General features: G+C 74.3%; 54 protein-coding genes and 2 pseudogenes (1 of these 56 cut by a window edge). 22 read left to right on the top strand and 34 right to left on the bottom strand.

What is annotated here, in order from left to right:
• Together IE308_RS03030 and IE308_RS03035 are read left to right on the top strand one after the other, a co-directional pair.
• Window positions 1–238 carry the 3' end of a DUF4232 domain-containing protein gene (locus IE308_RS03030; RefSeq protein WP_110634564.1) on the top strand. 461 nt of this gene lie to the left of the window's left edge, so 238 of the gene's 699 nt are visible here — the last part of the coding sequence; its start codon lies beyond the left edge, outside the window; it ends in the stop codon at window positions 236–238.
• Window positions 239–409: 171 nt separating this feature from the next.
• On the top strand, window positions 410–1,669 hold the full coding sequence (locus tag IE308_RS03035) for an SLC13 family permease (RefSeq protein WP_190217343.1): 1,260 nt from the start codon (window positions 410–412) through the stop codon (window positions 1,667–1,669).
• Between the two features lie 175 nt (window positions 1,670–1,844).
• Here the strand turns inward: IE308_RS03035 and IE308_RS37405 are convergent, their stop codons facing one another.
• The 4 genes from IE308_RS37405 to IE308_RS03060 all read right to left on the bottom strand — a co-directional run bounded on the left by IE308_RS37405 (window position 1,845) and on the right by IE308_RS03060 (window position 6,738).
• On the bottom strand, window positions 1,845–4,406 hold the full coding sequence (locus tag IE308_RS37405; RefSeq protein WP_229908680.1) for an RICIN domain-containing protein: 2,562 nt from the start codon (window positions 4,404–4,406) through the stop codon (window positions 1,845–1,847).
• A gap of 264 nt (window positions 4,407–4,670) precedes the next feature.
• Window positions 4,671–5,639, bottom strand: coding sequence for an aldo/keto reductase (locus IE308_RS03050; RefSeq protein ID WP_190216461.1), 969 nt, complete (start codon window positions 5,637–5,639; stop codon window positions 4,671–4,673).
• Between the two features lie 72 nt (window positions 5,640–5,711).
• The gene (locus IE308_RS03055; protein ID WP_190216462.1) at window positions 5,712–6,269 is read right to left on the bottom strand and encodes a flavoprotein; all 558 of its coding nucleotides are present in this window, start codon (window positions 6,267–6,269) and stop codon (window positions 5,712–5,714) included.
• Window positions 6,270–6,279: 10 nt separating this feature from the next.
• Window positions 6,280–6,738, bottom strand: coding sequence for a nuclear transport factor 2 family protein (locus tag IE308_RS03060; protein WP_110634552.1), 459 nt, complete (start codon window positions 6,736–6,738; stop codon window positions 6,280–6,282).
• A gap of 110 nt (window positions 6,739–6,848) precedes the next feature.
• Between IE308_RS03060 and IE308_RS03065 the strand changes: the two genes are divergently transcribed.
• Window positions 6,849–7,403, top strand: coding sequence for a TetR/AcrR family transcriptional regulator (locus IE308_RS03065; RefSeq protein WP_190216463.1), 555 nt, complete (start codon window positions 6,849–6,851; stop codon window positions 7,401–7,403).
• Between the two features lie 142 nt (window positions 7,404–7,545).
• Here the strand turns inward: IE308_RS03065 and IE308_RS03070 are convergent, their stop codons facing one another.
• The 4 genes from IE308_RS03070 to IE308_RS03085 form a co-directional block, all read right to left on the bottom strand.
• Window positions 7,546–7,758 (bottom strand): ferredoxin, encoded by a 213-nt coding sequence (locus IE308_RS03070; protein WP_190216464.1) that lies wholly within the window; start codon window positions 7,756–7,758, stop codon window positions 7,546–7,548.
• Between the two features lie 13 nt (window positions 7,759–7,771).
• Window positions 7,772–9,028, bottom strand: coding sequence for a cytochrome P450 (locus tag IE308_RS03075; RefSeq protein ID WP_190216465.1), 1,257 nt, complete (start codon window positions 9,026–9,028; stop codon window positions 7,772–7,774).
• A gap of 56 nt (window positions 9,029–9,084) precedes the next feature.
• Window positions 9,085–9,261 carry a hypothetical protein gene (locus IE308_RS03080; protein WP_190216466.1) on the bottom strand — a complete coding sequence of 59 codons (177 nt, stop codon included), beginning with the start codon at window positions 9,259–9,261 and terminating at the stop codon, window positions 9,085–9,087.
• 128 nt (window positions 9,262–9,389) lie between these two features.
• Window positions 9,390–10,307 (bottom strand): cation diffusion facilitator family transporter, encoded by a 918-nt coding sequence (locus IE308_RS03085; RefSeq protein WP_190217345.1) that lies wholly within the window; start codon window positions 10,305–10,307, stop codon window positions 9,390–9,392.
• Window positions 10,308–10,610: 303 nt separating this feature from the next.
• Here IE308_RS03085 and IE308_RS03090 point away from each other — a divergent pair, with 303 nt between their 5' ends.
• Window positions 10,611–11,639 (top strand): glutathione S-transferase family protein, encoded by a 1,029-nt coding sequence (locus IE308_RS03090; RefSeq protein WP_190216467.1) that lies wholly within the window; start codon window positions 10,611–10,613, stop codon window positions 11,637–11,639.
• 47 nt (window positions 11,640–11,686) lie between these two features.
• On the top strand, window positions 11,687–11,983 hold the full coding sequence (locus IE308_RS03095) for a DUF4235 domain-containing protein (protein ID WP_110634535.1): 297 nt from the start codon (window positions 11,687–11,689) through the stop codon (window positions 11,981–11,983).
• Window positions 11,984–12,013: 30 nt separating this feature from the next.
• Here the strand turns inward: IE308_RS03095 and IE308_RS03100 are convergent, their stop codons facing one another.
• The 3 genes from IE308_RS03100 to IE308_RS03110 form a co-directional block, all read right to left on the bottom strand.
• A complete protein-coding gene (locus tag IE308_RS03100) occupies window positions 12,014–12,406 on the bottom strand; it encodes a VOC family protein (protein WP_190216468.1) in 393 nt (130 codons plus the stop codon).
• A gap of 69 nt (window positions 12,407–12,475) precedes the next feature.
• On the bottom strand, window positions 12,476–12,940 hold the full coding sequence (locus IE308_RS03105; protein ID WP_190216469.1) for a pyridoxamine 5'-phosphate oxidase family protein: 465 nt from the start codon (window positions 12,938–12,940) through the stop codon (window positions 12,476–12,478).
• 132 nt (window positions 12,941–13,072) lie between these two features.
• The gene (locus IE308_RS03110) at window positions 13,073–14,017 is read right to left on the bottom strand and encodes a GlxA family transcriptional regulator (protein ID WP_190216470.1); all 945 of its coding nucleotides are present in this window, start codon (window positions 14,015–14,017) and stop codon (window positions 13,073–13,075) included.
• Window positions 14,018–14,088: 71 nt separating this feature from the next.
• Here IE308_RS03110 and IE308_RS03115 point away from each other — a divergent pair, with 71 nt between their 5' ends.
• From IE308_RS03115 to IE308_RS03130, 4 genes are all read left to right on the top strand, one after another.
• On the top strand, window positions 14,089–15,039 hold the full coding sequence (locus IE308_RS03115) for an NADP-dependent oxidoreductase (protein WP_190216471.1): 951 nt from the start codon (window positions 14,089–14,091) through the stop codon (window positions 15,037–15,039).
• A gap of 174 nt (window positions 15,040–15,213) precedes the next feature.
• Entirely contained in the window at window positions 15,214–15,594 is a 381-nt protein-coding gene (locus IE308_RS03120; protein ID WP_229908681.1) for an anti-sigma factor antagonist, read from the top strand.
• 157 nt (window positions 15,595–15,751) lie between these two features.
• Window positions 15,752–17,629 carry a tetracycline resistance ribosomal protection protein Otr(A) gene (gene otr(A), locus IE308_RS03125; RefSeq protein WP_190216473.1) on the top strand — a complete coding sequence of 626 codons (1,878 nt, stop codon included), beginning with the start codon at window positions 15,752–15,754 and terminating at the stop codon, window positions 17,627–17,629.
• Between the two features lie 67 nt (window positions 17,630–17,696).
• Complete coding sequence (locus IE308_RS03130; protein WP_190216474.1) at window positions 17,697–18,353, top strand: DUF4230 domain-containing protein; 657 nt, start codon at window positions 17,697–17,699, stop codon at window positions 18,351–18,353.
• Here IE308_RS03130 and IE308_RS03135 read toward each other — a convergent pair whose 3' ends face one another.
• From IE308_RS03135 to IE308_RS03160, 6 genes are read right to left on the bottom strand one after another with little or no spacing between them, the layout of a single operon-like run.
• Window positions 18,354–20,114, bottom strand: a complete 1,761-nt coding sequence (locus IE308_RS03135) for a complex I subunit 5 family protein (protein WP_190216475.1) — start codon at window positions 20,112–20,114, stop codon at window positions 18,354–18,356.
• Window positions 20,114–20,461 carry a sodium:proton antiporter gene (locus tag IE308_RS03140; RefSeq protein WP_190217346.1) on the bottom strand — a complete coding sequence of 116 codons (348 nt, stop codon included), beginning with the start codon at window positions 20,459–20,461 and terminating at the stop codon, window positions 20,114–20,116. The genes IE308_RS03135 and IE308_RS03140 overlap by 1 nt, the downstream gene beginning before the upstream one ends.
• Before the next feature lie 19 nt (window positions 20,462–20,480).
• Window positions 20,481–21,221: an MnhB domain-containing protein gene (locus IE308_RS03145; protein WP_190216476.1), complete on the bottom strand. Its 741-nt coding sequence runs from the start codon at window positions 21,219–21,221 to the stop codon at window positions 20,481–20,483.
• The gene (locus tag IE308_RS03150) at window positions 21,218–21,478 is read right to left on the bottom strand and encodes a hydrogenase subunit MbhD domain-containing protein (RefSeq protein WP_110634502.1); all 261 of its coding nucleotides are present in this window, start codon (window positions 21,476–21,478) and stop codon (window positions 21,218–21,220) included. Before IE308_RS03150 ends, IE308_RS03145 begins: the two co-directional genes overlap by 4 nt.
• A complete protein-coding gene (locus IE308_RS03155) occupies window positions 21,471–21,923 on the bottom strand; it encodes a monovalent cation/H+ antiporter complex subunit F (RefSeq protein ID WP_190216477.1) in 453 nt (150 codons plus the stop codon). Before IE308_RS03155 ends, IE308_RS03150 begins: the two co-directional genes overlap by 8 nt.
• A complete protein-coding gene (locus tag IE308_RS03160) occupies window positions 21,920–22,111 on the bottom strand; it encodes a hypothetical protein (protein ID WP_190216478.1) in 192 nt (63 codons plus the stop codon). The genes IE308_RS03155 and IE308_RS03160 overlap by 4 nt, the downstream gene beginning before the upstream one ends.
• Window positions 22,112–22,529: 418 nt before the next feature.
• On the opposite strand from IE308_RS03160, the gene IE308_RS03165 reads away from it, so the two are divergent.
• Together IE308_RS03165 and IE308_RS03170 are read left to right on the top strand one after the other, a co-directional pair.
• Window positions 22,530–23,087 (top strand): VanZ family protein, encoded by a 558-nt coding sequence (locus tag IE308_RS03165; protein ID WP_190216479.1) that lies wholly within the window; start codon window positions 22,530–22,532, stop codon window positions 23,085–23,087.
• Between the two features lie 132 nt (window positions 23,088–23,219).
• Window positions 23,220–24,479, top strand: coding sequence for a lectin (locus tag IE308_RS03170; RefSeq protein ID WP_190216480.1), 1,260 nt, complete (start codon window positions 23,220–23,222; stop codon window positions 24,477–24,479).
• Between the two features lie 18 nt (window positions 24,480–24,497).
• On the opposite strand, the gene IE308_RS03175 is transcribed toward IE308_RS03170, so the two are convergent.
• The 3 genes from IE308_RS03175 to IE308_RS03185 all read right to left on the bottom strand — a co-directional run bounded on the left by IE308_RS03175 (window position 24,498) and on the right by IE308_RS03185 (window position 26,768).
• Window positions 24,498–24,734, bottom strand: a complete 237-nt coding sequence (locus IE308_RS03175; RefSeq protein WP_110634488.1) for a hypothetical protein — start codon at window positions 24,732–24,734, stop codon at window positions 24,498–24,500.
• Between the two features lie 35 nt (window positions 24,735–24,769).
• The gene (locus IE308_RS03180) at window positions 24,770–25,789 is read right to left on the bottom strand and encodes a DNA topoisomerase IB (protein WP_229908758.1); all 1,020 of its coding nucleotides are present in this window, start codon (window positions 25,787–25,789) and stop codon (window positions 24,770–24,772) included.
• Window positions 25,790–25,955: 166 nt separating this feature from the next.
• On the bottom strand, window positions 25,956–26,768 hold the full coding sequence (locus tag IE308_RS03185; RefSeq protein WP_190216482.1) for an SDR family oxidoreductase: 813 nt from the start codon (window positions 26,766–26,768) through the stop codon (window positions 25,956–25,958).
• Window positions 26,769–26,930: 162 nt separating this feature from the next.
• Here IE308_RS03185 and IE308_RS03190 point away from each other — a divergent pair, with 162 nt between their 5' ends.
• From IE308_RS03190 to IE308_RS03205, 4 genes are all read left to right on the top strand, one after another.
• Window positions 26,931–27,971: a PHP domain-containing protein gene (locus IE308_RS03190; RefSeq protein WP_110634482.1), complete on the top strand. Its 1,041-nt coding sequence runs from the start codon at window positions 26,931–26,933 to the stop codon at window positions 27,969–27,971.
• 52 nt (window positions 27,972–28,023) lie between these two features.
• Window positions 28,024–28,698, top strand: a complete 675-nt coding sequence (locus IE308_RS03195) for an HAD family hydrolase (protein ID WP_190216483.1) — start codon at window positions 28,024–28,026, stop codon at window positions 28,696–28,698.
• A gap of 294 nt (window positions 28,699–28,992) precedes the next feature.
• The gene (locus IE308_RS03200; protein ID WP_190216484.1) at window positions 28,993–29,958 is read left to right on the top strand and encodes an SDR family NAD(P)-dependent oxidoreductase; all 966 of its coding nucleotides are present in this window, start codon (window positions 28,993–28,995) and stop codon (window positions 29,956–29,958) included.
• A gap of 180 nt (window positions 29,959–30,138) precedes the next feature.
• Complete coding sequence (locus tag IE308_RS03205) at window positions 30,139–30,909, top strand: DUF2182 domain-containing protein (protein ID WP_229908759.1); 771 nt, start codon at window positions 30,139–30,141, stop codon at window positions 30,907–30,909.
• 97 nt (window positions 30,910–31,006) lie between these two features.
• Here IE308_RS03205 and IE308_RS03210 read toward each other — a convergent pair whose 3' ends face one another.
• A complete protein-coding gene (locus tag IE308_RS03210; protein ID WP_190216486.1) occupies window positions 31,007–31,630 on the bottom strand; it encodes a DUF1326 domain-containing protein in 624 nt (207 codons plus the stop codon).
• A 141-nt stretch (window positions 31,631–31,771) separates the two neighbouring features.
• Here IE308_RS03210 and IE308_RS03215 point away from each other — a divergent pair, with 141 nt between their 5' ends.
• Entirely contained in the window at window positions 31,772–32,800 is a 1,029-nt protein-coding gene (locus tag IE308_RS03215; protein ID WP_110634468.1) for an SDR family oxidoreductase, read from the top strand.
• A gap of 36 nt (window positions 32,801–32,836) precedes the next feature.
• On the opposite strand, the gene IE308_RS03220 is transcribed toward IE308_RS03215, so the two are convergent.
• The 3 genes from IE308_RS03220 to IE308_RS03230 all read right to left on the bottom strand — a co-directional run bounded on the left by IE308_RS03220 (window position 32,837) and on the right by IE308_RS03230 (window position 38,040).
• On the bottom strand, window positions 32,837–33,133 hold the full coding sequence (locus IE308_RS03220) for a hypothetical protein (protein WP_190216487.1): 297 nt from the start codon (window positions 33,131–33,133) through the stop codon (window positions 32,837–32,839).
• A 103-nt stretch (window positions 33,134–33,236) separates the two neighbouring features.
• The gene (locus IE308_RS03225; protein ID WP_190216488.1) at window positions 33,237–34,526 is read right to left on the bottom strand and encodes an ROK family transcriptional regulator; all 1,290 of its coding nucleotides are present in this window, start codon (window positions 34,524–34,526) and stop codon (window positions 33,237–33,239) included.
• 328 nt (window positions 34,527–34,854) lie between these two features.
• Window positions 34,855–38,040, bottom strand: a complete 3,186-nt coding sequence (locus tag IE308_RS03230) for a cytochrome P450 (protein ID WP_190216489.1) — start codon at window positions 38,038–38,040, stop codon at window positions 34,855–34,857.
• Window positions 38,041–38,181: 141 nt separating this feature from the next.
• On the opposite strand from IE308_RS03230, the pseudogene IE308_RS03235 reads away from it, so the two are divergent.
• Window positions 38,182–38,811: pseudogene (locus tag IE308_RS03235) on the top strand (PAS domain-containing protein); the annotation flags it as partial.
• Between the two features lie 401 nt (window positions 38,812–39,212).
• Here IE308_RS03235 and IE308_RS03240 read toward each other — a convergent pair.
• Window positions 39,213–40,070, bottom strand: a pseudogene (locus IE308_RS03240) (DUF3626 domain-containing protein); the annotation flags it as partial.
• A gap of 131 nt (window positions 40,071–40,201) precedes the next feature.
• Between IE308_RS03240 and IE308_RS03245 the strand changes: the two are divergent.
• From IE308_RS03245 to IE308_RS03260, 4 genes are all read left to right on the top strand, one after another.
• Complete coding sequence (locus IE308_RS03245) at window positions 40,202–40,696, top strand: FBP domain-containing protein (RefSeq protein ID WP_190216490.1); 495 nt, start codon at window positions 40,202–40,204, stop codon at window positions 40,694–40,696.
• Window positions 40,697–40,990: 294 nt separating this feature from the next.
• On the top strand, window positions 40,991–42,244 hold the full coding sequence (locus IE308_RS03250) for an FUSC family protein (protein ID WP_110634456.1): 1,254 nt from the start codon (window positions 40,991–40,993) through the stop codon (window positions 42,242–42,244).
• 123 nt (window positions 42,245–42,367) lie between these two features.
• Window positions 42,368–43,405 carry a hypothetical protein gene (locus tag IE308_RS03255; protein WP_190216491.1) on the top strand — a complete coding sequence of 346 codons (1,038 nt, stop codon included), beginning with the start codon at window positions 42,368–42,370 and terminating at the stop codon, window positions 43,403–43,405.
• 35 nt (window positions 43,406–43,440) lie between these two features.
• Window positions 43,441–44,697: a lactonase family protein gene (locus IE308_RS03260; protein ID WP_190216492.1), complete on the top strand. Its 1,257-nt coding sequence runs from the start codon at window positions 43,441–43,443 to the stop codon at window positions 44,695–44,697.
• A gap of 150 nt (window positions 44,698–44,847) precedes the next feature.
• Here the strand turns inward: IE308_RS03260 and IE308_RS03265 are convergent, their stop codons facing one another.
• Together IE308_RS03265 and IE308_RS03270 are read right to left on the bottom strand one after the other, a co-directional pair.
• Window positions 44,848–45,555, bottom strand: a complete 708-nt coding sequence (locus tag IE308_RS03265; protein WP_190216493.1) for a DUF2470 domain-containing protein — start codon at window positions 45,553–45,555, stop codon at window positions 44,848–44,850.
• A gap of 86 nt (window positions 45,556–45,641) precedes the next feature.
• Complete coding sequence (locus IE308_RS03270) at window positions 45,642–46,250, bottom strand: TetR/AcrR family transcriptional regulator (protein WP_110634444.1); 609 nt, start codon at window positions 46,248–46,250, stop codon at window positions 45,642–45,644.
• Between the two features lie 107 nt (window positions 46,251–46,357).
• Between IE308_RS03270 and IE308_RS03275 the strand changes: the two genes are divergently transcribed.
• A complete protein-coding gene (locus tag IE308_RS03275; RefSeq protein WP_190216494.1) occupies window positions 46,358–47,926 on the top strand; it encodes a cytochrome P450 in 1,569 nt (522 codons plus the stop codon).
• Window positions 47,927–47,986: 60 nt separating this feature from the next.
• Here IE308_RS03275 and IE308_RS03280 read toward each other — a convergent pair whose 3' ends face one another.
• From IE308_RS03280 to rhaS, 7 genes are all read right to left on the bottom strand, one after another.
• Window positions 47,987–48,886, bottom strand: coding sequence for a sigma-70 family RNA polymerase sigma factor (locus IE308_RS03280; protein ID WP_190216495.1), 900 nt, complete (start codon window positions 48,884–48,886; stop codon window positions 47,987–47,989).
• Window positions 48,887–48,899: 13 nt separating this feature from the next.
• On the bottom strand, window positions 48,900–49,643 hold the full coding sequence (locus IE308_RS03285; RefSeq protein ID WP_110634434.1) for a PIG-L deacetylase family protein: 744 nt from the start codon (window positions 49,641–49,643) through the stop codon (window positions 48,900–48,902).
• 55 nt (window positions 49,644–49,698) lie between these two features.
• On the bottom strand, window positions 49,699–51,000 hold the full coding sequence (locus IE308_RS03290; protein WP_190216496.1) for an alpha/beta fold hydrolase: 1,302 nt from the start codon (window positions 50,998–51,000) through the stop codon (window positions 49,699–49,701).
• A gap of 112 nt (window positions 51,001–51,112) precedes the next feature.
• Window positions 51,113–52,138, bottom strand: a complete 1,026-nt coding sequence (locus IE308_RS03295) for a LacI family DNA-binding transcriptional regulator (protein ID WP_110634432.1) — start codon at window positions 52,136–52,138, stop codon at window positions 51,113–51,115.
• Between the two features lie 82 nt (window positions 52,139–52,220).
• A complete protein-coding gene (locus IE308_RS03300) occupies window positions 52,221–53,633 on the bottom strand; it encodes a BNR repeat-containing protein (protein WP_190216497.1) in 1,413 nt (470 codons plus the stop codon).
• 13 nt (window positions 53,634–53,646) lie between these two features.
• Complete coding sequence (locus IE308_RS03305) at window positions 53,647–53,967, bottom strand: L-rhamnose mutarotase (protein WP_190216498.1); 321 nt, start codon at window positions 53,965–53,967, stop codon at window positions 53,647–53,649.
• Window positions 53,968–53,999: 32 nt separating this feature from the next.
• Window positions 54,000–55,082 carry a rhamnose ABC transporter substrate-binding protein gene (gene rhaS / locus IE308_RS03310; RefSeq protein WP_190216499.1) on the bottom strand — a complete coding sequence of 361 codons (1,083 nt, stop codon included), beginning with the start codon at window positions 55,080–55,082 and terminating at the stop codon, window positions 54,000–54,002.
• Between the last annotated feature and the right edge of the window lie 53 nt (window positions 55,083–55,135).

Consider the following 55,135-nt stretch of genomic DNA (forward strand, 5'->3'; position numbering starts at 1 on the left):
GCCCGGCGTGACCGCGCGGACGGTGACGCTGGCGCCCGGGCACAGCGCCTGGGCCGGGCTGCGGTTCGCCAACCCGGAGATCAGCGGGGCGCGCACCGCCGCCCCGGCGGCCCTGCTGGTGACCCCGCCCGACGAGCGGGACCCGCTGAAGGTGCCGTGGAAGGGCGGGAAGGTGCCGGTCGGCGGGAACGAGTCGGTGGTGTGGCTGTCGGTGTTCGGCCCGGGCACGGGGCCCTGAGCGGGCCGGGACACCGCGCCTTGAGGAACCCGGGGAACCGCGCTCTGCGGGACCCGGGCACCGCGCCCTGAGGGATCCCGAGGGCGTGCCGCCGTGGCCGACGGCGGGTCTCTTACCTGCACCTGCTTGGATGGGCGGGCTCCACCCTGATCGTGTCCCGGAGGACCCGTCCTGAACACCCCCTTCGCCGAAGCGCTGTCCGTCGCCCTGCTCGTGGCCGTCCTCCTGTGGGCGGTGGCGCGCCCCTTCGGCCTCGCCGAGGCCGTCCTCGCCGTACCCGCCGCCGGGGTCGCCGTCGCCACCGGGGCCATCTCACCCGCGCACGCCCTGGCCGAGGCCGAACGGCTCGGGCCGGTCGTGGGCTTCCTCGCCGCGGTGCTGGTGCTCGCCCACTTCTGTGACGTCGAGGGACTGTTCACCGCGTGCGGGGCGTGGACCGCGCGCTGGGCGCGGGGCCGTCCGCGGCGGCTGCTGACGGCGGTGTTCGTGCTGGCGTCGGCGATCACGGCCGTGCTGAGCCTGGACGCCACGGTGGTGCTGCTCACGCCGGTGGTCCTGGCCACGGCGTCCCGCATGGGCATCCGGTCCCGGCCGCACGTGTACGCCTGCGCGCATCTGTCGAACACGGCGTCCCTGCTGCTGCCGGTCTCCAACCTGACGAACCTGCTGGCGTTCACCGCGAGCGGGCTGAGCTTCACCCGGTTCGCGGCGCTGATGGCGCTGCCCTGGCTGGTGGCGGTCGCCGCCGAGTACCTGGTGTTCCGGCGCTTCTTCGCCGGCGACCTCGACGCGCCGGTGCTCGACCCGGAGCCGGCCGAGGTCCCCGAGCTGCCGGTGTTCGCGCTGGTGACGGTGGGCTGCACGCTGGCCGGGTTCGTGGTGGCGTCGGCGGCCGGGATCGATCCGGCGTGGGTGGCGCTGGCGGGCGCGCTGGTGCTGGCCGGTCGGGCGCTGCTGCGCGGGCGGGCCACGGTACGGACGGTGATCGGGGCGGCGTCCCCGGCGTTCCTGGCGTTCGTGCTGGCGCTCGGCATCGTGGTGCGCGCGGTCGTCGACAACGGCCTCGCGGACGCGCTGCGGCACGCCCTGCCCGGCGGGACCGGGCCGGCGGCGCTGCTCGGCGTCGCCGCGCTGGCCGCGGTCCTGGCCAACCTGATCAACAACCTGCCCGCGGTGCTGGTGCTGCTGCCGCTGGCCGCCCCGGCCGGGCCGGGCGCGGTCCTCGCGGTGCTCCTCGGCGTGAACATCGGCCCGAACCTCACCTACGCCGGTTCCCTCGCCACGCTGCTGTGGCGCCGCATCGTCCAGCACCGGAGCCCGGACGACGTGACGCTCGGCGAGTTCACCCGCCTGGGCCTGCTGGCGACTCCGGCCGCGCTGCTGGGCGCGGTGGGGGCGCTGTGGGTGTCCTTGCAGCTCGTGGGCGTGTGAGGGCTGGTCCGGCCTAGGGGGTGTCTCGTCGATCAGGCCGGATCAGCGAGCGGCGTCTGGTGCCGTGCATCGCAAGGCGGAGGAGGGCGGCATGGCGGAGCCATGGCAACCGACGACAACGCGGCGAGGCGCGGTGCCGGACGCCGGGAGCCCGGCATGATCGGCGAGACACCCCCTAGGGGGTGGCGTCCCAGGTGACGGCCGCCCTGCGCAGTTCGGGGGCGGCGGTGTCGATCGTCCAGCGCTGGGCCGGGTCGCCGGCGCGGTTCTTCAGGACCAGCGCGCCGGAGCCGTCGGTGGCGGCCGGCGCCAGGGCGAGGTCCTGGTTCCCTCGGGATATGAGCGCGCCCTGGAGCGTGAAGTCGTAGCGGACGTCCTTCCCGCCCGGCTGTGCCGCGTCGGCGCAGGGGGCCAGACGCACCGAGTAGCCCAGGTGCGAGTCCAGGCAGAGGTCCGGCGCGGCGACACTGCGCAGCAGCCCGTCCGGCTCGTACGACCACTGCTGCGCCACCGACGCGGAGCAGGCGGCGAGCCGGGTCTCGGCGCCCTGGACGGCCCGGCCGCCGGCGATGTCGACGCACAGCCCGGACGCGCTGTTGTGCAGCCGCCCGACCAGCGCGGCCCGCTGCGTCCCACCGGTGCCGACCCAGGAGGGGCCGTCGGTGGCGGTGTCCGCACCGGGGTCCGGGGAGGGCGCGGCACCGGCACCACCGCTGCCGCTGTCGTCGGCACCGGCGGCCCACAGCACCAGCGGCAGCGCGACGAGCCCGCTCACGGCGACCACGGCCAGCGCCAGATTCCGCCGCCGCACGGCCCGGGCCCGCTGCACGGCCCTCCGGGACAGCACCCGGGTGCCGCCGGGTTGGCCGGTGGCGGGGCCCGCGGGACCGGCGTGGCCCGCGGCGGGGGCGACGGCTCCCCGGGAGGAGTCAGGCCCTCCCCCGCTCCGGCCGGCGACACGATCGGCGACGCGCTCGGCCACCCGCAGCCCGGCGGCGACAGCGGCGGCGCGCCAGTGGGGCGTGGGGGTGGCGGGGCGGCTGCCGGGCGGGGCGTCGATGGCGGGGTCGGTGGGCCGGGGGCCGAGCCTGGGCTCGGTGACAGGGGGCGTCGCGTCGCCGGCGCGGCGGCCCGCGGCGAAGTCGGCGATGCGGCGGCCGAGCGCGGAGTCAGGGCCGGGGCGGCCGGGCGTGGGCTCGGCGGTACGGCGGCCGGGCGTGCGGTCAGGGGTACGGCGGCCGGGCGCGCGGTCAGCCGGAGGGGAGCCCGGCGCGGCGCCGGCTGCCCGGGCGGCGGACGCCGGGCCGAGGGAGCCGGGGTCCGGAGCGGGACGAGCCCAAGGCGCACCGCGCCACATTGACCCGGCGCCCGGCGGGGCCCCGGCCCCGGCGGCGGGGGCTGCGGGGGCCGCTCCCGTGCCGTCGGCCGGGTCGGAGGCGAGCCCCCAGGTGCCGGCCGTATCGCCGGCTCCCCTGCGGTCGGCCGGACCGGAGGCAGGCCCCCATCCATCGGCCGTACCACCCGCTCCCGTGCCGTCGGCCGGACCGGTGGCAGGCCCCCAGGCGTCAGCCGTGCCACCCGGCCCCATGCCGTCGGCCGGACCGCCTGCAGGCCCCCAGGCATCAGCCGTACCGCCCGCTCCCCTGCCGTCGGCGAAACCCCCCAGGCCGGCAGCGCCTCCCGGTCCAACGACCGGACCGGCGGCGGAGCCCCAGGCGTCGGCCGCGCCGACCCCCTCGGGTGGCGCGCCGACGCCCTCGGGCGGGGTGCCGCCGTCCTCGGACGGGCGGTCGGCGCGCGGCCCCGTCGCGTGGCGGCCGCTCTCCGTCGCCCCGTACCCGGCCGCGGCGTCGGAGGCCTCAGCCGGCGGCGCCTCTGCGTCCCCCTCCCCCAGCGCGCTCGTCAACCGGGCCGTGACGTAGGCGCGGGCCGCCCAGCCGAGGACCGCTTCCGCGAGGGCGAAGCCGAGGGCGCCGTCGAACTGGGCCAGCTGGTCGGCGGTGTACCGGCAGGGGCCGCAGCGGTCGAGGTGGCGGTGCAGGTCGGGGTCGGTGACGGTGCCGCCGCGGCGGAGGGTGACGTCCAGCAGGCGCAGGAAGCGCCGGCACTCCTCCTCGGGCGCGGACTCGCGGTGGACCTGGAGGACCTCCGCGCGCAGTCGTTCGCGGGCGCGGCGGAGTTCCAGGCGGACGTCTTCCTCGTCCAGGCCCAGCAGCCCGGCCGGCACCACGGGGGGTTCGGCCTCGACCTCGGCGTGCCACAGCACGCAGCGGGCGGTCTGCGGCAGCCGCTGGAAGGCCTGGGAGAGCGTGCGGCGGTGCGGCGGCGGCAGCAGCCGGGTGGCGGCGGCCTGCTGCGGGGAGTCGTCGGCGGTGCGCAGCGCGGGGTGGAGGAGTTCGCGCCGGCCGTCCGCGTCCCATTCGACCGCGATCCGGCCGACGGTGACCAGCAGATGGGGCCGCCAGGCGGAGCTGGGCCCGTCCTGCCGCAGGGCCTCGCCGAACAGCCGGGTGAAGGCGGCGGTGGTCAGCATGCCCGCGGCCCGGCCGCTGTCCGTGCACAGGCGGGCGTAGGCGAACGCGGCGGCCCAGTGCCGGTCGAGGAGTTCGCCCACGGGGTGGAACGCGGGTGTGGCACCGGTCCACTTCTTCAGCTGCGCGCTCAGCTGCGCGTCGGTGGCGTGCGGGAGCCCCGGGTTCGGGGAATTCGACGGGCCGGTCGGGCCAGCGGTATTCACGGCGGTATTTCCTCCGAGAGCAGCGACATAAAGTCCGTACCAAGGGCAGGGCTGCTCTTGTGAAGCGTGGGGGGTGGACGATACCGGCCTCACCTTGGCACACGCCGGGGACGGGGAACAAGGGATCTTGCGGAATCCCGTATTGCGCGAAGGCCGCCGTAATTTGACAGCGCGTCAATCAGAATTGCGGCGCGGATTCCCGCCGGGCCGCACCCGGCGGTATCCCGTGGCGTTACCGGAGGGACCGGGCCGAAAGGAAAGGGGTCAGTGCCCGGCGACGGGATGCGGGGCGTAGGGCTCCTGCAGTTCCTCGATCTCCTTCTCGGTGAGCCGGAGTTCGACGGCGGCCACCGCGTCGTCGATGTGGTGCGGCTTGGACGCGCCGATGATCGGGGCGGTCACGGTGTCCTGGTGCAGCAGCCAGGCGAGCGCCACCCGGGCGCGCGGCACACCGCGGTCCTGCGCGATACGGGTGACGGCCTCCACGACGGCCCGGTCGCCCTCCTGGTAGAGGGTGCTGCCGAAGGCGTCGGTGGCGCTGCGGCCGGTGGCCGTGCCCCAGTCCCGGGTGAGCCGACCGCGCGCCAGCGGGCTCCAGGGCAGTACGCCCACGCCCTGGTCGGCGCAGAGGGGCAGCATCTCGCGCTCCTCCTCGCGGTAGAGGAGGTTGTAGTGGTTCTGCATGGAGACGAACCTGGTCCAGCCGTGCAGCTCGGCCGTGTACTGCATCTTGGAGAACTGCCAGGCGTACATCGAACTGGCGCCGATGTAGCGCACCTTGCCCGCTTTCACCAGGTCGTGCAGGGCCTCCATCGTCTCCTCGACCGGGGTGTGCGGGTCGAAGCGGTGGATCTGGTACAGGTCGACGTAGTCGGTGCCGAGCCGGGTGAGGCTGTGGTCGATCTCGGTCATGATCGCCTTGCGGGAGAGCCCGCCGCCGTTGGGGCCGGGCCGCATCCGGCCGTGCACCTTGGTCGCGAGGACGATCTCGTCGCGGCGGGCGAAGTCGGCGAGGGCCCGGCCGACGATCTCCTCGCTGGTGCCGTCGGAGTAGACGTTGGCGGTGTCGAAGAAGGTGATGCCGGCCTCCAGCGCCTGCCGGATCAGCGGGCGGGACGCCTCCTCGTCGAGGGTCCACTCGTGCGCGCCCCGGTCCGGCACGCCGTAGGTCATGCAGCCCAGACAGATCCGTGAGACGTCCAGACCGGTCGAACCGAGCTTCACGTACTGCATCGTTGCTGCTCCTGCCGTTGTCGGTTGCAGTCGGAGCCTATGCGGTGGCGCGCGCCACGCAGGGCGCGCGGTTCAGTGGTCCTCGATCAGGTCCAGCGCCCGCTCCCAGTCGAACTCCGGTCGTACGCCGTGCTCGTCGGGCTCGCCGGAGTGGCGGGCGGCGAAGCGGACACCCATGCCGCGCAGGCGAGCCAGGCTGTCGCGGTAGGCGGGGTGGACGGCGAGGGCGTCGGCCACGCAGGGCAGCGCGGCGACGGGAACGCCGAGGCCGCTCGCCTCGCAGAGGGTGGCCACGGCCAGGGTGTCGGCGAGGCCCTGCGCCCACTTGTTGAGAGTGTTGAAGGTCGCGGGCGCCACCACCACGGCGTCGGGCGGCGGGAAGGGCCGCGGGTCGCCGGGGCGGCGCCAGGCCGAGCGGATCGGCCGCCCGGTCAGCGCCTCGACGCCGGCGGTGTCGAAGAAGCCGTCCAGGGCGGTGGGCGTGGCGAGGACGCCTACCTCCCAGTCGCGTTCCTGCGCGGCGCTGATCAGCTTGCTGACGCCGGCGGCGACGCCGGCCGCGCACACGACGACGTACAGGAAGGGGGCGCCCCGGGATGCGGTGCCTTCTCGGTCCGTGGGTCCGGTCATCCGTCGCACCCTACTGAAGCGGGAAGGAGCGCCCCCGCTCGGCCTCGGGGCGCGGCCCGTGGATGCGGCGCTCGCTCTCCTCGATGGGCACGTCGTTGATGCTGGCCTCCCGCCGGGTCATCAGGCCGTGCTCGTCGAACTCCCACAGCTCGTTGCCGTACGAGCGCCACCACCGGCCGTCGGCGTCGCGGGACTCGTACTGGAAGCGGACCGCGATGCGGTTGCCGTCGAACGCCCACAGGTCCTTGCGCAGGGCGTAGTCGTGCTCGCGTGCCCATTTGGCGGTGAGGAAGGCGACGATCTCGGCGCGGCCGGTGAGGAAGGTGTCGCGGTTGCGCCACACGGAGTCCTCGGAGTAGGCGAGGGCGACCTTGTGCGGGTCGCGGGTGTTCCAGGCGTCCTCGGCGGCCTGGACCTTGCGCGCCGCGGTCTCGCGGGTGAAGGGCGGCAGGGGCGGGCGGTCGGCCATGGCGGTCCTCCGGGGGCGGCGGAAGCGGAGAACGTGCGTTCTCCGTCTGCCCGCTAAGGTAGGAGAACGAACGTTCTCAGGTCAAGGAGCGAGTCGAGGAGTGAGGGTCCATGGACAGCGCCGCCGCCCGTGAACAGGCTCTGGACGCCGCCGAGCGGCTGTTCTACGGGCGGGGGGTGAAGTCGGTCGGCATGGACGACGTCCGCACCGCCTCCGGGGTCTCGCTCAAGCGGCTCTACCAGCTGTTCCCGGCGAAGGAACAGCTGGTCGTGGCGTATCTGGAACGGCGGGACGCGCGCTGGCGCGGGCAGCTGGCCGCGCACGTGGCCCGGCAGGGCGAGCCGCGTGAGCGGATCCTCGCGGTGTTCGACTGGCTGCGGGAGTGGTTCGCCGAGGAGGGCTTCCGCGGGTGCGCCTGGATCAACGCGTACGGCGAGCTGGGCGCCACCTCGGCCGCCGTCGCGGACCGGGTACGGGCGCACAAGCAGGCCTTCCGCGACTACCTCGGCACGCTGGTGGCGGACGCGGGCCTGCCCGCCCGGATGGCCGGGCACCTGTTCCTGCTCGCCGAGGGGGCCATGGTCACCGCGGGCGTCACGGGCCGCCCCGACCCGGCCGGCGAGGCCCGCGAGGCGGCACGGGCGCTGCTGGCCGCCGAGCGGTGAGTCCCGTGAGCGCGCCGGTGCCGTGCTGGTCCTCACGGCTCAGGGAACCGTCGGTGCGTGACAGCGCGGCCTGCGCGATGCCGGCGCAGCCCGCGGCGACGCGCCCGGCTCGGCCGGCGGCCCCCTGATGCCGGGCCGGCCCTCAGTCGTCCCGCGGTGCCACCGTGATCGCCCCCACCGGGCAGGCCCGCGCCGCCTCCCGGGTCATCGGGTCGGCGGTGGGGTCCTCGTGGGCGGGGCGGAGGGTGCTGTAGCCCTCGTCGTCCTGGGTGAAGACGGCCGGGGCGGCGAGGGCGCACTGGCCGGCGCCGATGCAGATGTCCCGGTCGATGGCGATGCGCGTGCCGGTGTCCATGGGGTGCGGCCTCCTACCAGGTCACGGGGAGTTCCAGCATCCCCTGGATGGTGTCGCCCGGCTTGAAGGGGATCTCCTCGGCCGGGGCGGCCAGGCGCAGGCCGGGCAGGCGCTCGAAGAGGGTGCGCAGGGCGATCTCCAGTTCGGCGCGGGCCAGGTTCTGGCCGAGGCACTGGTGGATGCCGAAGCCGAAGGCCACGTGGTGGCGGGCCGGGCGGTGGAAGTCCAGGGTGTCCGGGCCGGGGTAGACGGTGTCGTCGCGGTTGATGACGGAGGTCGCGAACAGCACCCCCTCGCCGGCCCGGATCACCGTTCCGTCCACCTCGATGTCCTCGGTGGCGAGCCGCAGCAGTCCGTCGGCGATCGACAGCATCCGCATCAGCTCCTCGACGGCCGCCGGCACCAGGCCGGGGTCCCGGCGCAGCTCGGCCAGCCGCTCGGGGTGCCGCAGCAGCGTGAACGTGCCGAGGGAGATCATGTTGGCGGTCGTCTCGTGGCCCGCGACCAGCAGGATGACCGCCAGCGCGACGAGTTCCTCACGGTCCAGGGCGCCCTCGCGCAGCTGCTCGTGGACGAGGTCGTCGAGGACGCCGTCGCCGCGCCGCCCGTCCCGCTTGCCGTCGATCAGCGCGCCGAGGTACTCCTCCAGCCGGTCCCGGGCCGCGGTCGTGTCCTCGGCGGTCGGGCCGCGCAGCAGCCGCCGGGACTGCTCCTCGAAGAACTCGTGGTCGGCGTACGGCACGCCCAGCAGGGCGCAGATCACCATCGAGGGCACCGGCAGCGCGAACGCGGCGACCAGGTCCGCGGGCGGGCCCTGGGCGATCATCGCGTCGAGGCGTTCGTCGACGACGCGCTGGATGTCGGACCGCAGGGCGGTGGCGCGCTGGAGGGTGAAGCGGGGGACGAGCATGCGCCGCTGGGTGCGGTGCTCGGGGTCGTCGACGCCGAGCAGGGCGACCCGGCGCCGGCGGACCGCGTCGAAGCGGGCGGTGGGGACCGGGAAGCGGGGGTGGGTGCGGTCGGCCGACAGACGGGGGTCGGCGAGCAGGGCGCGGGCCGCGGCGTGGCCGGTGACCAGCCAGGCGGGGCGGCCGTCGAAGAGGGTGACACGGGCCAGGGGCCGGGCCGTGCGCAAGGGGTCGTAGGCGGCGGGCGGGTGGTAGGGGCAGGTGCGGTCCTGCGGGAAGGCGACGGGGGCGGCCGGGTGCGTCGCGGATGCGGGCGGAGGCGTCGTGGGGGCGGACGGGTGCGTCAGAGGAGACTCCGTCATGGGAAGACCTCGCAGAGGAAGAGTGCGTTCCGTCCGCCATTAGATGCCTTGGGCACCTATGGGGCGACGCGCAGTTCGGCCAGATCGGTGGCGGGGCCCTTCTGGCCGAAGTCCGCCGCCCCGGGGCCGTACGACCGCTTCGGCGGCAGGCGCGGTACGGCTCCCGTGGCCGGGGCAGCGCCGGGGGTGGCGGGATGGTGACGCCGTACCTGATCACCGGTCGGCCGGATCACGCGACGATGCCGGCTCACCGCTGCCGCGGCGGGCCACCCCGGGAGCGTCTCGGCGGCCGGCGCGGAAGAACGCGTAGAAAAATCTGTGCCCGGCGCGCATGGACCGCCGCGCGCCGGGCACCTCACTGTCAGGCCCCGCCGCGTTCCCCCGTCGCGGCGGGGCTTTCGTATGACTCGCGGGCCGCGCTGTCGGTGATGTCGAGGAAGATCTGCGCCGCCTCCGGCACCTGCTCGGCGATGTCCCGCTTGATGCGCACGGCGACCTCCTCGACCCGTTCGCTGTCCAGGCCGGGCATCAGGTCGATCCGCGCTGCCACCAGCGCCGCGTCCAGGCCGGTCTTCATGGTGAACAGGGCCTCCACGCTGTCGATCTCCGGCTGGGCGGCGAGCACCTCCCGGATCCGGCGGTCGGCCTCGGGGTCGGCGGCCTCGCCGATCAGCTGGTCGCGGGCCTCCCGGCCGAGCCGGTAGGCGACGTAGACGAGCAGCGCGCCGATGGCGAGCGAGGCGGAGGCCTCGTATACGACCTGGCCGGTCACCATGTGCAGGGCCATTCCCACCATGGCCAGGGTGACACCGAGCACCGCCGTGCCGTCCTCGGCGACGACCGTGCGCAGGGCCGGGTCGCGCAGCCCGCCCGCGCCGCCCTGCCGGTGCACCTGGTGCACCGCCCGCGCCAGCGAGGCGCCCTCGGCGAGCAGGGCGACGCCGAGCACGACGAGGCCCGCCACATAGCCGCCGAACTCCTCCTCGGCACCGCCGTGCAGGGCCTCGAAGCCCTGGAAGAAGGAGAAGCAGCCGCCCATGACGAAGATGCCGACGGCGGCCAGCAGCGACCAGAAGAACCGCTCCTTGCCGTAGCCGAAGGGATGGCGGCGGTCGGCGGGGCGGCGGCTGCGGCGCAGGGCGGCCAGCAGGAAGACCTCGTTGAGGCTGTCGGCGACCGAGTGGGCGGCCTCCGACAGCAGTGCCGGCGAGTGGGCGAGAAGGCCGCCGACGGCCTTGGCGACCGCGATGACCAGGTTGGCGGCGAGCGCCACCAGCACGGTGACGCGTGTCCTGCGGTCGGCCGGGTCCGTGCCGCTTTCGTGTGCTCCGGTTGCCTCCCCTTCCGGCGGCGGGTCCTGCGGCGCGTCCCGTCGCGTGTCCTGTGGCGCGGCCTCTGCGGCGTCTGGCCGCGTGCTCGGCTGCTTGCCGCTGTTCTGCTTGCTGCTCGCTTGGGTGCTCTGCTGGATGCGTGTACCGCTCACCTCCGCCGACTGCCCGCGACGTGCGCGATCACACCGTGCGGCCGGGCAAAAACGGGGAACCCGGCCGGACACACCCCGTCATGGAGGAGGGAGCCGGGCATGGGCCGTGACGACGGCACGGGCGAGGGCAACAGCGCCTACGGCAGGACGGCGTTCACCCGGTCCAAGAGCCATTTCGCCGACCGGATCACCGCCGACGGACGTGACGGCTGGCCGGTGGAGGCGGGTCGGTACCGGCTGGTGGTCAGCCGGGCCTGCCCCTGGGCGAGCCGCGCGGTGATCTCGCGGCGGCTGCTCGGGCTGGAGGACGCGCTGTCGCTGGCGGTCGCCGACCCTGTCCAGGACGACCGCAGCTGGCGGTTCACCCTGGACCCGGACGGCCGCGACCCGGTCCTCGGCATCCGCTTCCTCAGCGAGGCCTACGACCGGCGGGAGACCGGATATCCCGGCGGGGTGAGCGTGCCGGCGGTCGTGGACGTGCCGAGCGGCAAGCTCGTCACCAACGACTACCAGCGGATCACCCTGGACCTGGCCACCGAGTGGTCGGCGCTGCACCGCGAGGGCGCGCCCGACCTGTACCCGTCGGCGCTGCGCGAGGAGATCGACGAGGTGGCGGCGGCGGTGTACGAGGACGTCAACAACGGGGTATACCGGGCCGGGTTCGCCACCGGGCAGGCGGAGTACGAGGCCGCCTGCGCCGGTGTGTTCCGGCGGCTGGAGTGGCTCGCGGACCGGCTGGAGCGGCAGCGCTACCTGGTCGGCGACACGATCACCGAGGCGGACATCCGGCTGTTCACCACGCTGGTCAGGTTCGACGCGGTCTACCACGGGCACTTCAAGTGCAACCGCTGGAAGCTGACGGAGAACCAGGTCCTGTGGGCGTACGCGCGGGACCTCTTCCAGACGCCGGGCTTCGGCGACACGGTCGACTTCGACCACATCAAGCGGCACTACTACCAGGTGCACACCGGTATCAATCCGACGCGGATCGTCCCGCTGGGGCCGGATCTCGCGGGCTGGCACGCGCCGCACGGCCGGGAGCGGCTGGGCGGGCGGCCGTTCGGGGACGGCACGCCCCCGGGGCCGGTGCCTCCTCGGGAGGCGGTTCCGTCCGCTGGGCGGGCATGATCGTGACAGTGCGTCCGGACGAACGAGTGTGCAGAACAGGAGATCCCGTGGCCAAGAAGAAGAAACTGTCCCTCGCCTACCAGCCGGTCGGGTTCGTGCTCGGCTGGGCGGGTGGTGCGCTGGGCGGGATGGCCTTCCGCAAGCTCTGGAAGGCCATCCGTGACGAGGACGACGCGCCCGACGCGCTCGACCCGGACCGCGGCTGGGGCGAGATCCTGCTGGCCGCCGCGATCCAGGGGGCGATCTTCGCGGTGGTGCGCAGTGCGGTGGACCGTACGGGCGCCAAGGCGATCGCCCGCTCGACGGGTGTGTGGCCGGCGAAGGAGAAGGGCGGCCGGGACTGAGCCGCCCCTTGGCACCCGCCCCGCCGGCCCTCACCCGCGTTTGGGGGCCGGCGGCGGTGTGCGGCGCAGGGTGAAGGAGTGTCCGGCCGGGTCGGCGAACCCGCGCTCCTCGTACGGCCCCGGGGCGTCCTTGGCCTCCAGCGGCCGGCCCCCGAGGCTCACGACCCGGCGTTCGGCCGCGTCCAGGTCCTCGACGAGGAAGTCGAGGTGGACCTGGAGGGAGTTCTCGGGCCGGGGCCAGCTGGGCGGGGTGGCGTTGGTGTCGCGGCGCAGGGCGATGCGGGTGCCGCCGGCGGCGCGCAGCTCCACCCGGTTGGCGGACACCACCGTGTCCTCGGCGTCCAGCAACTGCTTGTAGAACTCGGCGAGTTTCTCGGGTTCGGCGCAGTCGAGCACGACGACGCCGGCTGTCACGAGGGGCATGTCTCCTCCGCGGGCGATGGGACCGGGGCGGGGTGAATTCCCGCCCCGGTCCTTGCGGTTACCCCGGATTCAGCCGGCCACCAGCCACTTGCCGTCCCGCATCAGCTCGCGCCCCTCGAGTTCACCGGACTCCCGCCAGGCTTGGACGCGGTGCGGGTGGACGTAGAAGTACAGGTAGGGCGTGGACAGTTCACGCGGGTCGAAGCCGGCCCTGGCGGCGAAGATCTCGGCGTCCTCCTCGGCCAGGTCGGCCGGGGCCACGGCGGTGGCCGTGCCCTCGATCATGACGACGTCGCGGGTCTCACCGATGCCGAGGCGGACGGCCCGGGTGGTCCGCAGGTTGCGACAGGTCGGGCTGTCGGCCGGGGTGGCGATCAGCAGGACGGCACCGTCCCAGACGAAGGAGAGCGGGACGAGGTAGGGGGCGCCGCCGTGCTCGGCCGCGGTGGCGACCCAGGCGTCGACGTCGTGCTCCAGACGGTGCAGGGTGTCGCGTTTGCGCTCTTTCGGCGTTCGGGCGGGGATTGCGCTCATCCTCCCAGTCTGACGGCCGTTCCCCTGCGGAGGCGGGGATCCGCGCCGGGCGACGCCGAAGGTTTGCGGGGGCCGCTCACGCGGATGCATCCGAGGCCGGGTCGCCGGCCGCCCGCTCCCCCGGCACCCCCCTCAGCGCACCGGCCGAAACGTGCGCCGATACGCCTGGGGGGACACCCCGATCGTCGCGTGCAGGTGCTGTCGCAGTGACGCGCCCGTGGCGAAGCCGACCGCGCCGGCGATCTGGTCGACGGACAGGTCGCTGGACTCCAGCAGGTGGCGGGCGCGGGCGACGCGCTGCTGGATGAGCCAGCGGCCGGGGCTGACGCCGACCTCGTCGTGGAAGCGGCGGGCGAAGGTGCGCAGGCTCATCCGGGCGTGGCCGGCCAGGTCGGCGAGGGCGAGCGGCTCGTCCAGGCGCTGCAGGGCCCAGGCGCGGGTGGCGGCGGTGCTCGCGGCGCCGGGCTCGGGCACGGGCTGCTCGATGTACTGGGCCTGGCCGCCGTCCCGGAACGGCGGCACCACGCAGCAGCGGGCGACCGCGTTGGCGAGCCGGGTGCCGTGGTCCTCGCGGATCAGGTGCAGCAGGACGTCCACGCCGGAGGCCGCGCCCGCCGAGGTCAGCACGCGGCCGTCCGCGACGAACAGCACGTCCGGGTCGAGGGGGATGTGCGGGTACCGGCTGCGGAAGAGGTCCGCGAGCTGCCAGTGGGTGGTCGCCCGGTGGCCGTCGAGCAGTCCGGCCGCGGCGAGCACGAAGGCGCCGGTGCAGATGGAGACGATCCGGGCGTCGGGGCGGATGCGGGCGAGCGCGGCGCCGACCGTCCCGGGCAGCTCGGCGGGGAGCCGGGAGGGGTCGATCGCCGCGACGATCACCGTGTCGGCGGTGGCCAGGGCCTCGGGGCCGTGCTCGACGGTGATGGTGAAGTCGGTGCTGGTGCGCACCGGGCCGCCGTCGGCCGTGCAGGTCAGGACCTCGTAGTGGCCGTCGGCGGCGCCGAGGATACGGCTGGGCATGCCCAGTTCGAAGGGGTAGACCCCGTCGAGGGCGAGGACGACGACACGCTCGGGTTGCATGGCACGATCCTATCGGATGTTGGCCTTCATGCCATTTCCCGGCCGGCCGGACTCCGGCAGGCTGGTCGACCATGAACGATGTGAAGACGATGCGTGCCATCGGCCAGGACGTCCTCGGCGGTCCCGAGGTGCTGAAGGAGATCGAGCTGGAGCGGCCCGCGCCGCGCCCCAACGAGGTACTGGTGCGGGTGCGCGCCGCGGGCGTGAACCCGACGGACTGGAAGCACCGGGCCACCGGTGGCTTCCTGGGGCAGCCGCCGTTCGTGCTCGGCTGGGACGTCTCCGGCGTGGTGGAGGCCGTCGGGATCGGCGTGGCCCGTCTCGCGCCCGGTGACGAGGTCTTCGGGATGCTGCCGTACCCCTTCGGCCACGGCTCGCACGCCGAGTACGTCACCGGTCCGGCCCGCGCCTTCGCCCACAAGCCGGCCTCGGTCGACCACATCCAGGCGGGCGCGCTGCCGCTGGTGTCGCTGACGGCGTGGCAGGCGCTGGTGGAGACGGCGGACGTGCGGCCCGGGCAGCGGGTGCTGATCCACGCGGCGGCCGGGGGCGTCGGCCATGTGGCCGTGCAGATCGCCAAGGCCCGCGGCGCTCATGTCATCGGGACGGCCAGCTCGGGCAAGCACGCGTTCCTGCGCTCGATCGGCGCCGACGAGACGATCGACTACCGGGAGACGGACTTCGCCGAGGCGGTGAAGGACGTCGACGTGGTGCTGGACACGCTCGGCGAGGAGACGTCGGTGCGGTCGCTGCGGGTGCTGCGGCCGGGCGGGATCGTCGTGTCGATCCTGCCGGTGGGGTCGGACGAGTTCCACCAGGAGGCCGAGCGGCTCGGCGTGCGCGCGGTGCGCATGCTCGTCGACGCCTCGCACAGCGGTCTGCGGCAGATCGCCGAACTGGTGGAGGCGGGCAGGCTGCGTGCGGAGATCGCCGGGACCTTCCCGCTGGCCGAGGCCGCGGAGGCGCACCGGCTCGGCGACACGGGGCGCACGACGGGCAAGCTGGTGCTGACCGTCGACTGAGACCGGCCCCGCCGACCGACTCGTACCGCTTCGCTCACGACACAAAAAAAGTCGGTCGCAAATCGACGACATATGTCAATCGAACATGCTCAAATTCACTCGCCCGAGGGTAACTTGCAGGGCGGGGAACGATCTGGGCTCCCCTCCCCCACAGCGGCTGGAGGCGATGTCGTCGTGCAGCACGAACCCGCAGCGCGCAGTCCGCATCTGCGCACACGTCAGGCGGGCGGGTACACGGTGCTGGAGTTCGCCGGCGAGATCGACATCCTCGCCGCGGCCGAGATCCAGCCCCGGCTGGACGAGGTGACGGCGGGCCCCGGGCCGCGGGTCGTGATCGACCTGACGGACGTCGAGTTCTTCGACTGCTCGGGGCTGCGCCTGCTCTACCGCGCCCGGCGCCGGGTGCTGGACCACGGCGGCCGCATCCACCTGGTGTGCACCCACCCGCTGACGCTGCGCGTGCTGCGCCTGACCGGGCTGCACAAGCTGCTGCCGCCGTGCTCCACCCTGGAGGCGGCCCTCGGCCGGCCCGAGGCCGCCTCCGGCACCTTATGACCGCCGCCCCCGGGAAAACCTGTTGCGCCCCGCCACCCCGGACGGGCCATGATGGCCCGGTCCACGTCCCCTCGGTTCAGGAGCACCCGGATGCGCCGACTCCTCGGAATCACCCAGCCCGCCCACCGGCTCACGGTTCCCGAGGACTCGACCCCGTATGCACACCCTGAACATCGGCATTCTCGCCCATGTCGACGCCGGTAAGACCAGCCTGACCGAGCGGCTGCTCTTCGACCACGGCGCGATCGACCGGCTCGGCAGCGTCGACGCCGGCGACACCCGCACCGACGACGGTGCGATCGAGCGGCAGCGCGGCATCACCGTCCGGTCCGCGGTCGCCGCGTTCACCGCGCACGGCACCCAGATCAACCTCATCGACACACCCGGCCACTCCGACTTCATCGCCGAGGTGGAGCGCGCCCTCCAGGTACTGGACGGGGCCGTGCTGCTGCTGTCCGCGGTGGAGGGCGTCCAGGCGCAGACCCGGGTGCTGATGCGAACCCTGCGCCGGCTCGGGCTGCCCACGCTGGTCTTCGTCAACAAGATCGACCGGCCCGGCGCCCGCGCCGACGAACTGCTCGCGGACATCCGGCGCCGCCTCACCCCGCACGTCGCCCCGCTGACCGGCGTCACCGGCATCGGCACGCCTGAGGCCCGGGTGCACCGGCGCCCGCCGGACGCCACCGCGGCCGAGGCGCTCGCCGAGGTGGACCCGGGCATCCTGGCCGCCCTGGTCGACGGGCCGCCGCCGGACCGGGCCGCGCTTCAGGCCGCGCTCGCCGCGCGCACCGCCGACGGCTCCTTCCACCCGGTGTACTTCGGCTCCGCCCTCGGCGGCCAGGGCGTCGCCGAGCTGGTCGAGGGCATCGTCCGGACCGTCCCGGCGGGCTCCGTCCGGAGCCCCTCGCCCGAGCCGTCCGGGCGGCACCGCGGCCCGCGCGGCACGGTGTTCGCCGTACGACCGGGCCCCGGCGGACAGCGCACGGCCTATCTGCGCCTGTACGACGGTGAGGTGACGCAGCGTCAGCGGCTGACGTTCCTGCGCCGGGAGGCCGACGGCCGCACCACCGAGGTCGCCGGCCGGGTGGGCCGCCTGGAGGTGATGGGCCGGCCGGGGCCGCTGACCGGCGGCAACATCGCGGCGCTGGGCGGGATCCCGGGCCTGCGCGTCGGCGACCGGCTGGGTGAACTCACCGACCGGGCGCCGCAGTTCGCACCGCCCACACTGCAGACCCTGGTCCGCGCGCGGCGCCCGGAGCAGGCGGCGCCGCTCAGGTCGGCGCTGCTGGCCCTCGCCGACCAGGACCCGCTGATGCACGCCCGGCCGGCCGCGGCGGGGGCGACCTCGCTGCTGCTGTACGGGGAGGTGCAGATGGAGGTGCTGGCGGCCACGCTCGCCCAGGACTTCGGCATCGACGCCGCGTTCGAGCCGGGCCGGGTGCGGCTCCTGGAGCGCCCGGCCGGCATCGGTGAGGCCTCGGAGGAGATGCCGTGGCTGGACCGCACCCGGTACTGGGCGACGGTCGGGCTGCGCGTCGAGCCGGGTCCCGTCGGCTCCGGTGGCGTCTTCGCCTACGAGACGGAACTGGGGGCGCTGCCGCGCGCGTTCCACCAGGCGATCGAGGAGACCGTGCACACGACGATGCTGTCGGGTCCGCACGGCTGGGAGGTCACCGACTACCGCGTCACCCTGACCCGCTCCGGCTTCTCCTCGCCGGTGAGCACCGCGGCCGACTTCCGCGGGCTCACGCCGGTCGTGCTGCGGCGGGCACTGGAGCGGGCGGGCACCCGGGTGTACGAGCCGTACCACTCCTTCGAGGCGGAGGTGCCGCCGGACGCGCTCGCGCCCGTCACCTCGCTGCTCGCCTCGCTGGGCGCCGAGATCAAGGAGACGACGGGCGGCACCGCGTCCTGGGTGATCGCCGGTGAGCTGCCCGCCCGGCAGGTCCGGCGGGCCGGGCTGCGGCTGCCGGGCCTCACCCGCGGCGAGGGCGTGTGGTGGTCCCGGCCCTCCGGCGACCGGCCGGCCCGCTGACGCCAACCCGCTTGTCTGATCGGGGATTTGGCGGGCATCCGAAGAGGCAGGAAGGAGGACCGTCGCCATGACGACTTCCCTCGGACGCCTGCGGCGGATGCCCGGCTGGACGAAGGTCGTGGCCGCGCTCGTGCTGGTGCTCGTCGTCTTCTTCGCCGGGATCCGGTTGAGCGTGCTGCCCGGCCTGAAGGACCTGTTCGGGACGGAGACCCGGGATCGGTCGGGGCCCGCGCTGCTGCAGTCGATCCAGGACATGAGCCGCTACGACGCCGCCTCGGGCAACTTCCATGTGGTGGTGGACCTGGAGAAGGACGCCCGGTTCCTGCCGGACGCCGTGCGCGGCACCCGCACCCTGTACGTCGGGGCGGGCACCGTGGACGCCTACGTCGACCTCGGCCAGGTCGGCGAGGACGATGTGACGGTCGACGAGGACCGCACCACGGCCACGCTGCGCCTGCCGCACGCGCGGCTCGGGAAGCCGGCCCTCGACCCCGACCGCTCCTACGCCGTCTCCAAGCAGCGCGGCCTGCTGGACCGGCTCGGCGATCTGTTCTCCGACAACCCCAACAGTGAACAGGCCGTGCAGAAGCTGGCGGTGCGGCACATCGGGGAGGCGGCGAAGGAGAGCGGGCTGACCGCGCGCGCCGAACGCAACACCACCGGCATGCTCACCGGGCTGCTGCGCTCGCTCGGCTTCACCCGTGTGACGGTGACATACGCCTGATCAGCCGCCCAGCACGCCCGGCAGGGCCAGCGCGCCGAGTACCGCCGCGCCGACCAGCAGCCAGGCCACGTAGTCCCCGACGTGCCCGGACTGCAGACGGCGCAGCGGCAGCGCCCGGTCGGGCGCGGACAGCAGGGCGGGACGGGTGACGGCCAGCGCGGCGAGACCGGTGGCGAGCAGCGCCGAGAGCAGGCCGAGCAGCACCCCGGCCCGCGTCCAGTGCACGGCGACGCGGACCCCGCCGGAGCCGGCCGTGTTGACGGCGTCCGCGACCACGCCCGCGAAGCCGGGGGCGGCGCCGGCGGCCACTGCGGCGGCCAGCAGCACCGCGGGGACGGCCGTCATCGTGTCGGGGACCCGGGTGAGGCGCTGCCGGGTCTCGGGCCGCTCGCCGGAGCCGGTGGTCTCGTACGCGGCGCTCTCCCGCGGCTTCGGGCCGAGCCCGAGGAAGACGCGGGCGGCGACCCGCAGCACCGCGCCCGCGGTGACCGCGGAGACGGCGACGTAGAGCGCGGTGAACGGGCCGCCGACCGCTTCCTCGGTGACGGCCTTGCCGAGCGCGGTGCCGAAGGGCGGCAGCCCGGCGAGGCCCAGGGCGGCGAGCGCGAACATCGCCGCCACGCCCTTCAGCGCGCGGGCCCGGCCGTGCAGGACGTGCTCGTCGAGGGAGCCGTAGCGGTCGAGGAGGATTCCGGCCAGGGCGAACAGGGCGGCCTTCACGCCCGCGTGGCCGAGGACGTACAGCGCGGTCCCGTCGTCGGCCTCCGGCTTCAGAACGCCGATGCCGACGAGGAAGAGCCCGGTGTGGGCCACCGTCGAGTAGGCCAGCAGTCGTTTGATGTGCCGCTGGTACCAGCACATGACGGCGCCGACGGCCGCGGTCAGCGCGCCGAGGACGAGGAGCGCCCGCTGCGCGTCGGGCGCGGGGACCCCGCCGGGGCCGGCGAACACGGTGCCGTACACCCGCCACACCCCGTACACGCCGAGTTCGACCATGACGCCGGAGAGCAGCATGCACACCGGGGTCGGGGCGACGGCGTGCGCGTCGGGCAGCCAGAAGTGGAAGGGCACCGCGGCGGACTTGACCAGCAGCCCGGTCAGCACCAGCACGAAGGCGGCGAGGACGAGCGCGTCCGGGGCGCCGTGCGCGTCCAGGGCTCGGCCGATCCGTGTCATGGCCAGTTCGCCGGTACGGCCGTACAGCAGGCCGATGCCCATCAGCAGGGCGTACGCGCCGAGGGAGTTGACGACGGCGAAGGTCAGCGCGCCCTGCACGGCGCGGGGTTCGTCGATGCGGTAGCCGGTGAGCGCGTAGGCGACGACGCTCATCAGCTCGAAGTAGACGAACGCGTTGAACAGGTCGCCGGCGATGGCGAAGCCGCACATGCCGGCCTGGAAGAGCAGCATCAGCGCGGGGAAGGAGCCGGCGTGCCGGCGCGGCGGTTCGTCGAAGTAGTGCCAGGAGTAGACGAGCGCGGCCAGGGTCAGCAGGGAGGCGAGGGCGGCCATGCCGAGGCCGGGGCCGTCGCCGAGGACGACGATGCCGACGCTGAAGCCGTCGACGGGCCTCCAGCCGCCCACCCATTCGACCATCGGCGGCGACGAGTTCAGCAGCAGGACCAGGGCGAGAGCGGCGGTGCCGCCGGAGACCGCGCAGGCGACGGTCTCGGCGGCCGGGCGGGGCAGCCGACGGCCCCCGGCGACCAGCAGGCCCGCCCCGAGCAGGGGTACGGCGACGAGCAGCGGGATCAGGTGGTGCATCAGCCGCGCAGCTCGCCGAGTTCGTCGGGGTCGACCGTGCCGTGCCGCTTGGCGACCTGCACGACCAGGGCGAGCAGCAGCGCGGTGACGGTGGCGCCGACGACGACGTCGGTGAGGGCGAGGGCCTGCACGACCGGGTCGACGACGGGGCGCGTGCCGGGCTTGAGGTCGGAGAAGACGGGCGCGGTGCCGCCGTCGCGGTAGCCGACGGCGAGCAGCAGCACGTAGGTGCCGGCCTGGCAGACGCTGAGGCAGCCGACGGCGTGGATCAGGTTGCGGCTGGTGGCCAGGCCGTAGCAGCCGGCCAGGAAGACCCAGCCGGCGACCAGGTACGGCAGGACGTCCATGACGGAACTCACCGGTTGCTCACTTCCCGCTGTCCTCCTCGATCTCCACGGCCTGGTCCAGGAAGCGGGCGAGCAGCACCACGACGGCGCAGGCCACCTCCATGCCGACGGCGGCGTTCAGCAGCGGCACGGTGCCGCCGGAGGACAGCGTGTTGAAGGTGCCGTACGGCAGCAGGGTGTTGGCGAGGAACGCGGTGCCCGCGAGGACGGCCGCGAGGCCGGTGACGACGTACGCGGAGACGGCGAGCGCGTCGCCGGCCTCGTACGCGCCGAGGGGGCGTACGCGTTCCAGGGCGTGGTAGTCGGCGCCGAGGTAGAGCAGGTGCAGGGCGGTCGCGGTGACGACGCCGCCCTGGAAGCCGCCGCCGGGGCTGAGCTGGCCGTGGGCGACGACGTACAGGCCGGTGAGGACGGCGACGGGCAGCACGAGCAGCGCGTAGCGGCGTACGGGCGGTGCTACGTCGGCCGGTTCGGGGCGGGCGCGGTGCTCGTCGCGGGCCTGGCGGAGCAGGACGACGCAGCCGAGGACGGAGGCGAAGAGGATGCTCGTCTCGCCGAGGGTGTCGAAGGCGCGCAGGTCGAAGTTGACGGAGGCGATCGTGTTGGCGGTGTGCCGGTGCAGGGCGGCGCGCACGGCCCGGTCGCCGTAGGGGTGCCGGTCGCCGCCGAAGGCGGGCAGGCGCAGGAAGGCCGCGGTGAACAGGGCCGCGAGGCCCGCGCCGCCGAGGGCGACGAGGCACAGCCGCATGCGCCGGTTCACCGGGGGTCCTCCTCGCGCCGGGGGCGCCGCCGCACCTTGCGGACCGTCAGGAGCAGCAGCAGCGGGGTGAGCGCGGCGCCGACGGCGAGCTGGGACAGGCCGACGTCGGGTGCCTGGAGGGTGGTGAACAGCACGGCGAGCACGACGCCGAGCACGGAGAGGACGAGCGCCTGGCGGGCGGGGTCGCGCGTGGCGACGGCCGCGGTGGCGGAGGCGGCCACCAGCAGCAGCGCGACGGCGATCACGGCGTCAGCCACCGCGCACCCCGCCGAAGCCGCCGGACAGGGCCCGGGAGGCGATGAGGTTGCCGCCGATCAGCAGGGCGCCGGTCACGAGGAGTTTCCCCATGGCGCGGCCGGGGCCGGTGGCCGCGCACACGGCGGCCACGGTGGCGGCGGCCACGCCCACGGTCGCCCAGGTGGCGGCGCGGGCGCGGGGCGGGTCGGCGGCCAGGTCGTCGGCGAGCAGCCGGGCGAAGACGAGGGTGCCGACCGGGCCGAGCAGGGCGAGGACCAGGGCGAGGTCGAGGTAGGAGGGGCGGTCGTAGCCCTGGGCGAGCAGCAGCAGTCCGGAGCCGGCGAGGACGGTGGCGAGGTTCTGGGCGACGGCGCGGCGGCGCAGCGGGCCGGTGGCGACGCCCCACAGGGCCGCGCCGAGGCCGCCGGTGAGGACGACGGCCGCCGCGAGGAGCCAGCCGTTCACCGGTCGGTCACCGCCCGGCGTGCGGCGCGGGCCGCGAGCGCGCCGACGGCCGCCGCGCCCGCGCCGACGGCGAGTTCGAGGGGGTCGACGGTGCTGATGAACACGAGCCACAGCCCGGCGAGCGTGGTCCACCACAGGGCCAGCTCGGCGGCGGCGGGCAGCGCCGCGCTGTTCGTACGCCGGTTCACGTCGCCACCTCCTCGGCCCCGGGGTCCGCTGCGGTCGTGCCGGTCTGCGGGCATCCAAACACCGCCCTCGCCACGGCAGGCGGCGGCGCGCGCGGGTCACCACCCGGAGTGCCCCGGGCGACGCAACGGAAACGCGGGGCGGGGACGCGCGGGCGCGAGGCAGGAGTGACGGTCGCGGGGCGGGGCAGGAGTGACGGTCGCGGGGCGGGGCAGGAGTGGCCGTCGCGGGGCGGGGCAGGAGTGGCCGCGGCGAGGCGGGTCCCAAGTGGGCACGGTGCGGCGGGTCCCAAGTGGGCACGGTGCGGCGGGTCCAGGTGGGCACGGCGAGGCGGTCCTGTCGCGGGACGGACCCGGAGTGTTCGCCGAGAGCCGGGGTAACCGGCTTAGCACGCCAGGAAGTTGACGCCCGGAGGAGCTGATGGTCCGTACCCGAGTACGCCCGCGCACGGACGCGCCGGCCCGCGCCGAGCGCCGTCCGCTGCCTCTCGTCGTCCGGTTGTTCGCCATGTTGTGCGCGTTCGTCCTGATGGTGGCGTTCGCGGTCGTGCTGGCCCGGCTGACGCTGCAACCCTCCCCCGCCTCGGAGGCGCTGACCCACAGCAACCTGCGGCCGGGGCGGTCGGTGCGGGCCTATCTGGACCAGCCGGGGCTGCGGGACGCGGTGAAGCAGATCGGCGGGAACCTGCTGCTCGGCGTGCCGTTCGGGGTGCTGGTCCCGGTCGTGGCGCCGCGGGCCCGGGGCATCCTGCGGGTGCTGGCGCTGACCGCGCTGGTGATGCTGCTGGTGGAGCTGGCCCAGGGCTCGCTGGTGACCGGCCGCGCCTTCGACATCGACGACGTCATCCTCAACACCACGGGCGCGCTGGTGGGTTGGCTGCTGCTCGGCCGGCGGCTGGGGCGGACGGTGCACAAGGGCCGCAAGACCCACAAGGTCTACGAGGCTGACGAGCGCGACGAAGCCGGGGAGCGCCGGTGAAGCTGACCGAGTGGTCCGTACCAAGGTCTTGACGCCCACTTAACTCACTTCTTAAATCAAGGGGCGACGCATTCACCCGTTCACCCCCACCCCCAGTCGGCACGCCCGTGTGCCGTACGGAAAGGGAATGCCGTGGCCTCCCCACGCCTGCTCCGCAGATGCCTGCTCGCCGCGCTCTCCGCCGTCCTGGCCGCCTCCGCCGCCGCCGGCACGGCCGAGGCGGGAACCACCGCCCCCGCCGGCGCCCAGGCTCCCGCGGTCGCCGCCGCCGCGACCTTCTCCGACACCTTCGACGGACCCGCCGGGGCGCCGGTCGACGGCTCCAAGTGGCAGCTGGAGACCGGCGACAACGTCAACAACCACGAGCGGCAGTACTACACGTCCGGGACGAAGAACGCGGCCCTGGACGGCCAGGGCCACCTGGTCATCACCGCCCGCCGGGAGAACCCGGCCGGCTACCAGTGCTGGTACGGCAGCTGCCAGTACACCTCGGCCCGGCTGAACACCTCCGGGAAGTTCGCCGCGCAGTACGGGCATGTCGAGGCGCGGATGAAGATCCCGCGCGGGCAGGGCATGTGGCCGGCGTTCTGGATGCTCGGCACCGACATCGGGCAGGTCGGCTGGCCGAACTCGGGCGAGATCGACGTGATGGAGAACGTCGGCTTCGAGCCGTCCGTCGTGCACGGCACGATCCACGGCCCCGGCTACTCCGGCTCCGGCGGCATCGGCGCCGCCTACTCGCTGCCGGGCGGGCAGGCCTTCGCCGACGCCTTCCACACCTTCGCCGTGGACTGGGCGCCCGGCTCGATCACCTGGTCCGTGGACGGGAACGTCTACCAGCGGCGCACCCCGGCCGACCTGGGCGGCAAGACCTGGGTGTTCGACAAGCCGTTCTTCCTGATCCTGAACCTGGCCGTCGGCGGTTACTGGCCCGGCGACCCGGACGGCTCCACCGCCTTCCCGCAGCAGCTGGTCGTCGACTCGGTGTCGGTGACCACGAGCGACACCGCCACCGGCCGGCCGATCCGGGGCCTGGGCGGCAAGTGCGTGGACGTGGCCGGCGCGAACACCGCCAACGGCACGCCCGTCCAGCTCTACGACTGCAACGGCACCCCGGCCCAGCAGTGGACGGTCGCCTCCGACGGCACGCTGCGCGCCCTCGGCAAGTGCCTCGACGTCACCGGCGGCGGCACGGGCGACGGCACGAAGGTCCAGCTCTACGACTGCAACAGTACCGGGGCCCAGAAGTGGGTCGTCACGGCGGCGCAGGACATCGTCAATCCGCAGGCAAACAAGTGCCTGGACGTGACCGACGGGAGCACGGCCAACGGCACGCGGCTGCAGATCTGGTCCTGCACGGGCGCGGCCAACCAGAAGTGGACGGTCGGCTGACCCGCCCCACGGGTCCGCTCAGCGCGGGGACCAGGTGAACTTGTCCCCGCCCACCCAGCGGACGACGTCCGGGTCGTCCGCGTCGTGCACCGTGATGCCGTACGCGGCGGCCGCTTCCAGGACGTCGGTGAGCGCCTTGGCCTCCCCGACGACCTCACCGTCGATTTCCACGATGCGAAACGGCGGATTGCCCGGCTGGACCCCGAGCACCATGATCCGCGGATGGGAGATGTGCGGGCTGCCAACTTCGGTCATGCCATCGAGGGTAAAGCGGAATCCGGCGTAACGGCTCATCCGGAGCGGCCGTCGAGGAGGTCCAGTACGGCCGCCTCGACGGCCCCCTGCGTGGCCGGGCGCCCGAAGTCCCCGTGCTCGCCCAGCCGGGTGAGGGCGGGCGCGATGGTCACGCCCTGCTCGAACAGTTCGAAGACCTGCGGGTCGATGTAGGAGCTGCGGCACACGGCGGGTGTGTTGCCCAGGTAGCGGCTGACCTCCTTGACGGCCCGCACGGTCTGCCGGTGCCGGGCCGCGGGGGTGGCGCGGGCCTCCTCGGCGGCCACCGCCACGGCGACGGCGGCGAGGACGGTGGCGTGCCAGGTACGGAAGTCCTTCGCGGTGATCTCGGTGCCGGAGAGCCGGCGCAGGGCCTCGTTCAGGTCGTCGCTGTGCAGCTCGTGCCAGGCGCGGCCCTCCCAGTAGGCCAGCAGCCGCTCTTCGGGGCGGCGCCGGCGCACCAGGGCCCGGACGACGGCGTGCGCCTGCTCGTCGACGAGGGCCCGGACCAGCTCGATGCCGCCCTTGGCCGGGAAGCAGAAGGAGATCTCGTCGCGGCCGCAGCGGACGTGCTCGCGCAGCATCGTCGTCAGGCCGTAGGTCTCGTTCTGCTTGGTGTGCCGGTCGCTGCCGACACGGAAGAAGCCGAGGTCGAGCAGGCGTACGGCACAGGCGGTGACGCGCGGCCGGGTCAGGCCGCGGCCCGCGAGGTCGGCGGCGACCCGGGCGCGCAGCTCGGGCAGGGCGCGGGCGACCTCGCGCACGTGCTCGTGCTTGGCCTGGTCCTGCTGGGCGCGGAACTCCTCGTGGTACAGGTACTGGCGGCGCCCCGCCTCGTCGGTGCCGACCGCCTGGAGGTGCCCGTGGGGCCAGGGGCAGATCCACACGTCGCGCCAGGCGGGCGGGACGGTCAGCGCGCGGACGCGGGCGAGCTGCTCGGGGTCGGTGAGCGGCTCGCCCCGCTCGTCGAGGTAGCGGAAGCCGCGGCCACAGCGCCGGCGGGTGAAGCCGGGCTGCTCCCAGGAGCTGGTGCGCAGGCGGACGGGGGTCTTGGGGTCGACCTTGACTTTGACCTGGGCCTTGGCCTTGCCGTTGGTCCTGCCCGTGCGCTTGCCGTCGGCCTTGGTCTCGTCGCCGCTCTCGCCCTGCCGCGTCTGGCCGGGGACGGTCCGGCTGAGGGTCGTCTCCTTCACGGTGCCCCGCTCAGGGCCGGCGCCAGTCATCGCTCTCCAGGTGCGAGCCGGCCTGCGGGCGCATCCGCAGCATGCCGCCGTCGACCGACCAGGAGGCGCCGGTGACATAGGAGGCGTCGGGGCTCGCCAGGAAGGCGATCACGGCGGCGACCTCGCGGGCGTCCCCGGGCCGGCCGAGGGGCACGCCGGGCCGGGACTCGGTGTGCACGTCGGTGTCCTCCTGGCCGGTCATGGGCGTGGCGATCTCGCCGGGGGCCACCGCGTTGACGGTGATGCCGTGCTCGGCCAGTTCCAGCGCCATGACCTGGGTGAGCAGGCCGAGGCCACCCTTGGCCGCGCAGTAGGGGGCGGCGCCCACGCGGGGCTGGTGCTCGTGGACGGAGGTGACATTGACGATCCGGCCGCCCTCGCCCTGCCGGATCATGTGCCGGGCCGCCTTCTGCCCGCACAGGAACGGGCCGACCAGGTCGACGTCCAGGACCCGTCGTACGTCGGCCAGCTCCAGGTCGAGGAAGGGCGTCATGGTGCCCGTACCGGCGTTGTTGACGAGGACGTCGAGGCGGCCGAGGCGGTCGCACAGCGCGTCGACGGCGCCGGCTGCGTCGGGCAGCCGGGTGAGGTCCATCTGCTCGACGGCGGCCCGCCGCCCGAGGGCGCGGACCTCGTCGGCGGTCTCCTCGGCGCCCTTGTGGTCCTCGTGCCAGGTGATGCCGATGTCCATGCCCGCCCGGGCCAGCCGCACGGCGGTGGCCCGCCCGATGCCGGAGTCCGCACCGGTGATCACGGCCGCTTTCCCGGAGTGCGGGGTGGGGTCGGCGGTCATGGCGTTCCTCCTCACGTCACGTAACCGGACGAGTCATCGCAGTACCCGGGCGGGGCCGGGACAAACGGGAGGCGGGTGGGGCGGGGGGAGCCGGGGCCGGCGTCCCGTTCGCCGTGCGGGGGCAGGGGCGCTGGGGAACCCTGGGGGCTGGAGGAGGTGGTCATGGAACCTGCCGTGGCTCTGGACCGGATCGCCTTTCTGCTGGAGCGGTCCCAGGCGCCGACGTACCGCGTCCGCGCCTTCCGTACCGCCGCCCGCGTGGTGCGGGAGCTGCCCGAGGCGGAGCTGCGTGAGCGGACCGCGGCCGGGACGCTGGAGGCGCTGCGCGGGCTCGGGCCGAAGACCGCGCAGGTGGTGCGGGAGGCGCTGGACGGGCAGACGCCCGGCTATCTGCGGAAGCTGGAGGAGGAGGCCGGCAAGGCGCCGGCCGTGCGCGGCGGGGAGCGGTTGCGGGCCCTGCTGCGGGGCGACTGCCATCTGCACTCCGACTGGTCCGACGGCGGCAGCCCGATCGAGGAGATGGGCCGCGCCGCCGCCGAGCTGGGGCACGAGTGGGCCGTGCTCACCGACCACTCGCCCCGGCTGACCGTGGCCCGCGGCCTGTCGCCCGAACGGCTGCGCGAGCAGCTGGAGGTGGTGGCGGAGCTGAACGCGACCTGGGCGCCGTTCCGGCTGCTCACCGGTATCGAGTGCGACATCCTGGAGGACGGCTCGCTCGACCAGGAGCCCGAGCTACTGGAGCGGCTGGACGTGGTGGTGGTGTCCGTCCACTCCAAGCTGCGGATGGACGCGCGGGCGATGACGCGCCGCATGGTGGCCGCGGTACGCAATCCGCACGCCGACGTGCTGGGCCACTGCACGGGACGGCTGGTCACCGGGCGGGGGCGGCCGGAGTCGCAGTTCGACGCGGACGAGGTGTTCGCGGCCTGCGCCGAGTCGGGGACGGCGGTGGAGATCAACAGCCGCCCGGAGCGGCTGGACCCGCCGCGGCGGCTGCTGCGGCAGGCGGTCGAGGCGGGCGTGCTGTTCTCGATCGACACGGACGCGCACGCGCCGGGTCAGCTGGACTGGCAGATCAACGGCTGTGCGCGGGCCGAGGAGTGCGGGGTTCCGGCGGAGCGGGTGGTGACCGCCTGGTCGGCGGACGAACTGCTCGCCTGGACGCGCGAGGGCCGGGTCCCGGCCGGCGTGACGGGCGGCTGACCTGGGGTACCCGGGCGGCTCACGAGCCGCGGGAGAGGCGGAGAGGAGTCTCATGGAACGCGCCGCCGTGTTCGACGTCGACGGCACCCTGGTCGACACGAACCACCTGCATGTGACGACCTGGTGGGAGGCCTTCCGGCAGGCGGGCCACCGGGTGCCGATGCATGCCGTCCACCGGGCGGTCGGTCTGGGTTCGACCGACCTGATCGCCCATCTCCTGGGCGAGGACCGCGACAAGGAGCAGGACGAGGAGCTGAGCGCCGCGCACAAGGCGCTGTACGGGCAGTACTTCGACCGGCTGCCGGCGTTCGCGGACGCGAGAGAGCTGCTGCGGCGGCTGCACGGGGACGGGTGGGCCGTGGTGCTCGCCACCTCGGCGAGCGGGCCGGAGCTGGAGGCGCTGCGGCGGGCCATCGACGCCGACGAGGCGATCACGGCGACCGCGAGCGCGGACGACGTCGAGGAGGGCAAGCCGGCGCCGGAGCCGGTGGAGCACGCGCTGGAGCTGGCCGGGGTGCCGGCGGAGCGGGCGGTGTTCGTCGGGGACACGGTGTGGGACATGCAGACCGGGCGCCGGGCCGGGGTGCGCTGCGTGGGGTTGCTGTGCGGCGGGATCCCGCGCGCCGACCTGGAGGAGGCGGGGGCGCAGGCGGTGTACGGCGACCCGGCCGATCTGCTCGCCGGGCTGGCGGGGAGCCCCCTGGGCGGCGCGGGACCGGACGAGTGACGCGTATCACCCCGTACGGGGACGGACGGGGGAACACCCATGCGTGGTTGTCCGTTGAACGACTCGTGGGTGCGGACGGGACAGTGTCCCCGGGCCTCACCTTTTGCCCACAGGGACGATCGTTCGGCTGAAGCCCTGTGGAGCCTTTCGCCGAGAGGCGACCGCCGTCCGCGCCCACACCTCGTACCGCCCCGACCGTGATGCCCCCGTCCGGTCGGGGCTTTTCTCCGCCCTGGCCCGGGTGCGCCCGTCGCGCTTGACTTCGAGCGCACTCCAATCCGTAGCGTGCCGGACATGAGTGACACCGCACAGCACAGCATCGGCTCGGGCTTCGGCGCCGGGTCCACCGCGGACGACGTCCTCGCGGGCATCGACCTCACCGGGAAGCTCGCCCTCGTCACCGGCGGCTACTCGGGCCTCGGCCTGGAGACCACGCGTGCCCTGACCAAGGCCGGCGCCCGGGTCGTGGTGCCGGCCCGGCGCCCCGCCACCGCCCAGGAGAACCTCACCGGCATCGACGGCGTCGAGGTGGACGACCTGGACCTCGCGGACCTGGACAGCGTCCGCCGCTTCGCCGACCGCTTCCTCGGCTCCGGCCGCACCCTGGACATCGTGATCAACAACGCCGGGATCATGGCCTGCCCCGAGACGCGGGTCGGGCCCGGCTGGGAGGCGCAGTTCGCCACCAACCACCTCGGCCACTTCGCCCTGGTGAACCGGCTGTGGCCGGCGATCGAGCCGGGCGGCGCCCGCGTGGTGTCGGTCTCCTCGCGCGGCCACCACTTCTCCGGCATCCGCTGGGACGACCCGCACTGGCGGCAGGGCTACGACAAGTGGGCGGCGTACGGCCAGGCGAAGACGGCGAACGTGCTGTTCGCCGTGCACCTGGACCGCCTCGCCCGGGACCGCGGCGTCCGCGCCTTCTCGCTCCACCCCGGCGGCATCCTCACCCCGCTCCAGCGGCACCTGCCCAAGGCGGAGATGGTGGAGCGCGGCTGGATCGACGAGGACGGCAACGTCCTCAACCCCGAGGGCTTCAAGTCCCCGCAGCAGGGCGCGGCCACCCAGGTCTGGGCGGCGACCTCCCCGCAGCTGGACGGCCTGGGCGGCGTCTACCTGGAGGACTGCGACATCGCCGAACCGGCCGGCCCCGACGGCGACCGCACGGGCGTCGCCTCCTGGGCGACGGACCCGGAGCAGGCGTCCCGCCTGTGGGACCTGTCGGCGGAACTGACGGGGGTGAACGCGTTCGTGGGCTAGCGGGGACCTGACGCGCCGTCGGCCCGGTGGCGCCGTCGGTGGGGCGGTGGTGTGCTGGAAGGGTCTTCGGGAGTTTCCATGCGGCATCTCCGGCTCTCCTCCTCCGCTCCCCCGCCGACGGCTGCGCGGGCCGCTCCGGCCGGCGCCTCGCGGGCCGCTCCGGTCGCCCGGGGGTCGGGGATGGTGCCCGTGCGGGAGATGGTGGCCGCCTGGATCGTGGTGGGGGTGGTCGCCGGGCTCGCCTGGGTGCTCACCGTCGGGCAGGCCCGGGACATGGGCGTGGAGCCGGGCACGATGGGGCTGGCGCTGCCGCTGTTCCTGGTGCTGTGGGTGACGATGATGGCCGCCATGATGCTGCCGTCGATGGCGCCGGTGGCGATCACCTGGGTACGGGCGATCGGCCGCCGCTCCTCCGGCTGGACCCGGGCCGCGCGCACGGCCGGCTTCGTGGGCGGCTATCTGCTGGTGTGGACGGCGTTCGGGCTGCTCGCCTACGGGGCGCTCGCGCTGACCGGCGCCCTGGTGGCGGACCATCCGGACGCCGGCCGCTGGATCGGCGCCGGCGCCTTCACGCTGGCCGGGCTGTACCAGCTGGGCCCGCTGAAGAACGTGTGCCTGCGGCACTGCCGGGATCCGATGGGTCACCTCATGCACTACGCCGGGTTCCGGCCACCCGCCCGGGATCTGCGGGTGGGGCTGCATCACGGCGCGTACTGCGTGGGCTGCTGTGCCGGGCTGATGGTCGTCCTGGTGCCGCTCGGCGTGATGAACCTGGCGGCGATGGCCGGGCTGGCCCTGGTGATCTTCGTCGAGAAGCTGGGGCCGCGCGGCCCGCTGCTGGGCCGGCTGGTGGGCGTGGCCTTCCTGGTCCTCGCGGTGCTGGCGCCGTTCCAGTCGTGGGTGCTGCCGGGGCTGCAGGAGCCGATGCCGTCGCCCATGGGTGGGATGTGACACCGACCCCTCGGGTGCCGGTCCCCCGGGTGTGATGCCCTCGTCCGCCGCTCACCGCCTGGTGGTGCGGTTTGTCGACGTCCTTCGTCCTCGGACGTCAGACACGGCCCGTGGCCGCGCCCTCGGCCTCCTCACTGCTGAACCTGTACTGCGCCGCCTCGCCGTACGACCCCTGGAAGGTGAGCCCGAAGGCGTTCGAGCTGCCGCTGGTCGTGCCGGTCTGGTACTCGGGCGCGAACCCGAAGAGGGCGTTCCTGACCGTGGTCGGCGTGCCGTCCGGGCCGGTCAGCGGCTCGTACGACAGCTCGGTGCGGCCCTCGACCCTGACGGCCGGCTTGTCGCCGTCGGCCAGGGAGACACCGGCCCGCTGGGTGCCGAGGTACTCGCCGTAGAACTGCGACAGTTCGGCGAAGGGACCGCCCTCCCGGCCGGAGACGATGCGCTCCAGGGCGTCGGCCTGCTCGTCGCTCGCGCCGCTGTCCACGACCAGCCCGACCTTCCAGTCGCCCGAGGTCAGGTTGGACGGGAACTCGTTGTAGAACGCGAAGTCCACACCGGACAGGTCCAGGTCGCCCAGGTTCCCGTCCGCGATGTGGAAGACGGCCGAGCCGAGGCAGCCGAGGTTCCCCTCGGTGTCCCTGGGCTTGCCGTCGAAGGGGCAACTGCACATGATCGCGCAGGAGCATCCTGCGACGTAGTTGCCGGAGATGGTCCACGACATGGCTCCTCCGCTCCTCGAAGAGCGTCGGCGGTGAGCGTCGCTGTACTTCCACGCTATTCCTGTCAACAGAGGGTGTAAACGCCCGCGTGCGGTACTCGGTCAGCCGGTCCCGACCAGGAATACGGCCGAGAGGAGCCGACCGTGAGCAGTGCAGCGGACAGCAGGATCGTCGTCACGGGCGCCACCGGGAACGTCGGCACCAGTGTGGTCCGTCTTCTGTCGGAGGACCCCGCGATCGGGTCCGTACTCGGCCTGGCGCGCCGGATCCCGGACTGGACGCCGGAGAAGACGGAGTGGGCGGCGGTCGACCTGGCCTCCGAAGAGGCCGACCTCGCCGGGCACTTCGCGGGGGCCTCGGCCGTCATCCATCTGGCCTGGGCGTTCCAGCCGACGCACGATCCGGCGGTGACCTGGCGGACGAACGTGCTGGGCAGCATCCGGGTGTTCGAGGCGGTCGCGGCGGCCCGGGTGCCGGTGCTGGTGCACGCCTCGTCCGTCGGGGCGTACTCGCCGGGCCCGAAGGAGCGGGCGGTGGACGAGTCGTGGCCGACGCACGGCTGGCCTGACGCCGCGTACTGCCGGGAGAAGGCGTACCTGGAGCGGACGCTGGACAGCTTCGAACGCGAGCACTCCAGCGTGCGCGTGGTCCGGATGCGCCCGGCGTTCCTGTTCAAGCGGGAGTCGGCGAGCGAGCAGCGGCGCATCTTCGGCGGGCGTTTCCTGCCCGGCCCGCTGGCCCGGCCGGAGCTGCTGCCGTTCCTGCCCGACATCCCGGGCCTGCGGGTGCAGGCGCTGCACACCGACGACGCGGCCCGGGCCTACCGGCTCGCACTCGACACCGAGGTGCGCGGCGCCTTCAACCTCGCGGCGGAACCACCGGTCGACGCGCGGATGCTGGGCGAGATGCTCGGCGCGCGTCCGGTACGGCTGCCCCGGCAGGCGGCGCGCTCGGCGATCGCCGCCGCGTGGGGCCTGCATCTGCTGCCGGCCTCGCCGCACCTGTTCGACGCGGTGCTGCGGCTGCCGCTGATGGACTGCACGCGCGCCCGCGTGGAACTGGGCTGGCACCCGGAGCGTACGGCGCCGGAGGTGCTGGAGGAGTTCCTTGAGGGGCTCCAGCACGGGGCGGGCGCGCGGACGGAGCCGATGCGGGGGCGGAAGGTGGGCTGACCACCCCCGCTCCCCCGTGCTCGGCTCAGGCCCGGCTCACGCCGGTGACTCGTCCGGCACCGGCTGGTCGGGGTCGGACGCGTCGCCCTGCGGGGCGCCGCGGCGGCCCGTGCCGGCCTCGTCGGTGTCGGGGACGTCCGTGTCGGACTCCCCGGTGTCGCCGGAGGTGCCGATGGAGCCGCCGGAGTCCTGGCCCGGCTCGGTCTCCTCACCGGCGGCGCGGGCGGTCGACACGTCCCACGGGTCCTCGCCCTCGGTCACCTGCTGGTCGGGCATGTCCCGCGGGACCGGCGCGGCGGTCTCGGCGGGGTCGTCGGGGCGGCGGTCGGTCACGGCGTCCTCCCTTCGTGTCCCCCCGGCTCTTCCTGTCCCACAGCCACGTGTCCCCCCGCCGCTGCGGAGCCACGCGGGTACCTCCGGGCCGACCTGCGAAACCTCAGTGCGGGGCGCGCTCCGCGAGCGCCGTGCGCCAGGCCGGGGCCGGCCCCTCGGGCTCGGGCTCGGGCCGCCGCCCGCCACGGGCGAAGAAGTCGGCGAGCGGCAGGATCGCCGCGCCGACGGTGACCGCGTCCGGGCCGAGCCGGCCCAGTTCGACGGTGACCTTCTCGGCGGGGTGCCTGAGCGCGTAGGCGGTGGCGTGGCGGCGTACGGCGGGCAGGAACCGGGGCCCGAGCTGGAGGCCGGCCCAGCCGCCGATCAGGATGCGCTCGGGCTGGAAGAGGTTGATCAGGTCGGACAGCCCGGCGCCGAGGTACTCGGCGGTCTCGTCGAGGACGGCGCGGGCGACGGGGTCGGCCTCGGCGTCCGCGGCCGGGTAGGCGGCGGCGAGCATCGCGGTGAGCGCGCCCTCCTCGTCGGTGTCCCGCGGGGGTGTGCCGCCCGCCTCGGCCCAGCGGGCGAGCAGTGACTCGGCGCCCGCGTAGGCCTCCAGGCAGCCGAGCGCGCCGCAGCGGCAGCGGCGCCCCCGGACCCGTACCGTCAGATGGCCCCACTCCACCGCCCGGCCGCTGTCGACGTCGGGGGTGACGAGGCAGGCGCCGACGCCGGAGCCGAACAGGACGACGACGGCGTTGCGGGCGCCGCGTCCGCCGCCGAACCACATCTCGGCCTGGCCGAGGGTCTTGGCGCCGTTGTCGATGAGGTACGGGACGGTCGCGGGCAGCGGGGAGCCGTCGCGCAGCAGCGCCTCCAGCGGCACCGCGTCCCAGCCGATGGTCTGGCCGTGCACCACGGCGCCCCGGGCGGGGTCGCGCTCGACGATGCCGGGGACGCCGATGCCGACGCCGAGCAGCCGGTCGGGGGCGATGCCGGCGGCGGCGAGGACCTCGGCGACGCCGTCGCGGATGTGGCCGACGATCACCTCGACGTCGTAACGCTGGTGCTCCAGCGGGCGTTCGGCGCGGGCCAGCTCGGTGAGGCTGAGGTCGAACAGCTCGATGCGCACCCGGGTCTCGCCGACGTCCACGCCGATCATGTGGCCGCTGCCGGGCGCGACCCGCAGCAGGGTGCGGGGCCGGCCGCCGTCGGAGTCGACGCTGCCGGCCTCCTCCAGCAGGCCGTCGGCGACGAGGTCGGCGACGACGTTACTGACCGAGCCCGAGCTGAGGCCGGTCGCCGGGCCCAGCTCGAAGCGGCTGAGCGGCCCGTCGAAGTAGAGCCGTTGCAGCACGGCCGTGCGGTTGGCCCGCCTCAGATCGCGTACCGTGCGCCCGTTCCGCCCCGCCATGTGACTCCCTCCGAACCGTGCCCGACCTGCACCCTATCTCCGAGGGGTCCCGGAGCGCACCTTCCTCCAGCCCTTAATTCATGAAGCAAACTAAGCGGCGGGTCCGGGTGGGCCCGGGCCGGGCCCACCCGTACGGCGATCTCGTCCGGCGGCGCGGCGAGTTGGGGTCTCCCGGGCCGGCGCGGGCGGGGCCGGCCGGAGGGGTGCCGGGTGCGCCCGCTGCACCGCGGCACAGGCCGGCCGCGGGGAGCGGCGCGCGGCGTGGAGCGCGGCCGCGCGGGCCCGTTCCCGGGAGTCCGTCATCCTCTCCCCCCGCCTCCCCCTCGGCTCAGCCGGCCGCGTACACGTCCTCGACGTACCGCCCGGCGGCGATCAGCTCGTCCAGCCACCGCTCGGCGGCCGTCGTGTCGGCGCCCGGTGTGCGGCCCCGGTACAGCGTACGGAACGCCTCGCGGACACCGGGTGCCATCCGGGAACCGTCGCCGCAGACGTACACGCGCGCCCCGGCGTCCAGCAGCCGTCCGACCTCGCCGGCCTCGGCGGCGATGCGGTGCTGGACGAACAGCATCCCGTCCTGCGGGGCGGCGCTGAAGGCCGGGCGCAGCGAGACCGCTCCGGCGGCCTCGGCGGCGCGCAGTTCGGCGGCGTGCAGGAAGTCGGCGTCCGGCGCGTCGCAGCCGAAGTAGCAGAGCGCGGGGGCGAGTTCCGCTCCGGCGGCGAGGGCGGCGGCACGGTCGGCGATCGCGCCGCGGAACGGGGCGAGGCCGGTGCCCGCGGCCACCATGATCACCGGGGCGGAGTGGTCGACGCGGAACACCTCCCGGCAGGGCTGGATCCGGGCGTACACCGTGCCGCCGGGCCGGACCTCGGCCAGATGGCCCGAGCCGGTACCGCGGTAACGGCCCCTGCCGGAGCGCGCGGGGGCGTCCAGCACGGAGACCATCAGGTCGGCGTGGCGGGGGTCGGTGGCGGGCGAGGAGGAGATCGAGTAGGTGCGCGGACGCAACGGGGTGAGGATCTCCAGCAGGTGCGGCCAGTCCAGGGCGCCGCGCAGTGCCGGGTGGTCCTCGACGACCTCGACGAGGGTGCGCGGGTCGTCCGCGCCGAGCGCGGCGAGGGCGGCGCGCTCGGGCGGGCACGGGTTGGCGGCGGCCAGCGCGGCGAGCTGCCGGGGGGTCGGGCGCTCCTGCAACTCGACGTACCGGCTGAGCAGTTGCCGTACGGTCACCGGGCGGTCGACGGCGAGGCCGTCGCGGCGCGGGCGGGTCGGCCGGATGTCCAGGACGGTGTCCGGGTCGACGCCGAACGCGGCGGCGGCACGGTCGACGAGGGCGGCAGAGTTCGCGGGGAGGACGGCGAGGTGGTCGGCGGTGCGGTAGGTGACGCCGTCGGGCAGGGCGAGGCGGACGAACCGCTTGCGGCGCGGGTGACCGGGGGCGGTCAGGTCGTGGGCCTCGGTCACGGTCATCGGCACCAGACCGTGCCGTGCGGCGAGCGCGTCCAGCGGGCCGCCGGTCAGGGCGCGGACCTCGTACGCGGCCGTCGGCGCGTCGGCCGCTGGCGCGGGCGCGGGCGCGTCGGGGTCGCCGTACTCCTGGAGCAGGGCGGCGCGCAGCCGGACGGTGAAGTCGCGGACGGTACCGGTGAGGTCGCCCGAGGCGTCGGCGGCGGCGCGGCCGGTGAGGCGGGTGGCGCCGAGCGCGGCGAGGCGGTCGTCGATGCGGGTGGGGACCTGCTGGTAGGTGGCGGCCCAGTTGCGGTCGCCGACGCCGAGGACGGCGTAGAAGACGCCGGTGAGGTCGTGGTCCTCCTCCAGCCAGGCGGCGAAGGCGGTGGCGTCGTCGGTGGGGCGGCCGTTGTAGGAGGCGGCGGTGATGACGACGGGGCGGCCGGCGGGCAGGCCGCCGGCCCATGCGTCGAGCGGGGCCACCTCGGTCGTGCAGCCGAGCGCGGCGGCCTCGTCGGCGAGGCCGGCGGCGAACTCCCGGCAGGTGCCGTAGTTGCTGCCGTGCAGGAAGAGGACGCTCGTGCCGGGCCGGACCCGGGCGGGCAGGGCACGCGGGTCGGGCGTGTTCCCCGCCGGGGCGGGGGTCGCGCCGGGCAGCGGCGTGTGGGTGCGGTCGGCCGCGGTGCGCGGGGTCAGGGTGAGGGTGAAGCCGTCGGGCTTGAGGGTGAGGGTCTCCTTGACCCGGAGCCGGTAGCCGGTGTGGTCGTGCAGCCGGCAGCGGTGGACCAGCAGGGCGAGCAGCATGGTCGCCTCGTGCAGCGCGAACTGCCGCCCGATGCAGGCGCGTTCGCCGGTCCCGAAGGGCTTGTAGGCGTGCACCGGGCGGGCCGCCTCCGCCTCGGGGGTGAAGCGGGCGGGGTCGAACAGCTCGGGGTTGTCGCCCCACACGGGCTGCCGGTGCAGCATCGGCGTGAGCACGGTCACGGGCTGCCCGGCGCGCAGCGGCACCCGCCCGCCGAGCAGGGTGTCGTCGAGGGCGTGGCGGCTGAACGCGGCGGCGGTCGGCCACAGCCGCAGCGCCTCGTTGAGGACCTGGCGGGTGTACGTCAGCCTGCCGACCTCCTCGTACGTCGGCTCGGGGTCGGCGGTGTCGCCCCACAGGGCGTCCACCTCGCGCTGGACGAGCCGGAGCGCGGTGGGGTGCTTGGCCAGGTGGTAGAGGGCGAAGGACATCGCGCCGGAGGTCGTCTCGTGGCCGGCTATCAGGAAGGTGATGACCTGGTTGCGGATGTTCGCGGCGTCCAGGGTGGTGCCGTCGGCGGGGTGCCCGGCGGTGAGCATCAGTCCGAGCAGGTCGCCGGCGTCCTGCCGGACGAGGCCGGTGCGGGCGGCGATGACGTCGTCGACGACCCGCGCGAGGTGGGCGGCGTCGGCGCGGAAGGCGGCGTCGGCGGCGGAGTGGTCCTCGCCCGGGGTGCGGGCGAGGCGGGTCATGCTCCATTCCAGGCAGCGCACCATCGACTCGACGAAGGGGTGCGGCTCGGTGCGTTCGAAGGAGCCGAAGTCGTAACCGAACCCGGCCAGTCCGATGGTGTCGAGGGTCATCCGGGTCATGTCGTCGGGGACGTCGACGGGCCGCCCGGCGCGAGCGGCGCGGTCCCAGGAGTCGATGAGCCGTCGGGCCACCCGCAGCATCACGGGGTGGTACGCGCGCATCGAGCCGAGCGCGAAGGCGGGCATCAGGATGTCGTGCGCCTTCGCCCAGTTGGGCTCGTCGTTGTACGCGGTGAACAGGCCGTCGGCGGCGAACTCGCGGACGTTCTCCAGGGCGGGCCCGATGTGCTTGGCGAACCGCTCCTCGTCCGCCAGGTCCGTCACCAGGTCCAGGTCGGCGACGAACAGGGTGTCCCGGCCGTGCAGGCGCCGCAGGAGGACCGGCCCGTGCTCCCGCATCAGGTCCATGACCTGCTGGATCGGGGTGATGCCGGGGCCGGTGGCGGAGATGTCGACGACGGGCACGCCGTCGCGGGGGCCGGCGGTGTGGGGGCGCAGTGCGGTGGGGGGCATGACGCGGCAACTGCCTTTCGCTGTGCGGACTTACGGATCAAGCGTGATCCAGGGAGCCCGCCCGCCCGTGCCGCGCGACTGCATGATTGTGTAGTGCACGGATGCGTGTCGCCCTTGCGCCGGACGGCAGGAGGTGTGCTGGTGGACCGGTCGCGGCAGGAGGCCGTGGTGTGGCGCAACCGCGCCCTGACGCTCTTCGACCGGGTGACGGTGCCGGTCGCGGTGTGCGATGTGTACGGCGCCGTCCTGCTCGCCAATCCGGCGATGGCCGCGGAGTGCGGTACGACACCGGGGCGGCTGCGGGGCCGGGAGGTGCTGGAGCTGTTCCGGCCGCGGCGGGCCGGGCAGGTGGAGCGGATCGCCGAGGCGCTGCGGCTGCGGCACCGCTCGCGCTACCAGGTGTCGGTGCGCTGGACGGCGCCGGGCGGTGGCGCGGAGCGGTACGGCGAGCTGACGGCGGACCCGGTCAGCGACACGGTCGAGGAGACGCCGGCGCTGCTGGTGATGCTGCGGGTGCTCGGCGAGCGCGCGGCGCGTCCGCGGACGCCGGTGGAGGTCTCACCGGTGGAGGCCCGCATCCTGGCCCTGCTGGCGGGCGGCGCCACCACGGCCCGCGCCGCGCGGGAGACGGGACTCAGCGCGGACGGGGTGACCTATCACCTGCGGCGCCTGTCGGCCCGCTGGGGCGCGGCCACCCGCACGGAGCTGGTGGCGCGCGCCTACGCGCTGGGCGTACTGGAGGCCGGGGTGTGGCCGCCGTCGGCGTCCCGGTCCGTGGTGCCGGACGGGGACGGGGCCCTTCGGGGCGGATCCGGCGTCGCACCGGACGGCGAGGACACCGCGCGGGGCGGATCCGGCGTCGCAGCGGGAAGGCCGGGCGGGGCCGGGGTCGTGCGGGGTGCGCTTGAGAGCGCTCCTGGAGCGTCAGAGGCCGTGCCGGGCAGGCCGGGCGGGCCGGGGGTCGTATGAGGTGCGCCGGCGGGCAGCCCTGACCGGGCCGAGGCCGGGCCGGGAGCGCCGGGCGGACCCGGAATCGTGCGAGGCGCGCCGGCGGGCAGCCCTGGCGGGGTCGAGGCCGGGCCGGGAGCGCGGGGCGGACCCGGAATCGTGCGAGGCGCGCCGGCGGGCAGCTCTGGCGGGGTCGTGCGGGGTGCGCCCGAGGGTAGTCCTGGCGGGGCTGAGACCGGGCCGGGAACGCCGGGCCGGTCCGAGTAGGCGGTGCCCGCGCCCTCGGGCGCGCCGAAGCGGGCCAGGGTGTGCCAGACCATCTTCAGGTCCTGCAGCACGTACCGGCCGGTGCGCGCGGCGTCCCCGATGACCCGCGGATCGATCACCCCGTCGCGGGCGATGCGGGCCCCGAGGTCGGCGAACTCCCGGCCGCGGTAGTCGGCGTGCCGGTACAGCCCGGCCACGGTGATCCGGTAGCCGGGGTGCCACTCGACGGGGCAGGGCAGCAGGCGGGCCGCCGCCTCGACGGGCGTGCCGCGGTAGCAGGCGTCGAGGACGAGGGCCTCGACGTCGCGGGCGAGGTCGACGCCGCCGTGCACATGGGCCTCGATGTAGTCGTTGAGCGGGTCCCGCTCGTCGGCCTCGGCCAGCGCGATCAGATGCATGCCGGCGGCGACGCCGAAGTCGGCCGGTTCGGCGGCGCTGTCGGGGTAGCAGAACGTGCTGCGGGCGAGGACGGCGGGGGCGAGGCGGAAGTGCGAGGAGCCGAAGCGGGGTGCGGCGCCGACGACCTGGTGCCGGAAGTCGAGGGCGCCGTAGACCGGCCGCTCGTGGGGTGGCGCGGCGTCGTAGGCGCCGCCGAAGATGCGGCTCTCCCAGCGCCAGCGGTCCCCGCCGGGGTGGGCGGTGAGGCCGCCGTTGCTGGTGCCGGTGACGAACTGGGAGTGGTAGACGCCGTCCCGCGCGAGCGCGTGCAGCAGGGGCGACCCGCCGCTGGCGAGCCGGTCGGGGTGGAAGTTGAGCGTGATGCGCAGCCCGTCGGCCACGGCCGGCCCGGCCGAGCGCGCGGCGACGTGCCGCAGTGCGGCCGCGGCCCGCGGCCCGGCGACCTCCTCGAAATTCACTGGCCCACCCCTTCGGCGTCCGCCTACCCTGACCACAGAAACCTAGGACCCCTAGGTTTGTGTTCCGCACGAGACTCGAAAGCCCTCCCATGAGATCACTCACCGAGCACGACATCCGCGCTTCCTTCGTCAACTGCTCGAAGGGAGAGGCCAAGCGCCTCATGGTCCCCCGCGATCTGGACCAACAGCCCTGGGAGGACCTGGACTTCCTCGGGTGGCGCGATCCGGGCGCGCCGGACCGCAGTTATCTCGTCGTCGAACGGCCGGACGGGCTCGTCGGGGTGACCCTGCGGTTCCCGCCGGCGCAGCGCGGCTTCCTCCAGCGCAGCCTGTGCTCGCTGTGCCTGACGTCGCACCCGCGCGGCGGGGTGTCGCTGATGACGGCCCGCAAGGCCGGCACGGCCGGCCGGGACGGCAACTCGGTCGGCCTGTACATGTGCACCGACCTGGCCTGTCCGCTGTACATCCGCGGCCGGAAGGTCCCGCAGGCGGGGCAGCGCTTCGAGGAGAGCCTCACCGTGGAGGAGCAGCTGGCCCGGATGAACGGCAACCTGTCGGCGTTCCTGGACACCCTGTACGACTGAGCCGGGCAGGACGGCCCGCGCGTCGCCCTGCTCCTCGACCGGGTGGCGGAAACACTCTCCCTCAGGGCGAAGAAGTCGTGAGAGCTGTACGTCGCCTCGTCCAGGCCGGCCCACCCGGGCACCGCCGGTCATCCCTCCGGTACCCACAGGTCACGGGGGTACCCGCGGACGCCCGGCGTGGGCCGTCCGGCGGCCCTCCTCACCGCCCGGGGGTTTGCCCCAGCTGTGCCGTGGGCGTTCGATATGAGCCACGGACGAGTTCGAGTCGTCCGAGGAAGGGGAACAGGCCAAGGGATGCAAGATGTACGTGAGCGGACCGAGTCCCTGGTGCGGCTGGTGCGGCGGAGCCGTGAACCCGTGGTCGTGCAGGCGCTGCGGTCGGCGACCGCGGCGACGATCGCCTACGTCATCGCGCTCCACCTCAGTCCCGAGGCCGCACCTCTGACCGCGCCGCTGACCGCGCTGCTGGTCGTGCAGGTGACCTTGTACGCCACCCTCACCAACGGCATCCGCCGGGTGAACTCGGTGGTGGCGGGCGTGCTGGTGGCCATCGCCTTCAGTCTGCTGGTCGGTCTGACGTGGTGGAGCCTGGCGCTGCTGATCGTGGCGTCGCTGGCGGTCGGCCATCTGGTCCGGGTCGACGAGTACGTACCCGAGGTGGCGATCAGCGCGATGCTGGTCCTCGGTGTCACCACGGTCGGCGACACCGCCTGGGCGCGGATCCTGGAGACGCTGATCGGCGCGGTCGTCGGCATGGCCTGCAATGTGCTGCTGCCACCACCGGTGTGGGTGGACGAGGCGGGCGAGTCGATCGACGGGCTGGCCCGCCGGGTGCGGCAGCTGATGCTGCGGATCGGCGAGCAGGCCGCCGGCCGTACCCCGTTCGAACTGGCGGCCGCCCGGCTGCACGAGGCGCGCCGCCTGGACCACGAGATCGTCGAGGTGGACGCGGCGCTGCGGCAGGCCGAGGACAGCCTCCGGCTCAACCCGCGGGTGCGGGAGGGCCTGCTGCACCGGGTGGTGCTGCGCACCGGCCTGGACACGCTGGAGATCTGCACGGTGGTCCTTCGGGTGCTCGCCCGCACCCTGACCGACCTGGCGAAGGAGCGCGACCCGGAGCCGCTGTTCCCGCGCGAGACGGGCGCGGTCGTCGAGCAGCTGCTGTCGGAGGTGGCCGACGCCGTGGTGAGTTTCGCGGTACTGGTCACCACGCATGTCAGCGAGAGCGCGGAGTCGGCGGAGGAGCGGCTGACGACCGAACTGCGGCAGGCCGCCGCGACCCGCGACAAGCTCGCCCAGCTGCTCCTTGAGGAGGTGCAGCGCGACGCCCGCCAGTGGCAGCTGCACGGCGCGGTGCTGACCGAGGTCAACCGCATGCTGGACGAGCTGGACACCGAGCACCGGTCGCACCGGCTCCTTGAGGAGCTGGACCGGCACACCAGGGAGGAGCGCGAACGGCCGCTGTCCGGGGTGTGGCTCCGGGAGCGGATGCGCGTCCTGCGGCGTAGGCGGCGGAACCGGAAAGGGGTCCCCGGGCGTTCTTCGTGAGGAATGGCCGGCCGCGGGCTCGGCGAACGGCTGTGCCGGCCGGCCTGCGTCGGGAAAGACCGGTCGGTTGTCAGGCCGGCAAGACGAACGACCCGGCCGTCCGGCCGGAGGGGGGACGCGCGCATGACGGATGTGCGGCTCGACGGAAACACAGTGCGGCTGCCGGGCGGGGTGGCGGTGCGGTTCGTGCGCACGCTGCGGCTGCCCGAGACCGGCACGCATCCGCTGCCGCCGGGGCTCGGCGAGTTCCCGGTGCGTCGGGTGGCCGACTATCCGGACACGGTGCCGGAGGCGTGGCGCTCGCGCGGTGGCGTGATGCTGCCCGTGTACCTGCGCGAGGCGATGTGGCTGAGTTTCGCCGGCACCACCGAGCCGGCCGCGCTCCAGGTCGGGGTGGGCAAGGTGTGCGCGGTGTCGGGCAAGCGGTGGACGGGCCGGCTCTCCCGGCGTCCGCAGAACTACGTGGTGCTGCCCCGCCAGCCCTGGCTGGACGGCATCAACTCCGGCAAGGGCACGGTCCGCCAGTTCGTGGCGGTGCCGATGGGCCTGGGCGCGACGGTGGAGGGCCAGGTCACCGGCGAGGAGGTGTGGGGCGGCGTCCAGCTGCAGTCCTTCCCGCTGAACAAGCGCGCGCTGGCGCGGTGGCGCGAGCAGGAGGAGCGGCGCCGCACCGAGCGGCCCGCCTTCCTGGGCTACGGCGCCCCGCCGCCCGGCGCGATGCCGCCCGGCGCGATGCCGGCCGCCCCGGCCGCGGCTCCGGCCGCCGCACCGCGGGCCGGTGCCGCGATGGGCCTCGGCGTTGGCGGGTCGATGCGGCAGGAGGTGTACCAGGACGACCGGCGGCTCAGGGACTGGGCGGAGGAGCCCGCCGGGCGGGTCTTCGTGCACCTGGTGACCCCGCCGGAGTGGCGCCGCATCACGGGCGAGGAGCCGCCGCCGTCCCCCGTGGACCGGGCGGCGTACACCCGGGCGGGCCTGCCCTGGTACGACTACTACGACGAGGACGCCGAGGACCTTGCCCCCACGGACACGCTCCAGGCGGTGAAGCCGGTCGGCGACTGGCTCGGTGACGACCACGAGCCGTGGCAGCCCCCGGCGCCGCACCAGGTCAAGCCGCTGGGCGACGCGCCGGGCAAGCCGGTGACGGACGGCGACTGGTGACGGGAGCGACGACCTGAGGTGCGGAAGGCGCGGACATGGGTGATGCCGGGGCGGAGCGGGGCGGCTGGAGCAGGCGGCGCTTCGCGGGGGCGCTCGGCGCGGCGGCGCTGACGGCGACCGGCTGCGGCGGCGGTGCCGAGCCGACACCGTCGCCCCCGGAAGCGGCGCCCTCGCCCTCGGGGGACGCGTCCGCACCGCCCCGCTCGGGGGCCGCGTCCGCGCCCTCGCCGGAGACCGCGCGCCGCACCCCGACGGCCCCCTCCGGCCCACGCCCGCTCTACCTCGGTACCTACACCTCGGCGGAGGGCGGCGGCGCGGGCATCGGGCTGGCGGAGTACGACCCGGCGACGGGCCGGATCACCGGCCGCGGGACGCTGCGCGGCGTGCCCGACCCGTCGTATCTCGCCGTGCACCCGGACGGCCGCACGCTGTACGCGGTGGACGAGCGGGAGGACGGCGCGGTGACCGCGGTCCGGCTCGCCGACCGGAGGGTCCTCGGCAGCCGCTCCACGGGCGGGGCGGGTCCGTGCCATCTGTCCGTGCACCCGAGCGGGCGCTGGCTGCTGAGCGCGAACTACGGCTCGGGCAGTGTGGCCGTGCACCCGATCGGCCCGGACGGCGCGCCGGGCGAGCGCGCCGACCTGGTCGTGCACACCGAGCCCGCGCCGGGGCCGGGCCAGGAGGGCCCGCACGCCCACCAGGTGGTGACGAGCCCGGACGGCCGGCACGTCCTCGCCGTGGACCTCGGCACGGACACCGTCTACACGTACCGCCTCGACCCGCGCTCCGGCCGCCTCACCGAGGTCGCGCGGGCGCGTACCCGGCCGGGCGCGGGTCCGCGGCATCTGACCTTCCATCCGGGCGGGCGGCACGCGTACCTGGCCAACGAAGTCGACGACACGGTCGCGGTGTGCGCCTACGACCCCACGACCGGCCGGCTGACGGTCGGCGAGCCGCAGGGGACGGGCTCGGGTCAGGGCACCAACTACCCGGCGCAGATCCTGGTCACGGCGGACGGGGCGTACGCCTTCCTCGCCAACCGGGGGCACGACAGCATCGCGCGGTTCGCGGTGGAGGCGGCCGGCGCGCGCCTGAGGCTGCTGGACACGGTTCCGGTGGCCGGGGACTTCCCGCGGCAGATCGCCCTCTCGCCGGACGGGCGGCTGCTGTTCGCCGCGAACCAGCGGTCGGGCACGGTCAGCGTCTTCCACGTGGACCGCGCGAGCGGCGCGCTGCGGCTGGCCGGCGAGCCGTTCGCCTCACCCGTCGCGGTCTGTGCACTGCCGCTGTAGGGCCCTTCTGATGGATCTCCGCGGGAGAAGGAGCGGCGTCCGGTGCGTGCTCTCGGCGTGCCGCGCGGAAGCCCTCGTAGCGGCGCTGCATGGGCTTTCGCGCGGTGCGGCGAGAGGGCGTGCCGGGCGTCGCGACGCCGCGGAGATCCATCAGGAGGGCCCGGAGGCGCGTGGGCAGGCTGTGGCGGCGGCCTGGGCGAGCAGGACGTGGATGCGTTCGGTGAGCTGGGCGATGTCGTCGGCGGGCGCGTGGAAGGGCAGGCGTACGTCGCCGTGGGCGCGGGCGCGTTCGATGCGCAGCGTCAGTCCGTGCCGGTCGACGGCGAGCGGCCGGACCCGGACGGCGCCGTGCAGGCTGTCCGGTTCGATCAGCCGGGTCAGCCGCTCGACGGCGTCCGGGTGAACGTCGGCGAGGTGGGTGAGCAGCCGGGCCTCGGCGGTGGCGAGCGGGTCGGGCGCGGCGGCGGCGAAGTCGTCGAGGTCGACGACGGCCATGCCGGAGGGGCGGCGCAGGGCGATGCGCGTCGCCCGGAAGGCGAGCCGGTCCGCCTCGGGGGCGAAGGAGCCGGCGAGCCAGAGCCGGGCGCGGATGCGGTGGCGGACCGGGACGGGCGCCACGTCGGCGAACTCCAGCACGGCGGACGCCTCGCCGCGCGGCGCGCACAGGGAGACCGCGCGCAGGGCGCTGTCCTCGGGCACGTCGAGCAGCACCCGGCCGTCCTCGGTGACGGTGTGCGCGCCCACGAACTCCTCGCGGACGCCGTCCGCGGTCACCGCGCAGGACCATGCCGCGGCCAGCACCGACCGGGCCCGGTCCGCCGCGGCGGGCGCGGCCGTCCAGGTGTGCCTGTCACCCATCCCCAACCTCCTTAGGTAAGCCTTGCCTAACCTATCGGAGATCGGGGTGTACGCCAACCACGCCCGGCCCCGCAACGGGCCATCGCTCAGGGGGTGAGGACGCCCAGCAGGGCGCGCGCACACAGATCGCGCACCTGCGCCCGCTCCAGATCCGCCCCCCGCAGCCACTCCAGGCACACCGCCGTGGTGAAGGCCAGCCAGCCCCGGACGGCGAGGCGGACGTCGGAGCGCCGCTCGAAGACCGGCCCGAACTCCGGGTCGGCGGCCAGCGCGGCGAGGATCTGCCGCTCCTGGGCGGCCAGCGCGCGCTGGTAGACGCGGCGCACGGCCTGGTCACCGGCGGCGTCGGCGCGATGGAAGGCCCGATAGCCGTGGGCATGCGCCTGCACGTACTCCAGATACGTGTCGAGCCCCGCGGTGAGCTGCTCGCGGACCGGCACGCCGGGCTCGGCGGCCGTCATGCGCAGCATCCGCTCGCTCTCCCGCTCGACGACGGCCGCGAAGAAGTCCCGCTTGGTCGGGAAGTAGTGGTAGAGCAGCCCGCGGGAGACGCCCGCGATCTCGGCGACCTGCTCGATCCACACGTCGTCGTACGGACTCTCCGAGAACAGCCGCGCGCCCACCGAGAGCAGCTGCTCCCGGCGCTCCGCGGTGCTGAGCCGGCGGCGCGTGCGCTCACCCTGGTTCGCGGCCATGCCCGCACTTTACTTGACGCGGGTTCAACAACGGGACCAGACTGAAACGCGTTATTGAACCCACGTACAACAGCTCAACCTGCCGGTGGATCAAGGGAGATCGCGTCATGGCGGAGACGAGGAACGGACTGCCGAAGGGCTTTCGCAGTGCCGAGCACGGCTGGCCCGAGCTGGACCGCATCCCGCACCCGCCGCACCGGCTGCCCCTGCTCGGCGACGTCCTCGGCGCGAGCCGCAGCACCCCGCTGCAGGACTCGCTGCGCTACGCCCGGCAGCTCGGGCCGGTCTACCGGCGGCGGGCGTTCGGCAAGGAGTTCGTGTTCGTGTGGGGTGCGGACCTGGTGGCCGACCTCGCCGACGAGGCGCGCTTCGCCAAGCACGTCGGCCTGGGCATAGCCAACCTGCGGCCGGTGGTCGGGGACGCGCTGTTCACGGCGTACAACCACGAGCCGAACTGGCAGCTGGCGCACGATGTCCTCGCCCCCGGTTTCAGCCGTGAGGCGATGGCGGCGTACCACCCGATGATGCTGGACGTGGCCGCCCGGCTCACCGGCCACTGGGACCGGGCGGCGGCCGACGGGCGCGCGGTGGACGTGCCCGGCGACATGACCAAGCTGACCCTGGAGACGATCGCCCGCACCGGCTTCGGGTACGACTTCGGCTCCTTCGAGCGTTCCCGGCCGCACCCCTTCGTGACGGCGATGGTGGGCACCCTCACCTACGCGCAGCGGCTGAACACCGTGCCCGCGCCGGCCGCCGGCCTGCTGCTGCGGCGGGCGAGCCGGCGCAACGCCGCCGACATCGCGTTCCTGAACCGCACGGTCGACGAGATCGTCCGCATCCGCCGGCGGGAGGGCGGCGGGGAGGGCGATCTGCTCGACCGGATGCTGGAGACCGCGCATCCGGAGACGGGTGAGCGGCTGTCGATGGAGAACGTGCGCCGCCAGGTGATCACCTTCCTGGTCGCCGGGCACGAGACGACCTCCGGCGCCCTGTCGTTCGCGCTGCACTACCTCTCCCGGCATCCGGAGGCCGCCGCCCGCGCCCGGGCCGAGGTGGACCGGGTCTGGGGCGACACCCCCTCCCCCGGCTACGAGCAGGTGGCCAAGCTGCGGTACGTGCGGCGGGTGCTGGACGAGTCGCTGCGGCTGTGGCCGACGGCTCCGGCGTTCGCCCGGGAGGCCCGCGAGGACACCCTGCTGGCCGGGGACCATCCGATGCGGCGCGGCGCGTGGGCGCTCGTGCTGACCGCGATGCTGCACCGCGACCCGGCGGTGTGGGGCGAGGACGCCGAACGCTTCGACCCCGACCGGTTCGAGGCCGGGGCGGTGCGGTCCCGGCCCGCGCACGTGTTCAAGCCGTTCGGCACGGGGGCGCGGGCGTGCATCGGCCGGCAGTTCGCCCTGCACGAGGCGACCCTGGTGCTCGGGCTGCTGCTGCGCCGCTACGAGCTGCTGCCGGACCCCGCCTACCGGCTGAAGGTCACCGAACGGCTCACGCTGATGCCGGAGGGGCTGCGGCTCGGGCTGCAGCGGCGGACGGCCCCCGCTCCGGCGGCCGGACCGGTCCGGGAGCAGGGCGACACGGTGCGGGAGCAGGGCGACACGGCACCGGACGAGAGCGGTACGGCCGAGCGGCCCGAGGCGCGCTGCCCGGTCCACCGGGCGGACGCCTGAGGGCTTCCACCGGGCGGACGCCTGCGGCTTCCACCGGGCGGTCGCCCGAGGGCCGCCGTCTCACCCGGCCGGGTCCGGCAGCCGGAGCCGGGCCAGGCGCTCGGGGTCGGCCAGGATGTACAGGCCGGTGATCCGGCCGTCGGCGATGGTGTAGCCGGTGACCGAGTGCAGCTCGCCGTCCACCACGTTGACCACCCCGAGCTGCCCGTTGACCAGTACGAAGCGCGCGTACGGCGCGAACCGCCGGAAGAGCACGGCCTGTTCGGCGACGGCCCGGGCCCCGCGCACCAGCTTGGACGCGGCGGCCCCGCCGACCAGCGCGCCGGAGTCGGCGCGCAGCACGACATCGGGGTGGAGCAGCGCGAGCAGCTCCTCGAACTCCCCGCCGCGGGCCGCGGCCAGGAACGCCTCGACGACCTCGCGCTGCCGGGCGGGGTCGGGATCGTGCGCCGGTGTGGCGCCGCGCACCCGGCGCCGGGCCCGGCTGGCCAACTGGCGGGTCGCGGCCGGGGTGCGCTCGACGATCGGCGCGATGTCGTCGAACGGGACGGCGAACAGGTCGTGCAGCACGAACGCCAGCCGCTCGTCCGGCCCCAGCGCCTCCAGGACGACGAGCAGGGCGAGGCCGACGGAGTCGGCGTGCAGGACCTCCTGTTCCGGGTCGAGCCGGGACAGCGGGGCGAGTTCGGGGTCCGGTACGAAGGTGTCGAACCGCTCGTCGAGGGACTCCTCGCGGCGCACGCCGCGTGCGCGCAGCATGTCCAGGCAGACCCGGCCGACGACGGTGGTCAGCCAGCCGGCGAGGTTGCGGATCTCGCCGGGGTCGGTGCGGCCGAGCTTCAGCCAGGTCTCCTGGACCGCGTCCTCGGCCTCGGCGAGCGAGCCGAGCATGCGGTAGGCCACGGCCCGGAGGTGGTCGCGGTGCTCCTCGAAGCGGTCCGCGAGCCGCGCGTCGGTCATGTCCGCCGCCCGCTCAGCGCGCGAAGAGCTCGAAGGCGACGGCCGGACGCCCGCCGAACCGTTCCGCCACCCGCTCGGCGCCCTCGGTGAGGAAGGTCCGGGCGTACGTCTCGGGGTCCTCGTCGGTCAGCGCCTCGATGTAGGTGCGGTGTTCGAGCAGGGAGCGCACCGCGCGCTCCAGGCCGGCGCTCGCGTCCACGGCGTGGGTGGGGGTGGCGGACCCGGCGACGGCGACCCAGCGCACCCCGTTCCAGGGTGCGAGGCCCTGCTCGGTCAGTTCGGGGAAGATCCAGCGGTTGCCCGCGTCGGCGGCGGCGTCCAGGGTGGCCCGGCCGACGGCGACGTGGTCGGGGGTGTTCCAGGCGACGCCGCCCCAGGTGTCCCGGTGGTTGAGGGTGATCACCAGCTCGGGGCGGTGGCGGCGGATCGCGGCGGCGATGTCCCGGCGCAGCGCGACGCCGTACTCGATGACGCCGTCCCTGTGGTCGAGGAACTCCACCTCCGTCACGCCGACGACCGCGGCACTGGCCCGCTGCTCCCGTTCGCGCAGCGGGCCGCACTCGGCGGGGGCCAGGGTGTCGATGCCGGCCTCGCCGCGGGTGGCGAGCACATAGGCGACCTCACGGCCGGCGTCCGTCCAGGCGGCGATCGCCGCAGAGCACCCGTACTCGAGGTCGTCCGGGTGCGCCACCACGGCCAGGGCGCGGCTCCAGTCCTCGGGCAGGGGCTGGAGCTGAGGGGGCGTCGGCTCGGTCATGCCCGCAGACTAGCCCGGCTCCCGCCCCCTGCACCCGGCTTTTCGATCTTCGCGGTCAGGCCTCGTCGCGGGCGAGCGCGAGCAGCCGGTCCAGGACGCGGGGGCCGCCGGCCCGGACACCGTCGTGCTCGAACTCGTCGGTGACCCAGGTGCGCAGGCCGCGGACGGCGCGGGCGGTCTCAAGGGCGTGCGCGGTGTCGACGTACATGTCGTCGTGGTAGACGGCCGCGGCGACCGGCACCTCGTTGGCGGCGAGGCGCCCGGCGTCGTACAGGGGGGTCCAGTCGGTGCGGGCGGCGAGGAGTTCGGCGGTCTCGCGCAGCGGGCGCAGCGCCGGGTCGCAGTCGAACATCCACGGGTGGATCGTCTCGCCGGTGAACAGCAGCGGCCCGTCGCCGGTGAGCGTCTTGGCGGCGTCGAACTGCGGGAACTCGGCGCGGACGCGTTCGGCGGACCAGGCGGTGGGCCGGTGGTCCTGGGCGTAGATCGCCTCGTGGACGAGGGCGTACAGCGGGTGCCCGGCGTACGACAGCAGGCCCTGGACCTCTTCCTGGAAGGCGTCGGACAGCTCGTGGCCGCCGGGGGTGCGCACGAAGGCGTCCTCCAGCAGGTAGTGCAGGCGGTGGCTGCCCTCGGCGCCGCCGAGGAGGATGCCGAGGGACTGGAAGGCCTCGACGGTGAGCCGGTAGCCGTTCGGCAGGGTCACCTCGTGGCCGAGGAGGTGGTCGGCGATCCGGCGGGCGCGTTCGACGTCCTGCGGATAGCGGGCGTAGTGGGCGGCGACCTTGCGTTCGACGCGCGGGTAGGCGGCGCGGTAGACGTCGTCGGCGTGGGCGTGCAGGGACGGCAGCCCGCCGGTGATCACGGCGGTGGCCAGGCCCTCGGGGGCGAGGGAGAGGTAGCTGACCGTGCAGAAGCCGCCGAAGCTCTGGCCGAGGACGGTCCACGGGGCGCCACCGGTGACCTGCGGGCGGATCGCCTCGCAGTCGCGGACGATGGAGTCGGCCCGGAAGCGGGTGAGGTGGTCGGCCTGGGCGGCGGGGCCGCCGCGCAGCGGCAGCGTCTGCCGGTTGGCGGGGGTGGAGGCGCCGGTGCCGCGCTGGTCGAGCAGCAGGACCCGGTACTCCTTCAGGGCGCGGCCGAGCCAGGCGGGCCTGCCGACGAAACGGTTCGCGCCGAAACCGGGGCCGCCCTGGAGGTAGACCAGCCAGGGCAGGTTCTGCCCCGCCTTGTCGCTTGCGACGACCTCGCGGGCGTACAGCTCGATCGTCTCCCCCGCCGGGTCGGCGTGGTCGAGGGGGACGGTGAAGCGGCGGTCGGTGAGGACGACGCCGGGCTGGCGGTAGCTGTGGGTCAACACGACTCCCGGTGCGGACGACAGGCGGCCCGCGGTCTGCGGGCGGTCCCAGTTCAGCACATGCCGGGCCGGTGCTCACGCGGGGGGATCACGGGCTGTCGCCGGGGGCGGCTCAGCGGCCGGGCAGGCTGGAGCGGCGGACCACCAGTTCCGGCTGGAGCACCACACGGCGGTGTTCATGGGGCCGGGTCGCGCTGTCGGCCTCGGTCTCCTCCAGGAGGAGTTCGGCGGCCAGGGCGCCCATGGTGACGGCGGGCTGGCGCACAGAGGTGAGGGGGACGGCCGCGGCGGCGGCGAACTCGATGTCGTCGTAGCCGACGATGGCGAGGTCGTCGGGGACGTTCACGCCGGCCGCGTACATGGCCTGGAGCACACCGAGGGCGAGCAGGTCGTTGGCGCAGAAGACGGCGGTGGGCCGGTCGGCGAGGCCGAGCAGGCGGGCGCCGGCGTCCCGGCCGGCGGCGACGTCGAGCCGTTCGGTGGGCAGTTCGCGCAGGCGGTCCGGGCCGAGCCCGGCCTCGGCGAGGGCGTTCAGCGCGCCGGTGCGGCGGTCGCGGACCTGGTTCAGTCCGGGCGGCCCGCTGACGTAGGCGATGGAGCGGTGCCCGGCGTCCACCAGGTGCCGCACGGCCAGGGCGCCGCCCGCGACGTCGTCGACGGAGACGGAGCACTCGGTGGCGCCCTCGGCGACCCGGTCGACCAGCACGAAGGGGATGTTGTGCCGCCGGAAGGCGTCGATGTTGCGGCCGGTGGCGTCGGCCGGGGTGAGCAGCACGCCGCGCACCCGCTGCTCGGCGAAGAGGGAGAGGTACTCGGCCTCCTCGCCGGGGTTCTGGGCGCTGTTGCAGACCATCACGCCGAGCCCGGCGTCCCGCGCGGCCCGCTCGGCGCCGCGGGCGACGTCGACGAAGAAGGGGTTGCCCATGTCGAGGACGAGCAGGCCCATGATGCGGCTGCGGCCCGCGCGGAGCTGGCGTGCGGACTCGCTGCGGACGTAGCCGAGCCGGTCGATCGCGGACAGCACGCGCGCCCGGGTCTCGGAGGCGACCGTGTCCGGGCGGTTGATCACGTTGGAGACCGTGCCGACGGAGACTCCGGCGGCGCGGGCGACGTCCTTGATACCCACCGACTGGGCCATCAGGCTTCGGACCTCCAGGGATGCGGGTGGGGGGCGGCGGGAAGGCCTTCACACTACCGTCACCGCCGCCCGGCCGGACCCGTCAGGCGGGCAGGGCGAAGTCGGCGACGTGCAGCGCCGACGGGGTCGTGCCGCTGGACTTCTCCTGGTACAGGAAGGACAGCGTGTTGTCGGCCTTCACCCGCGTCTCGTCGACGACGACCTCGCCGAAGGCGTTCAGCCCGCCGCCGTCGAAGAGCAGCGTCCAGTCCGTGTGGCCGGAGGCCTTCGACGCGGCGGCGATCCGGCCGTAGGGCAGGACCGCGTAGGCGTTGTCGTAGCGGTCCAGGACCAGCTTGGTGCGCTGGCTGGAGTTCAGCGGGACGGGGATCTCCGTCTTCTGCCAGGTGCCGGCGGCGGTGCGGCGGAGGTGGAAGGCGCGGCCGTGGGCGGTGCGGTCGGCGACGTAGTCGGTGGTGCACTGGCCGAAGCGGCCGGGGACGTAGGAGATGATCGCGTGCGGGCGGCCGGCGGAGTCGGTGGCCTGGCTCTCCTGGTTCATCAGGGAGTGGTCGGGGTTCAGCGGGTCGACGACCAGGCCGGGGTCGGCGACGGACACCTTGTCGGCGCCGCCGGTCGTGCCCACGACCGTCCCGGCGCTGTTGCGCCAGGTGCGGCCGCGATCGTCGGAGTACACGTAACCGGTGTCGTGGTTGGTGATGCCGCCGCCGGAGCACATCACGGCGGCGTTCTGCTCGCGCCAGGTGAAGAAGGCGTGCAGGCGGCCGTTGACGTCGTAGTCGATGCCGTGCAGGTACATGTTGCGGGCGGTCGACGAGCCGTGCTCGCTGGTGTAGGTGCCGGCGGCGGACGTCCACTCCCCCAGCGCGGTCCACGCCGTGCCGTCGTACTCGGCGAGGGCGTTGCGCCCGTTGCCGGAGACGCCGGCCCGGTAGCCGAGCTGCAGTCGGCCCTCGGGGGTGGAGAGGAACTGCGGGTAGGTGAACTGCGAGGTGAGGGCGAGCCCGTCGAGGGTGGTCTGTACGGCGCCGAAGGCGGCGGACGTCCAGGCGGTGGTCGTCGGGCGGTCGAGGAGTCCGGCGACGGACTTCACGTAGAAGAAGCCGTCGCTGTGGGAGTCCATGTTCAGGTGCAGCCGCCCGTCGGTCCGGGAGACGCCCATGGAGATGACGTTGTGGGAGTCGTCGGCCTTCAGCCGGTGCGGGAGGGTGACCGTGGACCAGGTGCCCGCGCCGAGCGCCCGTCGGGCGACGACGGCGTCGCGGCTCGCGGTGTACCAGGCCGCGTACTGGTGGCCGTTGTAGGTGAACAGGCCGTTCTTCTGGAACGAGTTGTTGTTGACCAGGCCGTCGTAGGAGACGAAGTAGACCGCCTGGGGGTCGAGGGTGGTGGTGCCCTTCCGGGTGACGGAAGGGCCGGGGTCGGCGGCCCGTGCCGTGCCCGGCGCCGCCACGGTGGCGAGCAGGGCGGAGGCGAGCACCGTACGTCGTTTCATCCGCGGCTCCCGGTCAGGCGAGGTGGAACACTTCGGTGAGCGGTTTCATGGCCTCGTCGGGCCGGGCGCCGTCCAGCGACTCGAAGAACGGCGCCATCTCCCGCTGCCAGCGGGTGTTGACCTCGGTGGCCTCCATGCCGGCCTTGGCGGCCTCGAAGTCCTCGGTCTCCAAATAGCCGACGAGCAGGCCGTCGTCGCGCAGGAAGAGCGAGTAGTTGTGCCAGCCGGTGGCCGAGAGCGCCGCGCGCATCTCGGGCCACACGTCGGCGTGGCGTTCCCGGTACTCGGCGATCCGGTCCTGGCGCACCTTGAGCAGGAAGCAGACGCGCTGCATCAACGCACCCTTCGACATGGGGAATTCGGGGCTCAGAAGTTGAACTGGTCGATGTTCTTGGCGTCGAACACGGTCGGCTTGCCGAGGCTGATCACACCGTCCTTGCCGATGGTGTACGACGTCGGGCCGGCCTTGAACGTCTCGCCCTCCTTGCCGGTGATCTGCCCGGAGGCCAGGGCGACGGCGGTGCGGGCGGCCAGGTCGCCGAGCTTGGCCGGGTCCCACAGCTCGAACGCCTCGACGGTGCCGTTCTTGACGTACTTGCGCATGTCGTTGGGGGTGCCGAGGCCGGTCAGCTTGACCTTGCCCTTGTACTTGGAGCCGGACAGGTACTGGGCGGCGGCCTTGATGCCGACGGTGGTCGGGGAGATGATCCCCTTCAGGTTCGGGTGCTCCTGGAGCAGGCCCTGGGTCTGCTGGAAGGACTGCTGGGCGTCGTCGTTGCCGTAGGCGATCTTGACGAGCTTCATGTCCTTGTACTTGGGGTCCTTCAGCTCGTCCTTCATGTAGTCGATCCAGGTGTTCTGGTTCGTCGCCGTCTGCGCGGCGGACAGGATCGCGATCTCGCCCTTGTACCCGATCTGCTCGGCGAGCAGCTGCACCTCGGTCCGCCCGAGGTCCTCGGCGGAGGCCTGCGAGACGAAGGCGTTGCGGCAGTCCGGCTTGGTGTCGGAGTCGTAGGTGACGACCTTGATGCCGTTGCTCATCGCCTGCTTCAGCGCGGTGCACAGGGCGCCCGGGTCCTGCGCGGACACGGCCATCGCGTCGACCTGCTGCTGGGTGAGTGTGTTGACGTAGGAGACCTGCCCGGAGGTGTCGGTGGCACTGGACGGACCGACCTCCTTGTACGACGACCCCAGCTCGGCCAGCGCCTTCTCGCCGCCCTTGTCGGCGGTGGTGAAGTAGGGGTTGTTGACCTGCTTGGGCAGGAAGCCGACGGTGAGGTCCTTCTTGGTGGCGGCGTTGGGATCGGCGGTACCGGCCGCGGCCGCGTTCCCGCCGCTCTCATTGGCGACGTCCTTCTTGGTGGTACCGCCGCAGGCGGTGGCAACGAGGGCGAGGGAAGCGACGGCGGAGAGGGCGACGCCGGTGCGGCGGAGGGAGGACTTGCGCATGATGGGGGTTCCTTTGAACGAGGGTGAGCGGAAGCGCCGGAAAGGAGCGCGGG

Origin of the sequence: Streptomyces griseosporeus, from assembly GCF_014656055.1 — a bacterium.
GTDB lineage: Bacteria > Actinomycetota > Actinomycetes > Streptomycetales > Streptomycetaceae > Streptomyces > Streptomyces griseosporeus.

Bases quoted from the DNA above. Each gene is read 5' to 3' on its own strand.
- IE308_RS03050 (WP_190216461.1), bottom strand. From the start codon at position 5,639: ATGCAGTACGTGAAGCTCGGTTCGACCGGTCTGGACGTCTCACGGATC.
- IE308_RS03055 (WP_190216462.1), bottom strand. From the start codon at position 6,269: ATGACCGGACCCACGGACCGAGAAGGCACCGCATCCCGGGGCGCCCCC.
- IE308_RS03060 (WP_110634552.1), bottom strand. From the start codon at position 6,738: ATGGCCGACCGCCCGCCCCTGCCGCCCTTCACCCGCGAGACCGCGGCG.
- IE308_RS03065 (WP_190216463.1), top strand. From the start codon at position 6,849: ATGGACAGCGCCGCCGCCCGTGAACAGGCTCTGGACGCCGCCGAGCGG.
- IE308_RS03070 (WP_190216464.1), bottom strand. From the start codon at position 7,758: ATGGACACCGGCACGCGCATCGCCATCGACCGGGACATCTGCATCGGC.
- IE308_RS03075 (WP_190216465.1), bottom strand. From the start codon at position 9,028: ATGACGGAGTCTCCTCTGACGCACCCGTCCGCCCCCACGACGCCTCCG.
- IE308_RS03090 (WP_190216467.1), top strand. From the start codon at position 10,611: ATGGGCCGTGACGACGGCACGGGCGAGGGCAACAGCGCCTACGGCAGG.
- IE308_RS03100 (WP_190216468.1), bottom strand. From the start codon at position 12,406: ATGCCCCTCGTGACAGCCGGCGTCGTCGTGCTCGACTGCGCCGAACCC.
- IE308_RS03105 (WP_190216469.1), bottom strand. From the start codon at position 12,940: ATGAGCGCAATCCCCGCCCGAACGCCGAAAGAGCGCAAACGCGACACC.
- IE308_RS03110 (WP_190216470.1), bottom strand. From the start codon at position 14,017: ATGCAACCCGAGCGTGTCGTCGTCCTCGCCCTCGACGGGGTCTACCCC.
- IE308_RS03115 (WP_190216471.1), top strand. From the start codon at position 14,089: ATGAACGATGTGAAGACGATGCGTGCCATCGGCCAGGACGTCCTCGGC.
- IE308_RS03130 (WP_190216474.1), top strand. From the start codon at position 17,697: ATGACGACTTCCCTCGGACGCCTGCGGCGGATGCCCGGCTGGACGAAG.
- IE308_RS03135 (WP_190216475.1), bottom strand. From the start codon at position 20,114: ATGCACCACCTGATCCCGCTGCTCGTCGCCGTACCCCTGCTCGGGGCG.
- IE308_RS03140 (WP_190217346.1), bottom strand. From the start codon at position 20,461: ATGGACGTCCTGCCGTACCTGGTCGCCGGCTGGGTCTTCCTGGCCGGC.
- IE308_RS03165 (WP_190216479.1), top strand. From the start codon at position 22,530: ATGGTCCGTACCCGAGTACGCCCGCGCACGGACGCGCCGGCCCGCGCC.
- IE308_RS03175 (WP_110634488.1), bottom strand. From the start codon at position 24,734: ATGACCGAAGTTGGCAGCCCGCACATCTCCCATCCGCGGATCATGGTG.
- IE308_RS03185 (WP_190216482.1), bottom strand. From the start codon at position 26,768: ATGACCGCCGACCCCACCCCGCACTCCGGGAAAGCGGCCGTGATCACC.
- IE308_RS03190 (WP_110634482.1), top strand. From the start codon at position 26,931: ATGGAACCTGCCGTGGCTCTGGACCGGATCGCCTTTCTGCTGGAGCGG.
- IE308_RS03195 (WP_190216483.1), top strand. From the start codon at position 28,024: ATGGAACGCGCCGCCGTGTTCGACGTCGACGGCACCCTGGTCGACACG.
- IE308_RS03200 (WP_190216484.1), top strand. From the start codon at position 28,993: ATGAGTGACACCGCACAGCACAGCATCGGCTCGGGCTTCGGCGCCGGG.
- IE308_RS03205 (WP_229908759.1), top strand. From the start codon at position 30,139: ATGGTGCCCGTGCGGGAGATGGTGGCCGCCTGGATCGTGGTGGGGGTG.
- IE308_RS03210 (WP_190216486.1), bottom strand. From the start codon at position 31,630: ATGTCGTGGACCATCTCCGGCAACTACGTCGCAGGATGCTCCTGCGCG.
- IE308_RS03225 (WP_190216488.1), bottom strand. From the start codon at position 34,526: ATGGCGGGGCGGAACGGGCGCACGGTACGCGATCTGAGGCGGGCCAAC.
- IE308_RS03230 (WP_190216489.1), bottom strand. From the start codon at position 38,040: ATGCCCCCCACCGCACTGCGCCCCCACACCGCCGGCCCCCGCGACGGC.
- IE308_RS03245 (WP_190216490.1), top strand. From the start codon at position 40,202: ATGAGATCACTCACCGAGCACGACATCCGCGCTTCCTTCGTCAACTGC.
- IE308_RS03250 (WP_110634456.1), top strand. From the start codon at position 40,991: ATGCAAGATGTACGTGAGCGGACCGAGTCCCTGGTGCGGCTGGTGCGG.
- IE308_RS03255 (WP_190216491.1), top strand. From the start codon at position 42,368: ATGACGGATGTGCGGCTCGACGGAAACACAGTGCGGCTGCCGGGCGGG.
- IE308_RS03260 (WP_190216492.1), top strand. From the start codon at position 43,441: ATGGGTGATGCCGGGGCGGAGCGGGGCGGCTGGAGCAGGCGGCGCTTC.
- IE308_RS03265 (WP_190216493.1), bottom strand. From the start codon at position 45,555: ATGGGTGACAGGCACACCTGGACGGCCGCGCCCGCCGCGGCGGACCGG.
- IE308_RS03270 (WP_110634444.1), bottom strand. From the start codon at position 46,250: ATGGCCGCGAACCAGGGTGAGCGCACGCGCCGCCGGCTCAGCACCGCG.
- IE308_RS03275 (WP_190216494.1), top strand. From the start codon at position 46,358: ATGGCGGAGACGAGGAACGGACTGCCGAAGGGCTTTCGCAGTGCCGAG.
- IE308_RS03280 (WP_190216495.1), bottom strand. From the start codon at position 48,886: ATGACCGACGCGCGGCTCGCGGACCGCTTCGAGGAGCACCGCGACCAC.
- IE308_RS03285 (WP_110634434.1), bottom strand. From the start codon at position 49,643: ATGACCGAGCCGACGCCCCCTCAGCTCCAGCCCCTGCCCGAGGACTGG.
- IE308_RS03295 (WP_110634432.1), bottom strand. From the start codon at position 52,138: ATGGCCCAGTCGGTGGGTATCAAGGACGTCGCCCGCGCCGCCGGAGTC.
- IE308_RS03300 (WP_190216497.1), bottom strand. From the start codon at position 53,633: ATGAAACGACGTACGGTGCTCGCCTCCGCCCTGCTCGCCACCGTGGCG.
- IE308_RS03305 (WP_190216498.1), bottom strand. From the start codon at position 53,967: ATGCAGCGCGTCTGCTTCCTGCTCAAGGTGCGCCAGGACCGGATCGCC.
- rhaS (WP_190216499.1), bottom strand. From the start codon at position 55,082: ATGCGCAAGTCCTCCCTCCGCCGCACCGGCGTCGCCCTCTCCGCCGTC.